The 57015-nt window shown below is 71.8% G+C and carries 51 protein-coding genes and 1 tRNA gene (2 of these 52 only partly in view); 36 read left to right on the top strand and 16 right to left on the bottom strand.

From position 1 onward, the window contains the following. Together chrA and thiD are read left to right on the top strand one after the other, a co-directional pair. A protein-coding gene (gene chrA / locus ABD652_RS10295; RefSeq protein ID WP_344721090.1) for a chromate efflux transporter crosses the window boundary here: on the top strand, positions 1-460 show its end. 755 nt of this gene lie to the left of the window's left edge; 460 of the gene's 1215 nt are visible here — the last part of the coding sequence; its start codon lies off the left edge, out of view; its stop codon occupies positions 458-460. Between the two features lie 124 nt (positions 461-584). Further along, on the top strand, positions 585-1469 hold the full coding sequence (gene thiD / locus ABD652_RS10300) for a bifunctional hydroxymethylpyrimidine kinase/phosphomethylpyrimidine kinase (protein WP_344720947.1): 885 nt from the start codon (positions 585-587) through the stop codon (positions 1467-1469). A 115-nt stretch (positions 1470-1584) separates the two neighbouring features. Here the strand turns inward: thiD and ABD652_RS10305 are convergent, their stop codons facing one another. Both ABD652_RS10305 and ABD652_RS10310 read right to left on the bottom strand, forming a co-directional pair. Further along, a complete protein-coding gene (locus tag ABD652_RS10305) occupies positions 1585-2574 on the bottom strand; it encodes a GTP pyrophosphokinase (RefSeq protein WP_344720949.1) in 990 nt (329 codons plus the stop codon). Between the two features lie 199 nt (positions 2575-2773). Beyond that, a complete protein-coding gene (locus ABD652_RS10310; RefSeq protein WP_344720951.1) occupies positions 2774-3748 on the bottom strand; it encodes a sugar-binding transcriptional regulator in 975 nt (324 codons plus the stop codon). Positions 3749-3862: 114 nt separating this feature from the next. Between ABD652_RS10310 and ABD652_RS10315 the strand changes: the two genes are divergently transcribed. The 5 genes from ABD652_RS10315 (at position 3863) to ABD652_RS10335 (ending at position 11069) form a co-directional block, all read left to right on the top strand. Next, a complete protein-coding gene (locus ABD652_RS10315) occupies positions 3863-5671 on the top strand; it encodes a glycerol-3-phosphate dehydrogenase/oxidase (protein ID WP_344720953.1) in 1809 nt (602 codons plus the stop codon). 86 nt (positions 5672-5757) lie between these two features. Further along, positions 5758-6501 (top strand): MIP/aquaporin family protein, encoded by a 744-nt coding sequence (locus tag ABD652_RS10320; RefSeq protein ID WP_344720955.1) that lies wholly within the window; start codon positions 5758-5760, stop codon positions 6499-6501. 90 nt (positions 6502-6591) lie between these two features. After that, positions 6592-8151, top strand: a complete 1560-nt coding sequence (glpK, locus tag ABD652_RS10325) for a glycerol kinase GlpK (RefSeq protein ID WP_344720957.1) — start codon at positions 6592-6594, stop codon at positions 8149-8151. 413 nt (positions 8152-8564) lie between these two features. Then, the gene (locus ABD652_RS10330; protein WP_344720959.1) at positions 8565-10010 is read left to right on the top strand and encodes a gluconokinase; all 1446 of its coding nucleotides are present in this window, start codon (positions 8565-8567) and stop codon (positions 10008-10010) included. Positions 10011-10031: 21 nt separating this feature from the next. Further along, the gene (locus tag ABD652_RS10335) at positions 10032-11069 is read left to right on the top strand and encodes a phosphoglycerate dehydrogenase (protein WP_344720961.1); all 1038 of its coding nucleotides are present in this window, start codon (positions 10032-10034) and stop codon (positions 11067-11069) included. Positions 11070-11094: 25 nt separating this feature from the next. Here the strand turns inward: ABD652_RS10335 and ABD652_RS10340 are convergent, their stop codons facing one another. After that, positions 11095-11793, bottom strand: coding sequence for a FadR/GntR family transcriptional regulator (locus tag ABD652_RS10340; protein ID WP_344720963.1), 699 nt, complete (start codon positions 11791-11793; stop codon positions 11095-11097). 257 nt (positions 11794-12050) lie between these two features. Here ABD652_RS10340 and ABD652_RS10345 point away from each other — a divergent pair, with 257 nt between their 5' ends. The 9 genes from ABD652_RS10345 to ABD652_RS10385 all read left to right on the top strand — a co-directional run bounded on the left by ABD652_RS10345 (position 12051) and on the right by ABD652_RS10385 (position 21623). Beyond that, positions 12051-13439 (top strand): GntP family permease, encoded by a 1389-nt coding sequence (locus ABD652_RS10345; protein ID WP_344720965.1) that lies wholly within the window; start codon positions 12051-12053, stop codon positions 13437-13439. Positions 13440-13539: 100 nt separating this feature from the next. After that, positions 13540-14298, top strand: coding sequence for a glucose 1-dehydrogenase (locus ABD652_RS10350; RefSeq protein WP_344721092.1), 759 nt, complete (start codon positions 13540-13542; stop codon positions 14296-14298). Between the two features lie 49 nt (positions 14299-14347). Further along, the gene (locus ABD652_RS10355) at positions 14348-15397 is read left to right on the top strand and encodes a zinc-binding dehydrogenase (RefSeq protein WP_344720967.1); all 1050 of its coding nucleotides are present in this window, start codon (positions 14348-14350) and stop codon (positions 15395-15397) included. Between the two features lie 414 nt (positions 15398-15811). Then, positions 15812-16063: a glutaredoxin-like protein NrdH gene (nrdH, locus tag ABD652_RS10360; RefSeq protein ID WP_344720970.1), complete on the top strand. Its 252-nt coding sequence runs from the start codon at positions 15812-15814 to the stop codon at positions 16061-16063. Positions 16064-16199: 136 nt separating this feature from the next. After that, the gene (gene nrdI / locus ABD652_RS10365; protein WP_344720972.1) at positions 16200-16631 is read left to right on the top strand and encodes a class Ib ribonucleoside-diphosphate reductase assembly flavoprotein NrdI; all 432 of its coding nucleotides are present in this window, start codon (positions 16200-16202) and stop codon (positions 16629-16631) included. A gap of 38 nt (positions 16632-16669) precedes the next feature. Then, on the top strand, positions 16670-18802 hold the full coding sequence (nrdE, locus tag ABD652_RS10370) for a class 1b ribonucleoside-diphosphate reductase subunit alpha (protein WP_344721094.1): 2133 nt from the start codon (positions 16670-16672) through the stop codon (positions 18800-18802). 170 nt (positions 18803-18972) lie between these two features. Further along, the gene (gene nrdF, locus ABD652_RS10375) at positions 18973-19965 is read left to right on the top strand and encodes a class 1b ribonucleoside-diphosphate reductase subunit beta (RefSeq protein ID WP_344720974.1); all 993 of its coding nucleotides are present in this window, start codon (positions 18973-18975) and stop codon (positions 19963-19965) included. 18 nt (positions 19966-19983) lie between these two features. After that, positions 19984-20838, top strand: a complete 855-nt coding sequence (locus ABD652_RS10380; protein WP_344720976.1) for a thioesterase family protein — start codon at positions 19984-19986, stop codon at positions 20836-20838. Then, on the top strand, positions 20835-21623 hold the full coding sequence (locus tag ABD652_RS10385) for a lipoate--protein ligase family protein (RefSeq protein WP_344720979.1): 789 nt from the start codon (positions 20835-20837) through the stop codon (positions 21621-21623). Before ABD652_RS10380 ends, ABD652_RS10385 begins: the two co-directional genes overlap by 4 nt. Positions 21624-21705: 82 nt before the next feature. On the opposite strand, the gene ABD652_RS10390 is transcribed toward ABD652_RS10385, so the two are convergent. The 3 genes from ABD652_RS10390 to ABD652_RS10400 all read right to left on the bottom strand — a co-directional run bounded on the left by ABD652_RS10390 (position 21706) and on the right by ABD652_RS10400 (position 24309). Continuing rightward, the gene (locus ABD652_RS10390; RefSeq protein ID WP_344720982.1) at positions 21706-22362 is read right to left on the bottom strand and encodes an MBL fold metallo-hydrolase; all 657 of its coding nucleotides are present in this window, start codon (positions 22360-22362) and stop codon (positions 21706-21708) included. 100 nt (positions 22363-22462) lie between these two features. Continuing rightward, on the bottom strand, positions 22463-23557 hold the full coding sequence (locus ABD652_RS10395) for an S-(hydroxymethyl)mycothiol dehydrogenase (RefSeq protein WP_344720984.1): 1095 nt from the start codon (positions 23555-23557) through the stop codon (positions 22463-22465). A gap of 125 nt (positions 23558-23682) precedes the next feature. After that, complete coding sequence (locus ABD652_RS10400; RefSeq protein WP_344720986.1) at positions 23683-24309, bottom strand: vitamin K epoxide reductase family protein; 627 nt, start codon at positions 24307-24309, stop codon at positions 23683-23685. Positions 24310-24849: 540 nt separating this feature from the next. Between ABD652_RS10400 and ABD652_RS10405 the strand changes: the two genes are divergently transcribed. The 13 genes from ABD652_RS10405 (at position 24850) to ABD652_RS10465 (ending at position 39061) form a co-directional block, all read left to right on the top strand. Next, positions 24850-28104: an Rne/Rng family ribonuclease gene (locus tag ABD652_RS10405; protein WP_344720988.1), complete on the top strand. Its 3255-nt coding sequence runs from the start codon at positions 24850-24852 to the stop codon at positions 28102-28104. A 282-nt stretch (positions 28105-28386) separates the two neighbouring features. Further along, on the top strand, positions 28387-28695 hold the full coding sequence (gene rplU / locus ABD652_RS10410) for a 50S ribosomal protein L21 (RefSeq protein WP_029514110.1): 309 nt from the start codon (positions 28387-28389) through the stop codon (positions 28693-28695). A gap of 73 nt (positions 28696-28768) precedes the next feature. Further along, entirely contained in the window at positions 28769-29026 is a 258-nt protein-coding gene (rpmA, locus tag ABD652_RS10415; RefSeq protein ID WP_344720993.1) for a 50S ribosomal protein L27, read from the top strand. A 159-nt stretch (positions 29027-29185) separates the two neighbouring features. Further along, the gene (gene obgE / locus ABD652_RS10420) at positions 29186-30838 is read left to right on the top strand and encodes a GTPase ObgE (protein WP_344720995.1); all 1653 of its coding nucleotides are present in this window, start codon (positions 29186-29188) and stop codon (positions 30836-30838) included. Further along, positions 30835-32019, top strand: a complete 1185-nt coding sequence (gene proB / locus ABD652_RS10425; RefSeq protein ID WP_344720997.1) for a glutamate 5-kinase — start codon at positions 30835-30837, stop codon at positions 32017-32019. Before obgE ends, proB begins: the two co-directional genes overlap by 4 nt. An 86-nt stretch (positions 32020-32105) precedes the next feature. Further along, positions 32106-33461, top strand: coding sequence for a glutamate-5-semialdehyde dehydrogenase (locus ABD652_RS10430; protein ID WP_344721000.1), 1356 nt, complete (start codon positions 32106-32108; stop codon positions 33459-33461). 193 nt (positions 33462-33654) lie between these two features. Continuing rightward, on the top strand, positions 33655-34878 hold the full coding sequence (locus tag ABD652_RS10435) for a mechanosensitive ion channel (RefSeq protein WP_344721002.1): 1224 nt from the start codon (positions 33655-33657) through the stop codon (positions 34876-34878). 168 nt (positions 34879-35046) lie between these two features. Next, positions 35047-35232 carry a hypothetical protein gene (locus ABD652_RS10440; protein WP_344721005.1) on the top strand — a complete coding sequence of 62 codons (186 nt, stop codon included), beginning with the start codon at positions 35047-35049 and terminating at the stop codon, positions 35230-35232. A gap of 62 nt (positions 35233-35294) precedes the next feature. Continuing rightward, entirely contained in the window at positions 35295-35999 is a 705-nt protein-coding gene (gene nadD, locus ABD652_RS10445; protein WP_344721008.1) for a nicotinate-nucleotide adenylyltransferase, read from the top strand. After that, positions 35996-37150, top strand: coding sequence for a hypothetical protein (locus ABD652_RS10450; protein WP_344721010.1), 1155 nt, complete (start codon positions 35996-35998; stop codon positions 37148-37150). The genes nadD and ABD652_RS10450 overlap by 4 nt, the downstream gene beginning before the upstream one ends. A gap of 16 nt (positions 37151-37166) precedes the next feature. Beyond that, positions 37167-37583 (top strand): ribosome silencing factor, encoded by a 417-nt coding sequence (gene rsfS / locus ABD652_RS10455; protein ID WP_344721013.1) that lies wholly within the window; start codon positions 37167-37169, stop codon positions 37581-37583. 143 nt (positions 37584-37726) lie between these two features. Then, positions 37727-37799: transfer RNA gene (locus ABD652_RS10460), tRNA-Ala, on the top strand. 272 nt (positions 37800-38071) lie between these two features. Continuing rightward, positions 38072-39061: an aldo/keto reductase gene (locus tag ABD652_RS10465; RefSeq protein ID WP_344721015.1), complete on the top strand. Its 990-nt coding sequence runs from the start codon at positions 38072-38074 to the stop codon at positions 39059-39061. Positions 39062-39082: 21 nt separating this feature from the next. Here ABD652_RS10465 and ABD652_RS10470 read toward each other — a convergent pair whose 3' ends face one another. From ABD652_RS10470 to ABD652_RS10485, 4 genes are all read right to left on the bottom strand, one after another. After that, positions 39083-40597: an FGGY family carbohydrate kinase gene (locus ABD652_RS10470; protein WP_344721017.1), complete on the bottom strand. Its 1515-nt coding sequence runs from the start codon at positions 40595-40597 to the stop codon at positions 39083-39085. Positions 40598-40632: 35 nt separating this feature from the next. Next, entirely contained in the window at positions 40633-40890 is a 258-nt protein-coding gene (locus ABD652_RS10475) for a DUF7218 family protein (protein ID WP_344721020.1), read from the bottom strand. Positions 40891-40892: 2 nt separating this feature from the next. Continuing rightward, entirely contained in the window at positions 40893-41777 is an 885-nt protein-coding gene (locus ABD652_RS10480) for an SDR family oxidoreductase (RefSeq protein ID WP_344721022.1), read from the bottom strand. A gap of 92 nt (positions 41778-41869) precedes the next feature. Further along, positions 41870-42304, bottom strand: a complete 435-nt coding sequence (locus tag ABD652_RS10485) for a DUF3054 domain-containing protein (protein ID WP_344721024.1) — start codon at positions 42302-42304, stop codon at positions 41870-41872. Positions 42305-42413: 109 nt separating this feature from the next. On the opposite strand from ABD652_RS10485, the gene ABD652_RS10490 reads away from it, so the two are divergent. Beyond that, positions 42414-43013: a hypothetical protein gene (locus ABD652_RS10490; protein WP_344721026.1), complete on the top strand. Its 600-nt coding sequence runs from the start codon at positions 42414-42416 to the stop codon at positions 43011-43013. After that, positions 43010-43570, top strand: coding sequence for a hypothetical protein (locus ABD652_RS10495; RefSeq protein ID WP_344721028.1), 561 nt, complete (start codon positions 43010-43012; stop codon positions 43568-43570). Before ABD652_RS10490 ends, ABD652_RS10495 begins: the two co-directional genes overlap by 4 nt. A gap of 1080 nt (positions 43571-44650) precedes the next feature. Here ABD652_RS10495 and ABD652_RS10500 read toward each other — a convergent pair. Next, complete coding sequence (locus tag ABD652_RS10500; RefSeq protein ID WP_344721030.1) at positions 44651-45565, bottom strand: SDR family oxidoreductase; 915 nt, start codon at positions 45563-45565, stop codon at positions 44651-44653. 24 nt (positions 45566-45589) lie between these two features. On the opposite strand from ABD652_RS10500, the gene ABD652_RS10505 reads away from it, so the two are divergent. The 4 genes from ABD652_RS10505 (at position 45590) to ABD652_RS10520 (ending at position 48775) form a co-directional block, all read left to right on the top strand. Next, positions 45590-46498 (top strand): methyltransferase domain-containing protein, encoded by a 909-nt coding sequence (locus tag ABD652_RS10505; RefSeq protein WP_344721032.1) that lies wholly within the window; start codon positions 45590-45592, stop codon positions 46496-46498. A 96-nt stretch (positions 46499-46594) separates the two neighbouring features. Further along, positions 46595-47080: an NfeD family protein gene (locus tag ABD652_RS10510; protein WP_344721034.1), complete on the top strand. Its 486-nt coding sequence runs from the start codon at positions 46595-46597 to the stop codon at positions 47078-47080. Positions 47081-47086: 6 nt separating this feature from the next. Further along, the gene (locus tag ABD652_RS10515; RefSeq protein ID WP_344721036.1) at positions 47087-48343 is read left to right on the top strand and encodes an SPFH domain-containing protein; all 1257 of its coding nucleotides are present in this window, start codon (positions 47087-47089) and stop codon (positions 48341-48343) included. Positions 48344-48433: 90 nt separating this feature from the next. Next, the gene (locus tag ABD652_RS10520; protein WP_344721038.1) at positions 48434-48775 is read left to right on the top strand and encodes an RNA polymerase-binding protein RbpA; all 342 of its coding nucleotides are present in this window, start codon (positions 48434-48436) and stop codon (positions 48773-48775) included. A 134-nt stretch (positions 48776-48909) separates the two neighbouring features. Here ABD652_RS10520 and ABD652_RS10525 read toward each other — a convergent pair whose 3' ends face one another. From ABD652_RS10525 to ABD652_RS10540, 4 genes are all read right to left on the bottom strand, one after another. Beyond that, positions 48910-49653, bottom strand: coding sequence for a polyprenol monophosphomannose synthase (locus ABD652_RS10525; protein ID WP_344721040.1), 744 nt, complete (start codon positions 49651-49653; stop codon positions 48910-48912). Positions 49654-49839: 186 nt separating this feature from the next. Beyond that, positions 49840-51117, bottom strand: coding sequence for a serine/threonine-protein kinase (locus ABD652_RS10530; protein WP_344721042.1), 1278 nt, complete (start codon positions 51115-51117; stop codon positions 49840-49842). A gap of 81 nt (positions 51118-51198) precedes the next feature. After that, positions 51199-54186 carry a DEAD/DEAH box helicase gene (locus ABD652_RS10535; protein WP_344721044.1) on the bottom strand — a complete coding sequence of 996 codons (2988 nt, stop codon included), beginning with the start codon at positions 54184-54186 and terminating at the stop codon, positions 51199-51201. Positions 54187-54295: 109 nt separating this feature from the next. Next, entirely contained in the window at positions 54296-54682 is a 387-nt protein-coding gene (locus tag ABD652_RS10540; RefSeq protein ID WP_344721046.1) for an iron chaperone, read from the bottom strand. 264 nt (positions 54683-54946) lie between these two features. Here ABD652_RS10540 and ABD652_RS10545 point away from each other — a divergent pair, with 264 nt between their 5' ends. Further along, positions 54947-56293, top strand: a complete 1347-nt coding sequence (locus ABD652_RS10545; protein ID WP_344721048.1) for an MFS transporter — start codon at positions 54947-54949, stop codon at positions 56291-56293. A gap of 51 nt (positions 56294-56344) precedes the next feature. Here the strand turns inward: ABD652_RS10545 and ABD652_RS10550 are convergent, their stop codons facing one another. Then, a protein-coding gene (locus tag ABD652_RS10550; RefSeq protein WP_344721050.1) for a LacI family DNA-binding transcriptional regulator crosses the window boundary here: on the bottom strand, positions 56345-57015 show its 3' portion. Its footprint extends 382 nt past the window's final position; 671 of the gene's 1053 nt are visible here — the last part of the coding sequence; its start codon lies beyond the right edge, outside the window — the gene reads right to left on this strand; it ends in the stop codon at positions 56345-56347.

A 57015-nucleotide genomic window follows, 5' to 3' on the forward strand; every position in this document is an offset into this window, starting at 1 on the left:
GCCGCTGCTGCAGGGCGAGACCGTGGGCACGGGCCTGGTGGACCAGGAGGTCTTCCTCGCCGGCTACGGCGCCGCGCAGGCGGTCCCCGGCCCGCTGTTCACCGTCTCCTCCTTCCTCGGCGCCTCGGCCACCAGCGGCCCGAGCGGCGTGCTGGGCGCGACGATCGCGCTGCTGGCGATCTTCCTGCCGGCCGGACTGCTGGTCGTCGGCACGCTGCCGTTCTGGGAGGCGCTGCGCGGGGCCCCGCGGGTGCGCCGGGCGCTGCGCGGAGTGAACGCCGGCGTCGTGGGCCTGCTCGCCGCCGCGCTGTACACCCCGGTGTTCACCGCCGGCGTGCTGGACCCGGGAACAGGGGCGCTGGTGGTCGCCGTGGCAGGCTTCGTCGCGCTCTCGGCCTGGCGTGCTCCGGCCTGGGCGGTGGTCCTCGCGGCGGGGCTGCTGGGCTGGGCGGTGCTCTGATCGCCGGCGTGACCGGCTACACTCGTCGTCCGGCACGGGGTGCCTGCGCGGCGAGCGGCCCGCGGGCTGAGAGCACACCCGTCGAACCTGCACCTGCCAGCACATGCGAAGGGATGCCAGCATCATGACGCCTGCCGACGCGCCGACGAGGACAGCACCGCACACCGGATCCGTCCGCGAGATCCCCAATCTGCTCTCGGTGGCCGGGACCGACCCCACCGGCGGCGCCGGCATCCACGCGGATCTGAAGTCCTTCGCCGCCCACCGGACCTACGGGATGGCCGCAGTGACCGCTCTGGTCGCGCAGAACACCGGCGGAGTGCGCGCGATCCACGTGCCCGAGGCCGAATTCCTCGCCGCGCAGCTGGCCTCGGTCACCGACGACGTCGCCGTCGACGGGGTCAAGATCGGGATGCTGGGCACCGTCGAGGTCATCGAGACGGTCGCCGCGTGGTGGGACGGGCTGTGGACCGGCCGCGCCGAACGACCGGCGCTGGTGCTGGACCCGGTCATGGTCGCCACCTCCGGGGACCGGCTGCTCGACGCCGAGGCCGAGTCCGCGCTCCTCGCGTTCCTCTCCCGGGCGGATCTGATCACGCCGAACGTGCCCGAACTGGCCCTGCTGGCCGGCCGGGAGCCGGCCGGCGACGCCGAGACGCTGATCGCCCAGGCGCGCGTCGTCGCCGACGCCCACTCGGTGTTGGTGCTGGCCAAGGGCGGGCATCTGGCCGCCGGCGACGTCGTCGACATCCTCGTCCACCCGGCCGTCGACGGCGTCCGGCCGCCGGAGCATCGCGCCGCGGGGCCGCGGGTGGAGACCACCAGCACCCACGGCACCGGCTGCTCGGTCTCCGCGGCGCTGGCCGCCCTGCGCGCCCGCGGGCTGAGCTGGGAGGAGGCCGTCGACGAGGTCAAGGTCTGGATGACCGAGGCGCTGCGCGACGCGGAGCGGCTCGACGTCGGCGTCGGCCACGGCCCGATCCAGCACTTCGCCCAGCTCTGGCGCTGAGCCGCCTGTCCCGCCGGCCCCGGGCGATGACTCGGCGGAAGGTGTGGGAATACGCCAGCATTCCCGCACCTTCCACAGAGTCATCGCCGGTGGCCCGGGGCCTGCGGTCGGCGGGTCAGTCGCCGGAGAACGAGGAAGCCTGAGCGGCGATGTCCTCCCACCGCCAGGCCTGCGAGGCGTCGGCCTCGGGGAACCAGCGGCCGCTGTCCGGGCGGTCCTGGGCGTCCGGCGTCGGACCGGTGGCGCCCTGTCCGGAGGTCGGCGCCTGCTCCTTCAGCGAGGTGACCCGGTCGCGGATCTCGGCCATCTGCCGGTCCAGGGCATCGGCCTTCTGCGCGGCGTCGTGGAGCTCCTCGAGGATCTCGTCGGGGACCTCGCCGTCGTAGGTGTAGTAGATCTTGTGCTCCAGCGAGGCCCAGAAGTCCATGGCGACGGTGCGGATCTGCACTTCGACATAGACGAACTCGGTGCGGTTGGAGAGGAAGACCGGCACCTGCACGATCACGTGCAGGCTCTTGTAGCCGTTGGGCTTGGGCCGGTGGATGTAGTCCTTGACCTCGACGACGCGCAGATCCGGCTGGGAGCAGAGCATCTCGGCGACCCAGTAGGCGTCGGAGACGAAGGAGCAGGTGATCCGGATGCCGGCGATGTCGCGGATCGCCCCGCGGATGCCCTCCAGCGTGGGCTCGCAGCCGTAGCGGTCGACCTTCTCCAGGATCCGGTCCAGAGACTTCAGCCGGTAGTTGACGTGCTCGATGGGGGAGTAGTCGCGCGTGTGCTCGAACTCCTCGCGGAGCACGTTGATCTTGGTCAGCACCTCGTCCATGCCGAACTTATAGTGCAGCTGGAACTCGGTGAGCTGGCGGCGGATGTCGATCATCCGCGGGACCGCGCCGGTGGATCCGTTCTTGCCGGCGTTGTCCTGCAGCTGGTTGAACAGCTGCTGGTAGGGGTCGCGGCCGTCGTCGCCGCGGCGCGCCAGCTGGGTGCCGGACCGCGCGTCGCCGTCGGCCTCCGATCCCGCCGGGGCCTCCGCGGCATGCGCGGCGGCGCGGCCGTCGCGCGCGCTGGGGAACTCGGTCTCCATCGACGGTCCAGAGGACATCTCAGCTCCTTCGGCTCTGACGAGGCGACGACGTCGGTCGTCCGTCCGACAGCGGCGGGTCCGCCCCTCGACGTCTTCGACGTCCGACTCTAGTGCCGCACCCTGGACGGTGTCTGCATGTCAGCACCACGTCGGATTCAGCTCAGCGCGAGATCGTCCCGACGACGGCGACCGGGGAGGGGAGCGGCGGCTGCGGCGCTCAGCCGGCGGCGGAGCCGGCCAGCAGATCGGCCGAGACCTGGTCGATGACCAGGTCGGTCACCAGCCCGGCGGCCAGCGCCGCGCGCAGCGCGGGCACCTTCTGCGGCCCGTTGACCACGCACACCCGCCGCGGCACCCCGCGCAGCGCGTCGGGGCTCGGTCCCGAGCTGCGCCGGTTGAGCCCGATGTCCTCCCAGGAGCCGTCGGCGCGCAGATACACGGTGCACACATCGCCGACCGCCCGCTCGGCGGTGAGCGCGTCGATGTCCTCGCGGCTGAGGTATCCGCCGGCATAGACCTGGGACGGCGCGCCCTGGCCGAAGGTGCCCACGCCGAAGACTGCGACCGTCGCCCGGTGGTGCAGATCCAGCACGCGCAGCGTCGAGCGCTCCCGCCACAGCGCCTCCTTGGTCTCCTCGTAGTCGAAGAACGCCGGCACGGCGAAGACGTGCGCCCGCGCGTCGAAGGCCCGGGCGAAGTTCTCCACCACGCTCATCCCGGTGCCGAGCCCGACGCTGGTGCCCTCGGGCTGCGAGTTCACCGCCCCGTTGAGCTGGACGACCTCGACGTTGCGCACCGGGCGGCGCGGCAGGCGCGTCACCACCGAAGTCATCGTCTGGCCCCAGGCGACGCCGATCACCGCATCCGGGCGGACCAGGGCGTCGAGCACCTCGGCGGCCAGCACGGCGACGGCGTCGCGCCGCTGGGAGGGCTCGGTCTCGGGCGTCGAGGCGGCGACGTGGGCGGCGACCCCGTGGCGTTCGCTGATCAGGTGCTCCAGCGCGCTGGGGCGCTCGATGGGCGGATGCAGCGAGATCCGCACGATGCCCTGATCGCGGGCCTCGGCGAGCAGCCGCGAGACCGTCGAGCGGGAGATGCCGAGTTCGCCGGCGATGGACTCCATGGTGCGATTCTCGGCATAGTACATCTGTGCAGCGTGATACTCCGCCTTCTCGCGGAAGGATGTGCGCATGGCATCCAGTATCCCGCATCGAGTGCACGTTCGTGCACAGATGTTGAGAATATGGGCTCCAGCGCGTGAGATGGGGATCACGTAACACAGGCGTCCCGCAGAAAGGCCGATGACGTGAAGGCTGAACCCCTGAACCCGGAGGCGCGCACCCGTGCCCTGGACGAGTTCGCAGGCACCGTCGAGGGCGAACCCCTCGACGTGCTCGTGGTCGGAGGAGGGGTCGTGGGAGCGGCCGCCGCCTTCGACGCCGCCACCCGAGGGCTCCGCGTGGGGCTGGTCGAGGCCCAGGACCTGGGCCAGGGCACCTCCTCGCGCTCCTCCAAGCTGGTCCACGGCGGACTCCGCTATCTGCAGATGATGGACTTCAAACTCGTCTCCGAGGCGCTGCGCGAGCGCGACCTGCTGCTGAAGCGCACGGCGCCGCATCTGGTCCGCTCGCTGCCCTTCGTCTTCCCCTTCAAGACGCCGCTGGTCGACCGGGCCTTCATCGGCTCGGGCGTCTCGCTCTATGACGCGATGTCGGTGCGGCCGGGGGAGAAGCGCGCAGTGCCCTTCCACAAGCACCTCTCGCGGAGCCGGCTGCGCCGTCGCTTCGCCGGACTCGACCACGACACCTTCGTCGGAGCCCTCGAGTACTTCGACGCCCAGGTGGACGACGCCCGGCTGGTCATGACGCTGGCGCGCTCGGCGCAGAGCCTCGGCGCCGCTGTGGCCACGCGCACCGCCGTCGAGTCCTACGTCCACGACGACGCCGCCGCGGTCGGTGCGGACACCGGCGAGGCGCCGGTCGTCGGCGCGCGGCTGAGGGATCTGGAGACCGGCCGGTCCCTGGAGGTCCGGGCGAAGGAGACGATCATCGCCGCCGGCGTGTGGACCGAGCAGCAGCAGGACGCCGCCGAGGCCGACGCCGGACTGAAGGTCCTGGCCTCCAAGGGCATCCACATCACCGTGCCCAAGGACCGCATCGCCGCCGAGGACCACGTGGGCGTGATCAGCCAGACCGAGAAGTCGGTGCTCTTCCTCATCCCGCAGGAGGACTGCTGGGCGATCGGCACCACGGACACCGCCTGGCACGAGAACGTCGACGTGCCGGCCCCGAACAGCAGCGACATCGACTACGTGCTCGAGCACGCCAACGCCATCCTGCAGACCGATCTGACCCGTGAGGACATCATCGGCACCTGGGCCGGGCTGCGCCCGCTGCTGCAGCCGGAGGAGAAGGGCGACGGCGGCGGCAGCGCCAAGGTCTCCCGCGAGCACACCGTCAAGCGCCTGGCCCCGGGGCTGACCGCCGTCGCCGGCGGCAAGCTGACCACCTACCGGGTGATGGCCGAGGACGCCGTCGACTTCGCCGCCCAGGATCGGTTCTCCCATCGCCAGAGTCTGACCGAGGTCATGCCGCTGCTCGGCGGCCAGGGCTACGGCGAGTGGTCGGGGCGCGCCGAGGAGGTCGCCGCCGAGCGGGGCCTGGACGTCGAGCGCGTCCGCCGGCTGCTGCGCCGCTACGGCAGCCTGCTGGGCGAGGTGCTGGCTCCGGCCGAGGAGCAGCCCGACCTCCTCGAGCCGCTGGAGCACGCCCCGGGCTACCTGCGGGCCGAGATCCGCTACGCCGCGGAGCAGGAGGGAGCTGTGCATCTGGAAGACCTGCTCGAGCGCCGCACGCGCATCGTCCACGAGGTCCGCGACCGCGGGCTCGGCGTCATGGACGAGGTGATCGCCCTCGTCGCCGGCCCGCTGGGCTGGGACGAGGAGCGTCAGGAGCATGAGCGTCGCTCCTGGACCAGCCGCGTCGAGGCCCTGCTCGCCGCCGAGGCCTCGGACAGCGATGCGGAGGCCGCCGCGCTGCTGGCCGACACGATCCCGGCCACCCGGGTGACATGGGGCTCCTGGGGAGCCTCCGAACCGACCGGACGGGCCGACTGACTCCTCAGTCCCGGGAGTCCGCGTCCGGCCCGGAGGGGTCGGACGCGGACCAGGCCGACATACCACGAGACGAAGGAGTCTGACCTGTGGGAACCATCTTCCTCTTCGAGATCATGGGCACCGCGACGCTCGTCCTGCTGGGCGCCGGAGTGGTGGCCAATGTGGTGCTGTCAGGCACCAAGGGCAACGGCGGCGGCTGGCTGCTGATCAACTTCGGCTGGGGGCTCGGCGTCTTCGCCGGCGTCTACGTCGCCTACGCCTCCGGCGCGCACATCAACCCCGCGGTCACCGTGGGGCTGCTGGCCTCCGGCGCGGAGGAGTACGCTCCGGGCATCGCGGTGACGCTGCCGAACACCCTGGCCTACTTCGCCGCCGAGCTGATCGGCGCCTTCCTCGGCGCCGTCGTCGCCTGGCTGGCCTATAAGAAGCACTACGACGACGAGACCGACCCGGCGGCGATCCTGGGCACCTTCTCCACCGGCCCGGAGAAGCGCTCCTACGGCTGGAACACCGTCACCGAGATCATCGGCACCTATGTGCTGGTGCTGCTGGTGCTGATGATGGGCGAGACGCCCGCCGAGCTCGGGCCGCTGGCGGTGGCGCTGGTCGTCCTCGCCATCGGCGCCTCGCTCGGCGGACCGACCGGCTACGCGATCAACCCGGCCCGCGACCTCGGTCCGCGCCTGGCCCACGCGATCCTGCCCATCCGGCACAAGGGCTCCAGCGACTGGTCCTACTCCTGGGTCCCGATCGCCGGGCCGGTCGTCGGCGCGCTGCTGGCCGGCGCCTCCGTGCAGATCTTCCCGCTGCTCGGCGCCGGCGCGGCCTGAGCCCGTCCGGCCGTCCGACATGACCGTCCACGACGCCACACACCCCGTCCACTCTCACCGACACGTCCGTGATCAGGAAGGAAGTCACCGATGACGACCCCGACAGGCACGAACCCCGAGAACGGCTCCTACGTCATGGCCATCGACCAGGGCACCACCTCGACCCGCGCAGTGGTCATCGACCACTCCGGGCAGCCGCTGGGCAGCGGCCAGAAGGAGCATGAGCAGATCCTGCCGCGCGCCGGCTGGGTCGAGCACGACGCGAAGGAGATCTGGCGCAACACCCGCGAGGTGGTCGGGCTGGCCCTGGCCGATGCGAACATCAACCGGCACAGCCTCGCCGCCGTGGGCATCACGAACCAGCGGGAGACCACTGTGGTCTGGGACCGGCACACCGGCGAGCCGATCCACAACGCGGTGGTCTGGCAGGACACCCGCACCCAGGAGATCTGCGACCGACTCGCCGGCGACGCCGGCGCCGAGAAGTACAAGGACCGCACCGGCCTGCCGCTGGCCACCTACTTCGCCGGCCCGAAGGTCCGCTGGATCCTCGACGCCGTCGACGGCGCCCAGGAGCGCGCCGAGGCCGGCGACCTGCTCTTCGGCACGATGGACACCTGGCTGGTGTGGAACATGACCGGCGGGCCCGACGGCGGCCGGCACGTCACCGACGTCACCAACGCCTCGCGCACGCTGCTGATGAACATCGACACGCTCGACTGGAACGCCGAGATCTGCGCGGACATGGACATCCCGACGTCGATGCTCCCGGAGATCCGGTCCTCCTCCGAGGTCTACGGCCACGGCCACAAGCAGGGGCTGCTGATCGACACGCCGATCACCGGCATCCTCGGCGACCAGCAGGCCGCGACCTTCGGGCAGGCCTGCTTCACCCCGGGCCAGGGCAAGAACACCTACGGCACCGGCAACTTCATGCTGATGAACACCGGCACCGAGGCGGTCCGCTCGGACAACGGGCTGCTGACCACGGTGGCGTACAAGCTCGGCGAGCAGGACACCGTCTACGCCCTGGAGGGCGCGGTGGCGGTCACCGGCTCGCTGATCCAGTGGCTGCGCGACAACCTGGGGCTGATCGCCGACGCCGCGGAGTCGGAGACCAAGGCGAAGAAGGTCGACGACAACGGCGGCGCCTACGTGGTGCCGGCCTTCTCCGGACTCTTCGCGCCCTACTGGAAGCATGATGCCCGCGGTGTGCTGGTGGGGCTGACCCGCTATGTGAACCAGAACCACATCTGCCGCGCGGCCCTGGAGTCGGTGGCCTTCCAGTCGGCGGAGGTCGTCGGGGCGATGAACGACGACTCCGGCAAGGACCTCACCGAGCTGAAGGTCGACGGCGGCATGGTCGTCAACGAGACGCTCATGCAGTTCCAGGCCGATCTCCTCGGCGTCGACGTGGTCCGTCCGCAGGTCATCGAGACCACGGCGATGGGCGCGGCCTACGCGGCCGGCCTGGCGGTGGGCTTCTGGGCGAGCACCGACGACGTCGTGGCCAACTGGGCCGAGGACAAGCGCTGGAGCCCGCAGATCGACCGCGACGCCGCCGCGCGCAAGCTGCGGCTCTGGAAGAAGGCCGTCACCCGGGCCTTCGACTGGGTCGACGAGGACGTGGCGGCCGAAGCCGCCTCCTGAGGCTGCGGCCGCGGCGGCGACGCCCGGCCGGCACGAGCGTCCGACAGAACGAGCTCCGGACAGATACGAACTCCGGGCGGCACGAGGCCCCGGCGGATCCGCTCCGCCGGGGCCTCGGCGCGTCCGGGGCACTGCGGCACACTGTGCGCCGGGCGGTGCCGGAGGGTGCCGGGGACGGGCGCACGACGTCGTCGGCGTCACATGCACGCGGAGGCTCGCCGGTGGTGCGGCAAAAGTCATATCATTGCTGCGGGCGGCTCCCCGCCGGCGTCGACGATCCGGATCTCCGGACGGCGCCGGGCCCCGGCCGAGTCCGCCCGCAGCCCGACGGCGTGCTCAGCCCGGCCTGCGGGACCGCCGACCTGCGGCGGTCCCGCCGGCACGTCGTCAAGCCGGACGACGGAAGGCGAGAGATGATCATCCTGGCCCTGGAGGCGAGCACGACCTCCGCGAAGACGATGCTCTTCGACACTGAGACCCAGGAGGTCTCGGTGCGGACCCGCCGCTTCGTGATCGGCGGCGAGGACGCCTCCATCCGCGACGCGGAGAGCATCTTCACCCAGCTGGTCCAGCTCGGCGCCGAGGCGGCCGCAGGCCGGCGCGTCGACCGGGTCGCCCTCTCGGGGACCTGGCACGGGATGACGCTGCGCGAGCCGGATCTGAGCCCGATCACCGGGGTGCAGGAGTGGCCCTACACCGGCGCGCAGGACCTCTGCGCCGAGCTGCGGGCCGACGAGGACTTCACCCGCTGGTTCTACGAGCGCACCGGCTGCATGGTCAACGCCATCTACCCGGCCTTCAAGCTGATGCTGCTGCGCAGCCAGGGGATGGACGTCTCCGGCCGGCTGGCCATGGACCAGAACAGCTACACCTTCGCCCGGCTGACCGGCCGTCGGTGGACCTCGCGGGCGCAGGCCTCCGGCACCGGCCTGCTCTCCACCGTCCACGACGACTGGGACGCCGACGTCCTCGCCCGCCTCGGCCTCGACGGCGTCGCGCTGCCCGAGCTCGTCGACGCCGACGTCTCCGCCGAGCTGACCGCCGAGGCGGCCAGCCTGCTCGGCGTCGCCGCCGGCACGCCGGTGCAGATCCCCGGCCCCGACGGCGCGCTGAACCAGGTGGGCAGCGACGCCACCGCCGCCGGCGACATGACTTTCTCGATGGGCACCTCCGGGGCCCTGCGGCTGGCCGGCGCCGAGCCGGCCCTCTCGCCGCGGATGAGCACCTGGGCCTACCGCTCGACCACCGGATGGCTCTCCGGCGCGGCGGCGTCGGGCTGCACCAACTGCGTCGACTGGGCCAAGGACCAGCTCTTCGGCGGCGGCATGACCTTCGAGACGCTGGAGCCCAAGCTCAGTGCCGTCGAGCGCGACATGCCGCTGTTCATGCCCTTCCTCTTCGGAGAGCGCTGCCCCGGGTGGCAGGATCAGCGCCGCGGCGGCTTCCTGGAGCTGCATCCGCGGCACGGCCGGATGGACATGTACCAGGCGGTGCTGCACGGCGTCGTCTATTCGCTCTACCACTGCTATCGCGAGCTGGTCGCCCTCAACGGCGAGCCTCGCCGGATCATCCTCTCCGGCGGGGTGCTGTCCTCGCCCTTCTGGACGCAGCTGACCGCCGACGTCTTCGGCCGGGAGATGGAGCTCTCCGCGCTGCAGCACAGCTCCATCGCCGGGGCGGTGAAGACCGCGCTGCGCGCCGCCGGCCTCAGTCCGCGGCAGCCGGCGCTGACCGAGACCGACCGGGAGATCGTCGCTCCGGACTCGCGGCGCACCGCGTACCACGCCGGCGAGTTCGAGCGGTATCTGGACGCCTACGCCCGCACGATGCCCGGCCAGGACGTCCGCAGCCGGTACTGACCGCCCCAGGAGGAGGACCCGATGTCTGACGCGCCCGTCCCCGAGGAGCCCGTGGAGGCCCCTCGCGTGCTGATCACCCCCACGTCGCTGTGCCGCGACCCCGACGCCGCGCCGCTGCGCCGGCTGCGCGCGGCCGGCGTCGAGCCGGTGCTCAATCCGCACGGCCGGCCGCTGAGCGCCGCGGAGCTCGTCGAGCTGCTCGGCTCCCTGGCGCCGGCGACGGCGCCGACGGCGTCGCCTCGGGGCGGCGGGGGAGTGCGCGGCCTCGTCGCGGGCCTGGACGAGATCACCGCTGACGTCCTCGACGCCGCGCCCGCGCTGCAGGTGGTGGCCCGCTACGGGGTGGGCACCGACCGCGTCGACCTCGAGGCCGCCCGACGGCGCGGCGTCCGGGTGACGAACGCCCCGGGGTCCAACGCGCAGGCGGTGGCGGAGCTCGCCGTCGGGCTGATGTTCGCCGTCGCCCGCGAGATCCCGCGGCTCGACGCCGGAGTGCGGGCGGGCGGCTGGCCGCGCGGGGCCGGGCTGGAGCTCTCCGGCCGGACGCTGGGACTGGTCGGCTTCGGGGCGATCGGACGCCGGGTGGCCGCCGCGGCCGCCGGGCTGGGCATGGAGGTGCTGGCCCACGACCCCGGACGGTCCGACGACGACGTCGCCGCCGACGGGGCCGCTCCCGTCGACCTGGACGAGCTCTGCCGCCGCAGCGGCGTGGTCAGCCTCCACGTGCCGCTGCTGGAGTCGACCCGGCACCTGCTCGACGCGCGCCGGCTGGCGCTGCTGGCAGACGACGCGATCGTGATCAACACCGCTCGCGGGGGCCTGCTGGACGAGCAGGCCGCGCGCGAGGCGCTGGACGCCGGCACGCTGCACGGCGTGGGGCTGGACGCCTATGCCGTCGAACCGCCGACGGAGTCGGTGCTGGTCGGCCACGAGCGCACGGTGACCACTCCGCACGCCGGGGCGCACACCGCCGAGGCGGTGGAGCGGATGGGCACGATGGCCGTGGAGAACCTGCTCGCCGAGCTCGCCGGCCGGCCGGGGCCCGACCGCGTGGTCTGATCCGCCGGAGTCGGCCCGCTCGCGGTCACTCCGGCACGCTGCGCACCTCGTCGAGGATCGCCTCGACGTAGCCGCGCACATGCCGCTCGGCCGCGTCGGCATCGCCGCGCACGATTGCCGCGGCGGCCTCGACGTGGTTGTGCAGCGCCTGGTGGACCGGCTCGGCCGGAGTCAGTCCCGCGGTGTGCCGGCCGGTGATGACCTCGGCGATGGGGCTCTGGATCGCGGTGAGCATCAGATTCCCGCCGGCCCGCAGCAGCACGTCGTGGAAGGCGATGTCGGCGGCGAGATACTCCTCGGAGTCGCCCTGGTGCTCGGCGCCGAGGCGGCGCAGCTCGTCGGCCAGCCGGCCGATCTCGGCGCGCTGGTCCTCCGAGGCGCGCAGCGCGGCCAGCCGCGCGGCGATCGGCTCGACGGCCAGGCGCAGCTCGGTCAGCGCCACGATCTGCCGGGCGCGGGCGGAGCTGGTCAGCCGCCAACGGATGAGCTCGGGATCGAGCATGCTCCACCGGCTCATCGGGCTGACGGTGATCCCCACCCGCCGTTTGGAGCTGAGCATCGCCTTGGCCTCGAGCACGCGGACCGCCTCGCGCACCACAGTGCGCGAGACGCCGTACTCGGCCTCGAGATCGGCCAGCGTCAGCACGGTGCCGGGGACGAGCTCCCCGCCGGCGATGCGCCGACCCAGATGATCGAGGACGGAATCATGCGAGGCCTGGACCACGGGACCTTCTTCCTGTGCGGCGGACGGGGCAGGATGTACGACATGCATCACGCCGCCGGCGGAGGACGGCCTCCGGGCGGTGCGAGCCGCATCACGTGCGGACCTCCACCCTAGACGGCCGGAGGTGCCGTCGTCACGACAGATATGACGTCTTTTTGCCAATGGTGTGATCTATGTGGCAAGCTCGCCGGGTCATGCGATGTGAGGGAGCACACGCTCGCCGCACACCGTTCTGCTGATCATCGACGGAGATATCCATGGACGACTGGACACAGACTCTGGGCACCGCACCGCTGCTCGGCATCGCCGCCGCGGCCGTCGCGGTGATCCTCATCCTCATCATCCGCTTCCGTGTGCACGCCTTCATCACCCTGGTGGTGGTCTCGGCGCTCACCGCGATCGCCGCCGGCGTGCCCATGTCGGCGGTCTACGACACGATGTCCGAGGGCTTCGGCTCGACGTTGGCCTCCGTGGCGATCCTCGTCGCGCTGGGAGCGATGCTCGGGCGGCTCATCGAGCACTCCGGCGGGGCGAAGGCCCTCGCCGATCGCATGGTCGACACCTTCGGCGAGAAGAGGGCCCCGTTCGCCCTCGGCGTCTCGGCACTCATCCTCGGCTTCCCGATGTTCTTCGACGCCGGGCTGGTCATGATGCTGCCGATCGTCTTCGCCGTCGCCCGACGGCTCTCCAGCCGGTCGGTGCTGCTCTACGCCATCCCGACCGCCGCGGCGTTCTCGGTGATGCACGTCTTCCTGCCCCCGCATCCCGGGCCCGTCAGCGCGACCGAGTTCTACGAGGCCAACCTCGGACTGGTGCTGCTGGTCGGACTCGTCATCGCCTTCCCGCTCTGGTACGCCGCCGGTGCGGTCTGGGGGCGCGTGGCCGCCGCCCGCACCCCGCTGCCGGTCCCGACGCTCTTCGGCGCCGTCGACGACGACCAGCCGACGAACCCGCCGCGCGTCGGCACGGTGATCTCGCTGCTGCTGCTCCCGATGCTGCTGATCCTGATGAACACCGGGCTCAACGCGCTGGGCTCGATCGGCGCCGTCGACACCGACGCGACCTGGGCCGCGGCCCTCTCCTTCCTCGGCACCTCGGCGATGGCGCTGCTGATCGCCGTGATCGTGGCGACCTTCGTGCTCGGCCACCGCCGCGGCGAGGACGGCTCGGCGCTGGAGAAGCTGCTGGACTCCTCGCTGGGCCCGATCTGCTCCGTGGTGCTCATCACCGGCGCCGGCGGCATGTTCGGCGGCGTGCTGCAGGCCTCGGGCATCGGCGCCGCGCTGGAGGACTCGCTGGCCGACATCGGCCTGCCGGTGTTCATCGCCGCCTACCTGATCGCGGTCATCCTGCGCCTGGCGCAGGGCTCGGCGACCGTCGCACTGGTCACCGCCGCAGGGCTGGTCTCTCCGGCGGTCCTCGAGGGCGACTTCAACGCCCTGCAGGTCGCCTGCATCGTGCTGGTCACCGCGGCCGGCTCGGTCTTCGCCGGCCACGTCAACGACTCCGGCTTCTGGCTCGTCGGCCGGCTGCTGGACATGGACGTGAAGACCACGCTGAAGACCTGGACCGTGCAGCAGGCGCTGCAGTCGGTCATCGCCTTCGTGCTCGTCGGCATCGTCTACCTGGCCGCTTCGGCCGTCTGAGGAGGAGAACGTGGCAGCTGAGGATCCCCACGACGCCTCCCGCCCCGGCGGGACCGAGGTCGAGGCCGTCGAGGCGCTCACCGCCGACGATCCCGCGCGGCTGTTCTCGGTCGCCGGGAAGCTCGCACTGGTCACCGGCTCCTCCCGCGGGCTGGGACGCTCGCTGGCCCTGACCCTGGCCCGCGCCGGGGCGCAGGTGGTGCTGCACGGCCGCGACGCCGCGGCGCTGGACGAGGTGCGCTCGAGCATCGTCGCCGCCGGCGGCGCCGAGCCGCTGGTCGTCAGCTTCGACGTCACCGACGCCGAGGCCTCGCGCACGGCGCTCGAGGCGCTGGTCGCCGAGCACGGGGCGCCGGACATCCTGGTGAACAACGCCGGCCTGCAGCGGCGGGCGCCGATCCAGGAGTTCAGCACCGAGGACTGGGACGCGGTGGTCGCCTCCAACCTGGACAGCGTCTTCCACGTCTCGCGTCCGCTGCTGCCGGCGATGATCGCCCGCGGCTCGGGACGGATCGTGAACATCGCCTCCGTGCAGTCGCAGCTGGCCCGCGGCACGATCGCCCCGTACTCGGCCACCAAGGGCGCGGTCGTGCAGCTGACCAAGGGCTTGGCCGCGGACCTGACCGGGCACGGCATCCAGGTCAACGCCCTGTCCCCGGGCTACTTCGCCACGGAGATGAATCGCGCCCTCGTCGACGACGAGCAGTTCACCTCCTGGCTGACGGCACGGACCCCGGCCGGCCGCTGGGGCTCCTTCGCCGAGCTCGACGGGGCGCTGCTGTTCCTGTGCTCGCCGGCGTCGAGCTTCGTCTCGGGGCAGAACCTGGTCGTCGACGGCGGCATGACCGCCGTCGTCTGAGCCGAGGATCGTCCGCGGCCGCGCGCCGCGGGCAGGAAGGAGGAGCGGCATGGACGCCGACACCGGCAGCACGCCGACCACGATGCGGGCGCTGTTCATCGACGCCGCCGAGACCGCGGCGATCCGCGAGGTCCCCGCACCGGAGCCCGGCCCCGGTCAGGTGCGGCTGCGCATCCGGCACGTGGGGATCTGCGGCTCGGACCTGCACTACTACGCCGACGGCGCGAACGGCGCCTTCGCCGTGCGCGAGCCGCTGGTCCCCGGCCACGAGCTCTCCGCGACGGTCGACCAGGACCCGGCCGGCCGCTGGGAGCCGGGCACTCCGGTGACGGTGCACCCGGCGCGGTTCGGGGACCGCGATGCGCGGTTCGCCGAGGCGCCGAACCTCTTCGCCGGGGGCTCGTATCTGGGCAGCGCCTCGACCTGGCCGCACACCCAGGGCGCGCTGAGCGAGCTGCTCGTCGTCGAGGCGGACATGCTCCGGGCGCTGCCCGCCGGGCTCTCGCCGCGCACCGCGGTGCTGGCCGAGCCCCTGGGAGTCGCGCTGCATGCGCTCACCCAGGCCCGCTCGGTCGGCGCGGCGCTCGACGGCGCGCGGGTGCTGGTCGCCGGCGCCGGACCCATCGGGCTGCTGGCGGTCGCCGCCGCGCGCGACGCCGGCGCCGTCGTCGACGCCTGCGACGTCCGCGACGGCCCGCTGGAGCGCGCGCGTGCGCAGGGGGCCGAGCGGGTGCTGCGCGCCGATCGTGAGACGCCCGAGGCCGGAGCCTACGACGTGGTGCTGGAGTGCTCGGCGGCGCCGTCGTCGATCTCCGCGGCGCTGCAGGCCGTGCGTCCGGCCGGCGTCGTCGTCCAGGTGGGCATGGTCCCGCCCGAGCGGCAGGCGATCGCGCTGGCGCCGCTGATCGCCCGGGAGGTCCGGCTGGTCGGGGCCTTCCGCTTCGTCGACGAGATCGACGACGCCGTGGAGCTGCTCGCCCGGCGGCCGGAGATCGAGGCGGTGATCACCCACGAGCTCGGCCCGGAGCGCCCGGAGGAGCTCTTCGCCGCCGCGGGCGACTCCGAGGCCTCCGGCAAGGTCATCGCCTCCTGGCTCTGAGCCCCAAGCGTCGGGGAGGTCCCCGGAGAGGGCCGCACGAACACCTCGCGGGCCGGTCGCACCAGCTGATGGTGCGGCCGGCCCGCGAGTGCGTCGTCGACCGGCGCCGCGGTGGCGGCGAGGGACGACACGCCGGTCCGCACTGTTCCCCCGATCACCTCGGGCGGGGGAGAACTCCGCGTCCACAGCTGTGGACCGCAGGCGGCCGCCCCGACTGCTTCCGCATCAGGACGCCGATCGCTCTCTCCACAGCGGCTGTGCACCGAGCGGTGGAGGAACTACACGGGTGTGAGTACAGCATCTAGTGGTCGTTTCCCAACGCCGCCCCTAGATGTAGTATTGAAGCAGTGCTCCGGCACGAATGACCACACACGACGCCGCAGCCGTCGGAAGACCAGAGACAGGGGAGCCGCAATGTCCGTCACCGTCTACACCAAGCCGGCCTGCGTTCAGTGCAACGCCACCTACCGCGCCCTGGACAAGAACGGCGTGGAGTACACCAGCGTCGACGTCTCGCAGGACGCCGAGGCCCTCGAGCACGTCCGTGCGCTGGGCTACATGCAGGCCCCCGTCGTCGTCACCGAGAACGACCACTGGTCGGGCTTCCGCCCGGACAAGATCTCGGCGCTGGCCTCCGCGCAGAGCACCGCCTCCTCGGTCGCCTGAGCGTCGAGGCCGGCGAGACCCGCCGGGCGGCGAGCCGCATCCCGGACCCGCCCGTCGGACACGGGCGGGGGAGCGGCGGCTCGCAGGACGCAGCCCCAGCACCCCGCAGCACTCCTCGAGAAGGACCCCGTCGGCGATGATCAAGACCTCGGCCCGGCTGATCTACTTCTCCTCCGCGTCGAACAACACGCATCGTTTCGTGGAGAAGCTCGAGCAGCCCGCGGGCACCACGGCGCGGCTGCCGCTGCGCACCAAGGGCGAGACGCTGCAGGCCACCGAGCCGTTCGTGCTCATCCTGCCGACCTACGGGGCGGCCGGAGGGCGCGGCTCGGTGCCGAAGCAGGTCATCGCGTTCCTCAACGTGGAGTCCAACCGGAATCTGCTGCGCGGAGTCATCGGCGCGGGCAACACGAATTTCCACGACAGCTACTGCATCGCCGGCGACATCGTCGCCGCCAAATGCGGTGTGCCGCATCTGTACAGGTTCGAACTGATGGGCACCGCCGAGGACGTCTCGACGGTGCACGAAGGATTGGAAGAGTTTTGGACACAGCAGTCAAGCCGCTGATCGAGAGCGACGCGGAGCAGGTCTCGCCGGAGGAGCCTCTGGCCAAGGAGGTGCCGCCGCAGTGGCAGGGCCTGAGCTATCACGAGCTCAACGCCATGCTGAACCTCTACAGCGAAGACGGCCGGATCCAGTTCGAGGCCGACCAGCTGGCCGCGCGCCAGTACTTCCTGGACCACGTGAACACCAACACGGTGTTCTTCCACGATCTGGAGGAGAAGCTCGACCACCTGGTCGAGAAGGACTACTACGAGCCCGAGACGCTCGAGGCCTACGAGCGGGAGTTCGTCAAGCGCCTCTTCCAGCGCGCCTACGCGAAGAAGTTCCGCTTCCCGACGTTCCTCGGCGCCTTCAAGTTCTACACCTCCTACGCGCTGAAGACCTTCGACGGCCAGCGCTACCTGGAGCGCTACGAGGACCGGGTCACCATGGTCGCGCTGCATCTGGCCCGCGGCGACGAGGACGTGGCGGTGCGCATCGTCGACGAGATCATGGCCGGACGCTTCCAGCCGGCGACGCCGACCTTCCTGAACGCCGGGAAGAAGCAGCGCGGCGAGCTGGTCTCCTGCTTCCTGCTGCGCGTCGAGGACAACATGGAGTCGATCGCCCGCGGCATCAACTCCTCGCTGCAGCTGTCCAAGCGTGGCGGCGGCGTCGCGCTGTCGCTGACGAACGTCCGTGAGCACGGCGCGCCCATCAAGCAGATCCAGGACCAGTCCTCGGGCGTCATCCCGGTGATGAAGCTGCTGGAGGACTCGTTCTCCTACGCGAACCAGCTGGGCGCCCGCCAGGGCGCCGGGGCGGTGTACCTCAACGCCCACCACCCGGACATCCACCGCTTCCTGGACACCAAGCGGGAGAACGCCGACGAGAAGATCCGCATCAAGACGCTCTCGCTCGGCGTGGTGGTCCCGGACATCACCTTCGAGCTGGCCAAGCGGAACGAGGACATGTACCTGTTCTCGCCGTACGACGTCGAGCGCGTCTACGGCAAGGAGTTCACCGAGATCTCGGTGACCGAGAAGTACTACGAGATGGTCGACGACGCCCGGATCCGGAAGTCGAAGATCAGCGCCCGCGAGTTCTTCCAGACGCTGGCCGAGATCCAGTTCGAGTCCGGCTACCCGTACGTGATGTTCGAGGACACCGTGAACCGGGCCAACCCGATCGACGGCCGGGTGACGATGTCGAACCTGTGCTCGGAGATCCTGCAGGTCTCGGAGCCCTCGCGCTACACCGACGACCTCGGCTACGAGGTCGTCGGCAAGGACATCTCCTGCAACCTGGGGTCGCTGAACATCGCCAAGACGATGGACTCGCCGGACTTCGGGCAGACCATCGAGACGGCGATCCGCTCGCTGACGGCGGTCTCGGACATGTCCGACATCAACTCGGTGCCCTCGATCGCCGACGGCAACCGGCGGTCGCACGCCATCGGCCTGGGGCAGATGAACCTGCACGGCTACCTGGCGCGCGAGCGGGTGTTCTACGGCTCCGAGGAGGGCCTGGACTTCACCAACATCTACTTCTACACGGTGCTGTTCCACGCGCTGCGGGCCTCGAACATCCTGGCGCAGGAGAAGGGCGAGGTCTTCGACGGCTTCGAGCGGTCGGCCTACGCCTCGGGCGAGTTCTTCGACAAGTACACCGAGCAGGTCTGGGAGCCGAAGACCGAGACGGTCCGCCGGCTCTTCGACCACATCGACATCCCGACCCAGGAGGACTGGCGCGCGCTGAAGGCCTCGGTCATGGAGCACGGGATCTACAACCAGAACCTGCAGGCCGTGCCGCCGACGGGCTCGATCTCCTACATCAACAACTCGACCTCCTCGATCCACCCGGTCGCCTCGCCGATCGAGATCCGCAAGGAGGGCAAGCTGGGACGGGTGTACTACCCGGCGCCGTACCTGACCAACGACAACCTGGAGTACTACCAGGACGCGTACGAGATCGGGTACGAGAAGATCATCGACACCTACGCCGAGGCCACGCAGCACGTGGACCAGGGGCTGTCGCTGACGCTGTTCTTCAAGGACACCGCGTCCACGCGCGACATCAACAAGGCGCAGATCTACGCGTGGAAGAAGGGCATCAAGACCCTCTACTACATCCGGCTGCGCCAGCTGGCCCTGGAGGGCACCGAGGTCGAGGGCTGCGTCTCCTGCGCCCTGTGACCGGCTGACCCTCCGCCGCCCCGACGACGGCGACCCGCCGGTCGGTCCGGCCGCCCGCGCCCGCGGACGGTCGGACCGACCCGCGCGGACCGGTAGAGTCGACGTCGCCGGGGCCATCGACCCCCGCGCCTGCATGCGCGAACTCCGCTTGAGAAGGACGGCAGATCACCATGACCACTTCACCTGAGGCGACGCACTCGTCCTCGCTGCTCGATCACGTCGACGCCATCAACTGGAACCGGCTCGAGGACGAGAAGGACGGCGAGGTCTGGGACCGGCTGACCGGAAACTTCTGGCTGCCGGAGAAGATCCCGCTGTCCAACGACATCCAGTCCTGGAACACGCTGACCGACGAGGAGAAGACCCTGACCATGCGGGTCTTCACCGGGCTGACCCTGCTGGACACCATCCAGGGCACCGTCGGCGCCGTCGCGCTGATCCCGCATGCGCTGACCCAGCACGAGGAGGCGGTCTACACCAACATCGCCTTCATGGAGTCGGTGCACGCGAAGTCCTACTCCTCGATCTTCTCCACGCTGTGCTCCACCAAGGAGATCGACGACGCCTTCCGCTGGTCCAAGGAGAACGCGAACCTGCAGCGCAAGGCGCAGATCGTCATGGACTACTACCACGGCGAGGACGGCATGAAGAAGCGCGTGGCCTCCACGATCCTGGAGTCCTTCCTCTTCTACTCCGGCTTCTACCTGCCGATGCACTGGTCGGCCCACGCGAAGCTGACCAACACCGCCGACGTCATCCGGCTGATCATCCGCGACGAGGCCGTGCACGGCTACTACATCGGCTATAAGTACCAGCGCGCGCTGGAGAACGAGACCGAGGAGCGTCGTCAGGAGCTGAAGGACTACACCTACGACCTGCTCATGGAGCTCTACGAGAACGAGGTCCAGTACACCGCCGACCTCTACGACGGCGTGGGCATGACCGAGGACGTCAAGAAGTTCCTCCACTACAACGCCAACAAGGCGCTGATGAACCTCGGCTACGAGCCGATGTTCCCCAAGGAGGTCACCGACGTGAACCCGGCCATCCTCTCCGCGCTGAGCCCCAACGCCGACGAGAACCACGACTTCTTCTCCGGCTCGGGCTCCTCCTACGTCATCGGCAAGGCCGTCGAGACCGCGGACGAGGACTGGGACTTCTGAGCGGACGGAGGACGACGGATGGCTGAGTCGACGACGCCGACGACGACGCCGGCGGCCGAGGCGCCGCCGATGCCGGAGCTCGCCGAGGGGACGTTCCGCTACCGTGCCCTCGGCGAGGGCCGGTACGTCTCGACGGTGCACGCCCAGGGCGCCTGGAACCCGCATGAGCAGCACATGGCCCCGGTCACCGGGCTGCTCGTCCACGAACTGGAGCAGTTCCAGCCGCGGGACGATCTGCGCCTGGCGCGCGTCAGCTTCGACATCCACGGACTCATCCACGCCGGCGAGTTCGAGGTCCGCACGCGGATGATCCGTCCGGGCCGGACCATCGAACTCGTCGAGGCCGAGCTGGTCGCGGGCGGGCGCACCGCCGTCGTCGCCCGCGGCTGGCGGATGCTCACCACCGATTCGCGCGCCGTCGCCGGCGTCGAGGACGAGCCGCTGGATCCGCCGGAGGCCCTGGAGCCGTTCGCGGGGCTGCAGGTCTGGCCCGGCGGATTCATCCGCTCGCTGGAGATCCGGACGCCGACCCGTCGCCGGCCCGGGCGGGGCGCCGCCTGGCTGCGCAGCGAGATCCCGCTGCTCGAGGACGCCGAGGTCTCGCCGCTGGCGCATCTGGCCTCGCTGGCCGACACCGCCAACGGCATCGTTCCCCGGGTGGATCCGGGCCCGGAGTCCTGGGCTTACCCGAACCTCGACCTGCAGCTGCACCTGCATCGCGCCCCGGCCGGGGACTGGCTCGGCGTCGACGTCCGGCAGACCTTCGGAGCCGACGGCGTCGGGCTGACCAGCACTGTGCTGCATGACGAGCACGGGCCCTTCGGCCGCTGCGAGCAGATCCTGACGCTGCGAGCTCCGCGCGGCACGGCATGAGCGCGTCCACCGTCGTCGCCGCCGATGCGGACGCCGGGCCCGATCGCCGCGCCGACGCCGCGGGGGAGCGCACCCGGCTGCTGCTCCACCGGCCGTCCGTCTCGCGGGGTGCGGCCGGCGACCTCGACGCGGCCATCGCCTGGCTGCAGGGCACCCGGAGCGGCGCCACGCCGCCGATGCTGCGCATCTACCGGCCGCGGCCGACCGTGGCCTTCGGCCAGCGCGACCGGCGGCTGCCCGGCCATGGTGCGGCCGCCGAGGCCTGCCGCCGCCGGGGCTTCGAGCCGCTGGTGCGCCGAGCCGGAGGACGGGCGGCGGCGTACCACCCCGGCTGCCTGGTGGTCGACCACATCGAACCGGACCACGACCCCGTGGTGGAGTCCCGGACGCGCTTCTCCCGCTTCGGCGAGCTGCTCACCGAGACGCTGCTCCGCTGCGGGGTCGACGCCCGCTCCGGCGAGATCCCCGACGAGTACTGCCCCGGAGAGCACTCGGTGCACGGCGTCGCCGGCGACCGGCGGGTCAAGCTGGTCGGCACCGCCCAGCGGGTCATCGGCACCGGCTGGCTGTTCTCCTCGGTGATCGTCGTCGAGGACGGCGCGGCGATCCGTCGGGTGCTCTCCGAGGTCTACGAGGCCCTCGGCCTGGACTGGGACCCGCTGACCGCCGGGGCGGCGGAGGACGTGCGTCCCGGGCTGGACGTCGACGCCGTCGAGGAACAGCTGCTGGCGGTCTACCGCGAGCAGCACGAGCTCCTCGCCGGCGAACCCCCGCCGCTGGACTGAACCGGGCCGAGCCGAACCCGTCGCGACGGATCCCGCTCGGCCCGGAGACAGCGCCGGTCGGTTCCGGTCAGTTCCGGCCAGCTCAGGCCTGCTTCCGCCACTCCTCGAGCTGGGGCTTCTCGTCGCCGACCCGAGTGGTCGGCCCATGGCCGGTGTGCACCCGGGTCTCCTCGGGCAGGTCGTTGAAGATCCGGCCCTCGATGGAGTCGAGGATCAGCTCGTAGCTGGAGTAGGAGCGCCCCGTCGCCCCGGGGCCGCCCTGGAAGAGGGTGTCGCCGGAGAAGAGCACCGGCCCGCCGGAGTGGTGCTCGTCGGCGAGGTCCTCGCTGTAGAAGCAGGTCGAGCCCGGCGAATGGCCGGGAGTGTGGATCGCGGTCAGCCGCACATCGGAGACGGTGAAGGTGTCTCCGTCGGTGATGTCGACGTCGGGGGCGGTGTGACCGTGGACCTGCTCCCAGAGCATCGCATCCTCGGGATTCAGGTGGATGCGCCCGCCCACGGCGCGCTGCACGGCCAGGGCCTCGCTGACGTGGTCATTGTGCCCGTGGGTGAGCAGGATCGCGCTGACCTGCCGCTCACCGACGGCTGCGGCGACGGCGTCGGAGTCATGGGCGGGATCGATGACGATCACTTCCTGGTCGTCGCCGACGAGCCAGACGTTGTTGTCCACCTCCCAGGATCCGCCGTCGAGGGCGAAGGCTCCCGAGGTGCTCAGATGCTCGATACGTGCCTGGGACATGGATCTGCTCCTTGATCGTCGCCGCCAGCCCGCCCCGGAATCGGCGCAGTGCCGGATCCGGGGCGGGCTGGCGGTGCTGGTGTGGTGCTGGTGCGGTGTCTCAGCTGATCTCGACGACGCTGCGCAGCACGTCGCCGCGGTTCATGGTCTCGAAGGCCTGCTGGACCTGATCGAGGCCGACGCGTTCGGTGACGAAGGCGTCCAGGTCGAGTCGGCCCTGCTGGTAGAGGTCGACGAGCATGGGGAAGTCACGGGAGGGCAGGCAGTCGCCGTACCAGGAGGACTTCAGAGATCCGCCGCGGGCGAAGATGTCCTGCAGCGGCAGCTGCAGCGTCAGGGAAGCGTCGGGGACGCCGACCAGCACGACCCGACCGGCCAGGTCGCGGGCGTAGAAGGCCTGGGTGTAGGTCGCCGGGATCCCGACGGCGTCGATGACGACATCGGCGCCGTCGCCGCCGGTGTGTGCGCGGATGGCTTCGATCACGTCGGTCGTCGAGGCCTCGACGGTGTGGGTCGCGCCCATCGCCGCGGCGGTCTCGAGCTTCCGGGCGTCGAGGTCGACGGCGATGATCGTGGTGGCTCCGGCCAGCTTCGCCCCGGTGATCGCGGCGGTGCCCACGCCGCCGCAGCCGATGACTGCGACGGATTCGCCGCGGCGGATGTCGGCGGTGTTGAGTGCGGCGCCGATGCCGGCCATGACGCCGCAGCCCAGCAGCCCGACGGCGGCGTCGTGGGAGTCGTCGAGGTCGTCGATGCGGGTGCACTGGCCGGCGGCGACCAGGGTCTTCTCGGCGAAGGCGCCGATGCCCAGCGCCGGCTCCAGCTCGGTGCCGTCGGTCAGGGTCATCTTCTGGGTCGCGTTGGCCGTGTCGAAGCAGTACTGCAGCTGACCCTTCCTGCAGGCGCGGCATTGGCCGCAGACCGCCCGCCAGTTGAGGATGACCTTGTCGCCGACGGCCACGGAGGTGACGTCCGCGCCGACGGCGGCGATGCGGCCGGTGGCCTCATGGCCGAGCAGGTAGGGGAACTCGTCGCCGACTTCGCCCTGCTGGAAGTGCTGGTCGGTCTGGCAGACTCCGCAGGTGTGGACATCGACCAGGGCCTCGCCCGGGCCGGGGTCCGGGACGACGATGGACTCCACAGTCGCCGGGGCGTTCTTCTCGGTGACGACGACGGCGTCGACGGTATGCGGCATGGTCCCTCCCGGGATTCGACGGCTGGTCCCCTCATCATGTCACCGACGGCAGAGCTCGCGGAAGGGCGTCGAGGCCTCCGACCAATCAGAACGCCCAGGTCAGGAGGACGGCTCAGGAAGACGCCTCAGAAGGACAGGGCCTGCGGGAGCTCCACGATGATGCTGACGACGACCAGCAGGTAGAGCAGCACCATCGCCACCCACCACCAGTCGGCGAGGACCCGCCGCAGCCCGCCGGGCACGGGCAGCACCCCATGCTCGACGTTGCGCGCGGTGACCACCGCCGTCATCGGGATCACGGCCGCCCAGACGAGCATGCAGTAGGGGCACAGCGCCGCGATGGCATAGACCGCCTGGGACCAGAGCCAGACGCAGAAGCCGAAGGCGAAGAGCACTCCGACCTGCAGTCCGCCCCAGTACCAGCGCGGCAGCCGGATCCCGCCGAGCAGGCTCACCGCGATCGCCAGGATCAGCGGGAAGCCCACCACTCCGATGAAGATGTTCGGGAAGCCGAAGGTGGCCGCCTGCCAGGACTCCATGACCGCCCCGCAGGAGACCCAGGGATTCACATCGCAGGCGGTGACGTGATCCGGGTCCTGCCAGATCTGGACGCGTTCGTAGAGCAGCAGCATCGTGGCCAGCGCCCCCAGGGCGCCGGTGATCAGCAGCCACAGGCCCGTCCCGCGATCAGTGAAGCGGCGCGGCGCGGCGGGATCCGCGGGTGAGCTCTCGGCGGGGGAATCTGCGGTCATGTCCGCGATTCTACGCGGCCCGGCACGCCGTTCAGAGGGTCCACGATGTGGACCTCGTCGACGGTGTGCGATACTGGGAGGCATCGAGGCACGGTCCACACCCGGGCCTCGTGGAAGCTTGACAGCCTCCGACAACTGCACAGCTGCACCGCGCAGAGGCCCGGCGACGCCGGCACCCGTCGTGGGCGAGGGCATCAGCGGCGCCCGCCGCGCCCCGAGTCCGCACGGCGCATGACGACGCGCATCTTCGAGCATCAAGATGCCGCCGCCGACACTGGCCTCCGGAGCACTTCTTCGAGCAGGCGGCGCAGCGACAGGACGAGGCCGGCAGGCGGCGCCCCGCCGTGCAGAGCGCACACCATCGACAGGTGTCAGCGCCCGGCGAGGTGACCACCGGCCAGACGGACCAGCCATGAGGATTCACCTCGGGCCGCACCCGCCGTGAGAGGGCGGGCGAACGCGGCCCGACGGACGACCGGACCGAACAGCCGGCGCGACGGCGAGTGTGGCGTCGTCGGCGACGGCAGGAGCAATCGACCAATGTCCCACACCGACACGACGCCGACGTCCCAGGACGCATCCGACGACCAGGGCGCGGCGACCCCGCCGGCGCAGGAAGCCGGCCCGTCTGCGGCGGAGGAGACCCCGCAGACCCCCGAGACCACCGCCCCGCAGTCTGCGGAGCCGAGCGAGACCGACGCGGCGAGCCAGGGGCAGGACGGGGCGGAGACCGCTCCGGCGGCCGACCCGACCGCCGTGCTCTTCCAGGCCCCCGATCTCGAGGCCGTCCAGCCCATCCCCGCCGCCGAGGTCGTCGCGGGCGGGGAGTCCGAGGACCCGGAGGAGCCCGAGGACGCGGAGGAGCCCGACGACTCCGGCGCCGCCGACTCGCAGGCCCGGGACTCCGCGGAGTCCGACGACTCGCAGGACGAGGGCGGCGACGCGTCGAACGGCTCCGGCGACGAGGGCCGACGCTCCTCGCGCCGCCGTCGTCGTCGCGGCAGCCGCGGCCGGAGCCGGCAGCCCGAGCAGGGCGGCGACGGCTCCCGGAGCGCCGGGAACGGCCAGGACGACTCCGCCGACGAGGACGGGCAGGACGCGCCGTCCGATGCGTCCGACGGCCACGGCGGCTCGGCAGGATCCGACGGCGGCGAGGTCGTGCGCAAGCGGCGCCGGCGCCGGCGCGGCTCGGTCGACATGGAGGTCGCCGGCGGCGAGGGCGACGACCCCGAGCACACGGTGACCCGGGTGCGCGCCCCGCGGGAGACCGCCGAGGCCGACGCGCCGGCCGCCCCGACCAAGGTCACCGGGTTGAAGGGCTCCACCCGCCTGGAGGCCAAGCGCCAGCGCCGCAAGAACTCCCGCGACGGGGGGCGGAAGCGGCAGGTGATCACCGAGGCCGAGTTCCTCGCCCGCCGCGAGTCGGTGGACCGCAAGATGATCGTGCGCCAGCAGGGCGAGCGGATCCAGATCGGGGTGCTGGAGGACGGCGTGCTGGCCGAGCACTATGTCTCCAACACGCAGCAGGACTCGCTGATCGGCAACGTCTACCTCGGCAAGGTGCAGAATGTGCTGCCCTCGATGGAGGCGGCGTTCGTCGACATCGGCCGCGGACGCAATGCGATCATCTACGCCGGCGAAGTCGACTGGGACGCGGCGAACCTCGACGGCAGGCCGCGCAAGATCGAGAACGCGCTGAAGTCGGGCGACTCGGTCCTGGTCCAGGTCACCAAGGACCCGGTCGGGCACAAGGGAGCGCGCCTGACCAGCCAGGTCTCGCTGCCGGGGCGCTACCTGGTCTTCGTCCCCGGCGGGTCGATGACCGGGATCTCGCGCAAGCTGCCCGACACTGAGCGTGCCCGGCTGAAGAAGATCCTCAAGGAGCAGATGCCGCAGAATGCGGGCGTGATCGTGCGCACTGCGGCCGAGGGCGCCTCCGAGGAGGAGCTGACCAACGACATCAATCGACTGCGGGCGCTGTGGGAGACCATCCAGTCCCAGGCCGCCGACAAGAAGGTCCTCGCCCCGGACCTGCTGTACTCCGAGCCGGATCTGACCATCAAGGTCGTCCGCGACGTCTTCAACGAGGACTTCTCCTCGATGGAGATCCAGGGGCAGGAGACCTGGGACAACGTGGAGGCCTACGTGACCTACGTGGCCCCGCACCTGATCGACCGGCTGCACCAGTGGAATCCGGAGGAGCAGAAGGCCGACGACGTCTTCGCCCACCACCGGATCGACGAGCAGCTCGCCAAGGCCCTGGATCGCAAGGTCAACCTGCCGTCCGGCGGATCGCTGGTCTTCGACCGCACCGAGGCGATGACCGTCGTCGACGTCAACACCGGCAAGTTCACCGGCTCCGGCGGAAACCTCGAGGAGACGGTCACGAAGAACAACCTCGAGGCCGCCGAGGAGATCGTCCGTCAGCTGCGCCTGCGCGACGTCGGCGGGATCATCGTCATCGACTTCATCGACATGGTCCTGGAGTCGAATCGCGACCTGGTGCTCCGCCGGCTGGTCGAGTGCCTCGGCCGGGACCGGACGAAGCACCAGGTGGCCGAGGTGACCTCGCTGGGCCTGGTGCAGATGACGCGGAAGCGCATGGGCACCGGCCTGCTCGAGGTCTTCTCCACCACCTGCGAGCACTGCGAGGGCCGCGGGCTGCACACCCACGGCGAGCCGATCACTCAGACGCCCTCCTACACCTCCGACGGTGAGATGCGGCAGGGCAAGGGCTCCAAGAAGCGCCGCAAGGGCCGTCGCGGCGGCAAGGGCGACGGCGGCGACGGCGGTGGCGGCCAGCAGTCTCAGCAGAAGAAGGACGACCAGGCCGGCGGCCGGCAGCAGGCCGAGGAGAAGGCCAAGCAGGAGCAGGCTCGGCAGGCCCTGGCCCAGGTGGCCGCGGCCACGGCCGAGCAGGCCGAGCAGGCTGACCAGTCCGCCTCGACTGCGGCGGCTGAGTCGGCCGACTCGGACCGCGGTGCCGGCCGGGCCTCCGGTGAGCAGGGTCAGCTTTCCGGCCAGCGCGACGGCGAGAGCCGCTCGGGCCGCCGCCGGTCGCGGCGCCCGCGTCGTGCCGCCCGCAGCGGCGGAGCCCCGACCCGGGCGACGGATGCCGCAGAGGCCGCAGAGGCCGCAGAGGCTGCAGGGGCCGGAACGGCGTCGGCGGACGACTCCGGCGAGGCCCCGGTGCTGACCATCGGCGGAGAGCCGGTGGAGGTGCCCCGCGGCGACCAGCAGGACCGGGCCGCCGACCACGGCGGCGGTCAGGAGTCGGGGGCCGACGTGTCGCTGGACTCGCTGGACGCCGCGCTCGAGTCGCGCAACCAGGACGACTCCGCCGCGGAGAGCGCCGCCGAGGCCGCTGACGAGCGCACGGAGAAGAGCACCGCGAAGAGCACCGCGAAGAACTCCGCGCAGGGCGCCGGGCAGGGCACCGGGCAGCAGGCGGCCGAGCCGACGGCTGCTGCCGCACCGGTCTCGGGGCCGAGCTCGACTCCGGCGGCCGCCGCCGGATCCGGGCGTCCGGCGCGGCGTCGTCGCCGGGGCGCCGGCTCGGCGCAGGGCGCCGGGGGAGAGGTCCATGAGGTCTCCCGGTCGGCGAGCGGCCCGAGCAGCACGTTCTCCGCCTCGGTCGGATCCGTCGCGGATTCGTCGGCGCCGGCCCAGGACGCCGACGCGGAGCCCACCATGTTCGGCGTCGGCGTCTCCGCCGAGGAGCTCGGTCAGAGCGACTCGACGGCGGCGGCCGGGACCGACCAGACTGGCGACGAGGCCTCCTCCGGCTCCGCGTGAGTCCGGGGTCGTCGCGGCGCCCGCCGGCGGCGTGTCGCGGCGGGTCTCCAGTTGCCGGCACAGCAGGAATGACGTAAAGTTGATTCCTGGTGTCATCGGCACCAGCACGTCTTCTGCGCCCGGTCGCACGGACCCTCCCGGTCCCGTCCGAAGCCGCCGTTCTCCGACGTCCGGTCTCCCCGCGAGGCCGCGGGGGAGACCGGACCGGCCGCGGACCGGCAGTGCAGCCGGCCAGGTCGAGAATTTCAGTCCATATTTGTCATCGAGAGAAGTGAGTCCCAAGTGGTGTACGCGATTGTCCGCGCAGGCGGCCGCCAGGAGAAGGTTTCCGTCGGAGACCTCGTGACCCTTGACCGCGTCCCCGCCGAGGCAGGCAGCACCATCGAGCTGCCGGCAGTGATGCTGGTGGACGGGGACCAGGTCACCACCGGCGCCGACGACCTGGCCAAGGTCAAGGTCACTGCTGAGGTGCTGGAGAACGTCCGCGGCAAGAAGGTCGTCATTCACAAGTTCAAGAACAAGACCGGCTACCACAAGCGTCAGGGTCACCGTTCCGAGCTGACCCGCGTGAAGGTCACCTCGATCGCCTGATCGACGGCCGATCGGACCGACGACGCCGGTTCCCCGTTCATCCATCCATCCCAGCTGAGAGGCAGGCAGACCAATGGCATCGAAGAAGGGCGCCAGCTCCACCAAGAACGGCCGCGACTCGAACGCGAACCGTCTCGGCGTGAAGCGTTTCGGCGGACAGGACGTCTCCGCCGGCGAGATCCTCATCCGCCAGCGCGGCACCAAGTTCCACCCCGGCAGCAACGTCGGCCGCGGCGGGGACGACACCCTGTTCGCCCTGTCCGACGGCTCCGTGGAATTCGGCAGCCGCCGCGGCCGCAAGGTCGTGAACATCGTTCCAGCCGCACAGTGAGTGCGGCCCCGGGCGGACCTGGGTGCTGACAGCACTCCATGGCCCGGTCGGACACGAGCAGCAGAGGACGGGCCGTCGCGGTCCGTCCTCTGCTGTCTTAACAGCAGGTCCCGGCGGCGCATCGTCTCGTCGCCCCGCCCCTCCCGACAGGAGAACCCCATGGCACACTTCGTCGACCGCGTCGTCCTGCACGCCGCAGGCGGTGACGGCGGCCACGGCTGCGTCTCCGTGCATCGCGAGAAGTTCAAGCCGCTCGGCGGTCCCGACGGGGCCGACGGCGGGGACGGCGGCGACGTGGTGCTGGTCGTCGACCCGCAGACCACCACGCTGCTGGACTATCACCACCGCCCGCACCGCTCGGCGGAGAGCGGCGGCGTCGGCGAGGGCGATCTGCGCCATGGACGCCGGGGGCCGGCCCTGGAGCTGCCGGTGCCCGACGGCACCGTCGTGAAGGACCGCGAGGGCAACGTCCTGGCCGACCTGATCGGCGCCGGAGCCCGCTGCACCGTCGCCGGCGGGGGACAGGGCGGCCTGGGCAATGCGGCGCTGGCCTCGAAGAAGCGCAAGGCCCCGGGCTTCGCGCTGCTCGGCACTCCCGGCGAACGCGCCGACGTCGTCCTCGAGGTCAAGACGGTCGCGGACATCGCGCTGGTCGGATACCCCTCGTCGGGCAAGTCCAGCCTCATCGCGGCGATGAGTGCGGCGCGCCCGAAGATCGCGGACTACCCCTTCACCACGCTGGTGCCGAACCTCGGCGTCGTCGAGGCCGGCGACGTGCGCTACACCGTCGCCGACGTCCCCGGTCTCATCCCCGGCGCGGCGCAGGGCCGCGGCCTCGGACACGAGTTCCTGCGCCACGTGGAGCGCTGCGCGGCGCTGGTCCACGTGCTCGACTGCGCCTCGCTCGAGCCGGACCGCGACCCGCTCAGCGATCTGGACGCCGTCGAGGCCGAGCTGGCCGCCTACGCCCCCGACTCCGTCGACGGCCTCGCCGCCGACTCCGGCACCACTGTGCCGCTGACCGAGCGGCCGCGGCTGGTCGCGCTGAACAAGACCGACCTGCCCGACGGCGAGGCGATGGCCGAGCTGGTGCGCGAGGAGCTCGTCGCCCGCGGCCACCGCGTCTTCGACATCTCCGCGCTCGACCGCGGCGGCCTGCGCCAGCTCGGCTTCGCCATGGCCGACCTGGTCGCCGAGGCCCGCCAGCGGCGCGAGACCGCGCCGGCCCCGGCGCCGGTGACCGTCCGCCCGAAGGCGGTCGACTCCAAGCCCTTCACCATCACCCGCGAGGAGAAGAGCGGCGAGCCGCTGTTCCGCGTGCGCGGCGCCAAGCCCGAGCGCTGGATCCTGCAGACCGACTTCGGCAACGACGAGGCCGTCGGCTACCTGGCCGACCGGCTCGAGCGCATCGGCATCGAGGACGAGCTGTTCAGACAGGGCGCTCGTCCCGGAGATGCGGTGGTCATCGGCGGCGACGACGCGGTCGTCTTCGACTGGGAGCCGACGATGGCCGGCGGCGCCGAGCATCTGGGCGGTCCGCGGGGCACCGACATGCGCTTCGAGGAGCGCAGCCGGCCCACCCGCGAGGAGAAGAAGGCCGACCAGCAGGCACGCCGGGACGCACGGGCGGCCACGCGGGCGGCGATGGCTTCGGAGTACTCGCACTCGGGCTCCGGCGCCGACGCCGAGGACGACCAGGTCGAGATCGTCTACACCGAGGGCGATCCCGACGAAGGGCTGGAGGACGCCGGCGAGGTCCATCCCGAGGATTGGGAGGACGAGACCGACGGATCCCGCGGAGACCGCCGATGAACGCCGGCGGGTCCGATGCGCGGACGACGGGGCTGACGGCCTCGGTGCTGACCGGGCAGGCCGACATCGGCCGGGCGCGCCGCCTGGTGATCAAAGTCGGCTCGTCCTCGCTGACCACGCTGGACGGCGGGATCTCGGTGGAGGCGCTGCAGCGGCTGGTCGACGACGTCCAGAGGCTGCGCGCCCGGGGCACCGACGTCGTGCTGGTCTCCTCGGGGGCGATCGCCGCCGGGCTCGCACCGCTGGGGCTGTCCGTCCGCCCGCATGATCTGGCCACGCAGCAGGCCGCCGCCGCCGTCGGGCAGGGCATGCTGCTGGCGCACTACACGCGCGCCTTCGCCGCCCACGCCACCACGGTCTCGCAGGTGCTGCTGACGGTGGAGGACCTGATCCGACGCACGCACTACACCAACGCGCTGCGGGCGGTGGAGAAGCTGCTCAGTCTCGGGGCGGTGCCGGTGGTCAACGAGAACGACGCAGTCGCCACGCATGAGATCCGCTTCGGCGACAACGACCGGCTGGCGGCGCTGACGGCGAATCTGGTCCGCGCCGACGGGCTGGTGCTGCTCTCCGACGTGGACGCGCTGCACGACGGCCCGCCCGACGAGGGCGGGCGGCCGATCCCGTGCATCGACGACGCCGCCGACCTGCGCGGCGTGACCCTGGGCCGCCGCGGCAAGGCCGGCGTCGGCACCGGCGGCATGGTCACCAAGGTCGAGGCCGCCCGGATCACCGCCGACAACGGCATCCCGGCGGTGCTCACCTCGGCCTCGCAGGCCGGCCGGCTCTTCGCCGGCGAGACGGTGGGGACCTTCTTCACCGCCCGCGGGCGGCGCCGCGGGGCGCGATCGGCCTGGCTGGCGCATCTGGCCCACGTGAAGGGACGGCTGACCGTCGACGACGGCGCCGTCGCCGCCGTCGTCCACCGGCGCCGCTCCCTGCTGGCCGCCGGGATCACTGCGGTGACCGGGGAGTTCGAGCCCTCCGACCCGGTGGAGATCGCCGGCCCCGACGGCACCGTGCACGCCCGCGGACTGGTGGCCTTCTCCTCGGTCGAGCTGCCGGGGATGCTCGGCCGATCGACCACCGAGATCGTGCGGCTCTACGGCGAGGACCACCAGCGCGAGGTCGTCCACGCCGACGACATGGTCCGGGTCGCCGCCGGGCCCGCCGAGGACTGAGGGAGTCCGTCACGTCAGGTGTCCGCACTGCGGACGTCTCCGCACGGCTCTCCCCGGGTTGTTCAACAGTCCAGTAGGCTGGGGGCATGAGTGACGAGACGCACGAATCCGCCGCACCGGGGACGCAGGGCACGCCGGACGGCACGTCCGACGTCGGCGCGGCGATCGCCGGGATCAGCCGGGACGCCCGCCGCGCCGCCCACGAGCTCGCCCTGCTGGACCGCGAGCAGAAGGACCGCCTCCTCGCCGCCGTCGCCGCCGGGCTCCGCGAGTCGGTCCACGGGCTGCTGGCCGCCAACCAGGAGGATCTGACCCGCGGACGCGAGTCCGGGCTCTCCCGGGCGCTGCTCGACCGGCTGGCGCTGGACGAGGCGCGCATCGAGAAGCTCGCCGCCTCCGTGGAGACCGTCATCGGACTCGACGACCCGATCGGCCGCGTCGTGCAGGGCCGCACGCTGCCCAACGGTCTGCGGCTGGCCCAGCAGACCGTGCCGCTGGGCGTGCTGGGCGTGATCTACGAGGCCCGCCCCAACGTCACCGTCGACATCGCCGCGCTGGCGCTGAAGTCCGGCAACGCCGCGGTGCTGCGCGGAGGCTCCGCCGCCGCGCGCACCAACGAGACGCTGCTGGCCATCATCCGCACTGCGCTGCGCGACACCGGGGCCCCGGCGGAGGCGGTGCAGTCCATCGACGCCCACGGACGCGACGGCGCCACCGAGCTGATGACCTCCCGCGGCTCGGTCGACGTGCTGATCCCGCGCGGCGGCCGCGCCCTGATCCAGCACGTGGTGCAGAACGCCCGGGTGCCGGTGATCGAGACCGGCGAGGGCAATGTGCACGTCTTCGTCGACGCCGGCGCGGATCCGCGCACCGCCCGCGACATCGTGCTCAACTCCAAGACGCATCGCCCCAGCGTCTGCAACTCCGCCGAGACGCTGCTGCTCCATGCCGAGGCCGAGGAGGCCGGCCGCGAGGCGCTGCGGGCGCTGCTGCGGGCCGGCGTCGACCTCCACGTCGACGAGCGCGCCCGGCGGTGGCTTCCCACCGGCGACCCGGCGGACTCCGCCGACGGCCAGCCGATGGGCGAGGTGCACCCGCTGACGCCGGAGGACTACGGCACCGAGTTCCTGGACCTGCAGATGGCCGTCGGCGTCGTCGACGACGTCGACCGGGCGATCGAGCACATCGCCGCCCATTCGACCGGTCACACCGAGGCGATCGTCACCGACTCGGTGGCCCGCGCCGACCGCTTCGTCGCCCGCGTCGACGCCGCCTCAGTCATCGTCAACGCCTCCACACGCTTCACCGACGGCGGGGAGTTCGGCCTCGGCGCCGAGGTCGGCATCTCCACGCAGAAGATGCACGCCCGCGGCCCCATGGGCATGGCCGAACTGACGACGACCAAGTGGATCGTGCGCGGCGACGGTCAGGTGCGCGCCTGATCCCGTCGTCGACGGGCCCGGTCCGCAGCGCTCGACGGATCGGGCCGATGCGCGGCTGAGCAGGACCTTCCCTGCGAATTTTCTCCTGAGAATACGTCTTGCACCTGTAGACCGTCCTTCATCATATGGGTAGCGTGTGTCGTATCGGCCACGCCGCCGGCGGGCTGAGAAGCACATTTTTGAAGGAGTAATCATGGACTTGGGCAACTACGATTGGCTCGGGCTGGTGGAGAAGGTCGTCATGGCCGTCGTCATCCTGCTCGTGACATGGATCATCGCGAGCGTGGTCAAGTGGGCCATCTCCAAGCTCGTCTCTCGTGTGGGCTTCCTGCAGCGCGGCGGCGGAGCCGACGGGCAGTCGCTGGGCTCGGCCATCGGCCAGATCGCCTCGCTGGTGATCTGGCTCTTCGGTCTGATCGCCGTGCTCCAGCTCTTCGCCCTGGAGCGGGTGCTGCAGCCGGTGCAGGATCTGCTGGCCACGGGGCTGAGCTTCCTGCCGAACATCATCGGCGCCGGCTTCGTCTTCTTCATCGGCTTCGTGATCGCGAAGATCGTCAAGCAGCTGATCGAGGCGACGCTGGGCCGGGTCAACTTCGCCGGGCTGGTCGGCCGGGCGAAGACCGCCGCTGACAAGACCGCCGAGAACGCCGGCGTCGAGGACTCCTCGGCCGGATCGGTGCCCTCGGCGGCCGATGCGGAGACCAACCGCCGCATCACCGGCGTGATCGGCAACGTGGTCTTCGCGCTCATCGTCATCGTCGTCGCCATCAGCGCGCTGCAGATCCTCGGCATCCAGGCCGTCTCCGAGCCGGCCACGCAGATGCTGACGCTGATCCTGGACTTCATCCCGCTGTTCATCGCCGCCGCGCTGATCCTGGCCGTCGGCGTGCTCATCGCCAAGTTCGTCGGAAACCTGCTCGGCTCGGTGCTGAGCTCCATCGGCACGGACCGCGCGGCCGCCAACATGGGCATCGAGCCGACGCAGACCAGCGTCTCGGACATCCTGTCGCGGATCGCGCAGGTGGGCATCGTGCTGTTCTTCGGCATCATGGCCGCCCGCACGCTGGACTTCCCGGAGATCACCGCCATCCTCAACGAGGTGCTCGAGCTCGGCGGCCGCGTCCTCTTCGGCGCGGTGATCATCGGCGCCGGCTTCTTCATCGCCAACCTGCTGGCCAAGACGGTCGGCGCGGGCACGCCGAGCACGATCATGCGCTACGGCACGATCGCCCTCTTCGTCGCCATGGGCCTGCAGTACATGGGCATCGCCGACTCGATCATCAACCTGGCCTTCGGCGCCGTGGTCGTCGGCGGGGCGCTGGCCGCCGCGCTGGCCTTCGGGCTGGGCGGTCGCGACGCCGCGGCCCGCACCCTCACCAAGGTGGAGAGCGGCTCGGGGACGGACTCCGCGAGCTGATATCCGCTCCGGCCCCGCGACCCGGGACCGGAGCTCCTGCGCACATGCGCCGCGACCGGGGCCCTGTCGCCGCCGACCACGCCGATCATCATCGGTGAGCCGGTGGGCGACAGGGCCCCGGTGTCGCGTAGACTTGCCGTGATCCGAGTCGACCGTCGAGGGAGAGGCATGCTGAATACGCCCATCGCCGCACTGCTGGCCGAAGCGTCCGAGGAGCACGGAGGAGAGCTGTTCATGCCCGCCCCGTGGTTCGGCATCATCATGTTCGCGCTGCTGATCAGCATGCTGCTGATCACGGTGTCCTTCTCCAGCAAGGGGCGCCAGCTGCCGGCCAAGGAGCACGAGGACCACTGAACGCCGCACCTCAGGCCGCCGCCACCGCCGATGCCGGACGTCGTCGACTCCGTCTGGGGATCATGGGCGGCACCTTCGATCCCATCCACCACGGCCACCTGGTGGCCGCCAGCGAGGTCGCGAGCGAATTCGCCCTCGACGAGGTCGTCTTCGTGCCCACCGGGCAGCCCTGGCAGAAGGCCGCCCGCCAGGTGACCCCCGCGGAACACCGCTATCTGCTGACGGTCATCGCCACAGCGGCCAACCCGCGGTTCACCGTCTCCCGGGTGGACATCGATCGCGGCGGCAAAACCTACACGATCGACACGCTGCGCGACTTCCGGCGGCTGTATCCGGATGCTGACCTCTTCTTCATCACCGGCGCCGACGCCATGGCCCAGATCATGTCCTGGAAGGACGTGGAGGAGCTCTGGGAGTTGGCGCACTTCGTCTCGGTGACCCGGCCGGGATTCGTCTCGGAGGACTTCGGTCGCACGGACCAGATCTCGCTGGTCGAGATCCCGGCGATGGCGATCTCCTCGACGGATTGTCGCGAGCGGGTCAGCCACAGCAAGCCGGTCTGGTACCTGGTGCCGGACGGCGTCGTGCAGTACATCGCCAAGCACCGGCTCTATCAGCAGGACGATGACGGAGTCGTCCGCGGGGCCGCCGCCGACCGGCTCCGGCCCACCTCGGACGACGCCGCCGGACGAGCGCCCGCCCGACGCAGCCTGGAGCACAGCCAGGGTCCAGGGACCCCCGAGACTCCGCAGGAGGCGAGCAGATGAGCGCAGAGGACGCGGCCCACCCCGAGCAGCGAAGCACCGGCGACGCCGAGGCGACGCCGACCGCGGGGGAGGAGCAGTCGGACGATCTCCGCGCCCGGTACCTGCCGGTCTCGCGCCGGGAGCTCCGGCGTCGACGCGAGGCCGAGCGCAAGTCTCGGCGTGGACGGAGGGGGAGCGGGGCGGCTGAGGCCGCCGTGCCCGAGGCCGCCGCCGCACCCGAAGACGACGTTCCCGAGACCGCCGAGACGTCGGGCGAGGACTCCGTCGAGGAGGCCGCCGCCGTCGACAGGTCTGCCGAGGCGGAGGACGAGGCCTCAGGCTCCGCCGAAACGGGCCCCGAGACTGACGCCGACGACACCGAGACTGACGCAGCACCTGAGGCGCCTGCCGCCTCCGACGAGGCGGCCGACGCCGAGGGCTCGGCCGGTTCGACCGCGGACGCCGAACCTGTTGAGTCAGCTGAGGAGGCCGCGACGGACTCCGAGGACACGTCCGAGGGCGCCTCCGGAGAGGCGGACGACGGTTCGGTCGACGACACCGATGACGAGACGGGCGACGACACGGGCGACGCTGACCGTGTCGCGGCGGACGACCCCGCACCGGAGACGCCGTCGGACGACGACGAGCTGCCGCCCGTGCCCGCGTCCCGCAAGGGGCGTCTGCTGCTCCGCGAGACCGGCCAGGTGCCTGCGCTGGACGCGGAGAGGCGCGCCGAGATCGACGCGCTGACCGCCGAGATCGTCTCCCGGGCTCCGAGCGACCCGCACGCCGTCGATCCGGAGCTGCTGAAGAAGCAGCAGGAGATGGCCGCGAAGGCCATGCAGGCCAATCAGGAGCGACGGCGTCTGGAGCTGGCGGACCAGGAGACGGAGCATGAGCGTCGCCGGGACGAACGCCCCGAGTCCGAGGTGATCACCCGCAAGACGCTGCGTGGCTATGCCGACGCCGAGAACCCCGACCCGACCGACGTGGCCGCCGGAGAGATCGAACCGGTCGAGGCCAGCGGCGCCCACGGCCTGGAGCTCGACGAGATGGTCGAGCAGACCTCCCGTCGGGCCAGCCGCCAGTCGGCGATGCTGTGGCTGGTCATCGCGCTGAGCGTGCTGCTGCTGATCGCCGTCGGCGTCGTCCTCTACACCATCCTGTCGTGAGAGAGAGCTGTACTTCGTGACTATCACCGATACCGTCCACGCCGAACTGCGGACCGCCGCGGCGGCCGCCTCCGAGAAGCTGGCCACCGACATCGTCGGCCTCGACGTGGGGGAGCGGCTCGGCATCACCGAGGCCTTCCTCGTCTGTTCGGCGCCGACGGACCGCCAGATCGATGCGATCGTCGACGAGGTCGAGTTCCGCATCAAGACCGAGCACGGCTCGCAGCCGCTGCGCCGCGAAGGGCGCGAGAGCGGCACCTGGGTGCTGCTGGACTACGGGCACATGGTCGTCCACGTCCAGCATGAGGAGGAGCGTGTGCTCTACGGGCTGGACCGCCTCTACGCCGACGTCGACCATGTCGATCTGGGGCTGCCCGCCGTCTCGGCTCCCGAGGCCTCGCAGGAGCCCGGAGAGGGTTCCGCCGAGGCATGAACTCCCGTTGAACGCCCCATGGACTCCCCAGGTCAGCCGGCTGGGCGAATGTGGCGAGGGCCACTCTCGCTCGATTTGCCTCGACCTGGGGAGGTGGGTAGAGTAGAGGGCGTTGCCGCGGCGACACAGAGAAAAAAGAACACGGGGGTATGGCGCAGTTGGTAGCGCGTCTGCGTGGCACGCAGAAGGTCACGGGTTCGAGTCCCGTTACCTCCACCGGATGGGAAGGCCCGTCGAACCACATGGTTCGGCGGGCCTTTTCGCATGTCGCGGGGCGCTCGTCCGCAGGCGGGCGGCGCCGTCGGGCCATGGTCTTCCCCCGCACTATGTTCCTCCGTCGGACAAAAGGCGTCATGCGTGATCCTCCGCCCGCGGGGCGGCTGTAGAGTGGTCGGCGCGAGGGATCGGTCACATACGGCCGGCTCTCATCGAAGCCATGACGCCGACGCCGGGGGAGCCCCGGTGTCGTCCTGCACCGAGGAGGACACGTGGAGCAGCGCATTCTGGGACGGACCGGACGTGAGGTCTCGACCGTCGGAGTCGGCACCTGGCAGCTGGGCGGCGAGTGGGGAGCCGTCGACGACGCCTCGGCGCAGGGCGTGCTCGACGCCGCGGCCGAGTCCGGCGTGACCTTCATCGACACCGCCGACGTCTATGGCGACGGGCAGAGCGAACAGCACGTGGGCCGCTGGCTGCGGGAGAATCCTGACTGGAACGGCTTCGTGGCCACCAAGATGATCCGGCGCGCCGCCGAGCCCGACCTCGAGCACGCCACGCTGGAGAACTTCCGCGCCTGGACCGACCGGTCGCGGCGCAATCTCGGCGTCGACACGCTCGACCTGGTCCAGCTGCACTGCCCGACCAGCGACGTGATCGCCTCCGACCGCGTCTACGACGACCTCGACACGCTCGTCGAGGACGGAGCGATCGCCTCCTACGGCGTCAGCGTCGAGACCTGCGAGCAGGCCCTGGCCGCCATCCGACGCCCGCATGTGGCCAGCGTGCAGATCATCCTCAACGCCTTCCGGCGCAAGCCGCTCGACGAGGTGCTGCCCGCCGCCCGCGAAGCCGGCGTCGGCATCATCGCGCGCGTGCCGCTGGCCAGCGGACTGCTCTCGGGCCGCTACACGAAGGAGACCACCTTCGCCGAGACCGACCACCGGACCTTCAACCGCGACGGCCAGGCCTTCGACGTCGGCGAGACCTTCTCCGGGGTGGACTTCGCCACCGGCGTCGACGCCGCCGCGCGCTTCACCGAGCTGGCCCGCGACGCCGGCCTGGCGCCGACGACGGCGGCGCTGGCCTGGGTCATCCAGCAGCCCGGGGCGACGTCGGTGATCCCCGGCGCGCGGACTGCCGAGCAGGCCCGGTCCAACGCCGAGGCCGCCGCCGTCGGCGCGCTGCCGCAGAGCTTCCTCGACGGCGTCCGTGAGCTCTACGACGAGGTGCTGCGCGAGCAGATCCACCCCCGGTGGTGAGGCGGCCCCGACCGGTGAGCCTCAGGCTCCGGCGAGTCGGCTGAACGTCGGCGCCAGCGTCTCGTGCAGCTCCCGGTGGATCTCGCGCAGCCGGGCATGCTCGGTCGCCAGCGCCGAGGGCTCGACGACGCTGATCCCCGCCGAGCCCTCTCCGGCCGGCGAGAAGTGCGGCGGCACCCGATGCGCGAACCCGCCGCCCTCCGCCGCGGAACGGGCGGCGTGGCGGGCCGCGGCGTCGTCGGTCTCGGCACAGTGCACCACGGGCATGCCGGCGGCGTCGGCCAGCAGTCGGCGCCAGACGCGGCTCTCCGCTCCGCCGCCGACCACCGGCAGGGCCTGTTGGGACGCACCGAGCTCCTCGACTCCCTGGGCCAGGGCGTAGGCGACTCCGGTCAGCACGCTCAGATGCAGGTCGATCGCCTCCGTGGACTCGGTGACGCCGATGAACGTGCCGCGGGCCTCGGCGTTGCGCACCGGATAGCGTTCGCCGCCGAGGCCCGGCAGGCAGAGCGGCCGTTCGGCCAGCCGGTCGATCCGTCCGGCGGCTCGCTCCTCGACGGCGGCATGGTCGAGGCCGCCCAGCAGCTGCCGCCGGGACCATTCGGCGCTGCCGCCGGCCGACTGCACGGCGGCGATGCGCAGCAGGTTCCCCCGATCCGCCGCCAGCTGATGCATCGCGGAGTCCTCCGCGCCGTCGTCGGGCGGGCCCGGAGTGACCGCCGCGATCCAGCCGGAGGTCCCGAGCGAGGCGTAGGCGTCGCCGGGCGCCGAGCCGACCAGTCCGTCGGTGGTGGCGGCGGCATCGCCGAACCCCAGCACCACGGGCGTGCCGACTGACAGTCCGAGCTCTGCGGCGTCTGCGGAGCGCAGACGGGCCACCGGCCCCTCGGCGGCCGGCTCCTCGACCAGTCGCGGCAGGCGGGAGGCGTCGATCCCGGCCGCCTCGGCCGCCGGGGACCACCAATCGCGCGCGGCGAGATCGAGCAGCCCGGTGGTCGAGGCCGTGGTCAGGTCGCAGACCGGCTCGGCGCCGAGGCGCCGGGCGAGGCAGCCGGCGGGGCCGAAGACCAGCGCGTCGGCCGCGGCGAGATTCTCCGGCTCGTGGTCGGCCAGCCAACGCAGCTTGGCCGCGACGCTGGCGGCGTCCTGGCGACTGCCGGCGCGTCGAGGCCAATGCGGCAGCTGGTCGTGGAGGGCGCGCTGCTGGGCCGCGGCGCGCTGATCGGAGTACACCACCGCCGGCCGCACCGGCCGGGTTCCGGAGAGCAGCACGAGGTCCTGCATCTGTCCGGTCAGACCGAGCGCGACGACGCCGTGGGACAGCCCGGTCTCGGCCAGGGCGCGGACCAGCGCCTGCCACCACTGCTCGGGATCCTGCTCATGCCGGGCGGCGCCGTCGGCGTCTCGTCGTCGATCGGTGGGGTAGCTCGCCTGAGCCGTGGAGACGGTGCGGCCGTCGACGTCGACCAGGACCAGCTTCAGCGCGGTGGTGCCGAAATCGGCTCCGGCGACCAGGGGAGAGGCGGTGGGATCCATCCCGGTCAGCGTAGCGGCCCGGCCGGCCGGGATGCTCAGTGCTCGCGCAGCGCCTCGATCAGCTCGTCCTTGGTCATCTGCGAATACCCGGTGATGCCCAGCTCCTTCGCCCGGTCCTGGAGCTGGTCGACAGTGCGTTCCTCGTAGGCGGAGGCCTCGCCGCCGCGCTCACCGACCTCGCTGCGCGACTCGGCGGCCGCGGAGTTCGCGATCCGGGCGGCCTTCTCCTTCGACTCGCCCTCCTCGCGCAGACGCTCGTAGAGCTCCTCGTCCTTGATGCTGCGGTTCGGCATGATCAGAATCCCTTCCCTCCGGTGACGGGCAGGACGGCTCCGGACGTGTAGGACGCCTCGTCGCCGGCCAGGTAGACGTAGGCGCCCGCCAGCTCGGCGGGCTGGCCGGGGCGACCCAGCGGAGTGTCCTGTCCGAACTCTTCGATCTCCTCGTCGGCGAATCCCGTCGCCGGGATCAGCGGCGTCCAGATCGGCCCCGGAGCCACGGCGTTGACTCGGATGCCGCGATCGCCCAGTTCGTCGGCCAGCGCCTCGGTGAAGGCGACCTGCGCCGCCTTCGTCATCGCATAGTCGAGCAGCGCCGGCTTCGGCTCGGCGGCCTGGATCGAGGTCGTGGTGATGATCGAGGACCCGGGCGCGAGGTGCGGCACCGCCTCCCGGGCGACGACGAGGTGCCCGACCAGGTTGGTGTCGACCACGCGCCGGATCTCCTCGACCGGCAGCGTCTCGATGCCTTCGCGCCGGCGCTGGTGGCCGGCGTTGAGGACGACGACGTCGAGGCCGCCCAGGGCCCGCACGGCCCGGCCGACGGCGTCGACGGCCTGCTGCTCCTCACGGATGTCGGCGACGACCGCGGTGCCCCGGCGTCCGGCCTCCTCGACGAGGCGGACGGTCTCGGCGGCGTCGTCGCGCTCCTGGGGCAGGTGCACGATCGCGACGTCGGCGCCCTCGCGGGCATAGGCCAGCGCGACGGCGCGGCCGATGCCCGAGTCGCCGCCGGTGATCAGCGCCCGCCGCCCGAGGAGCCGATCACGCCCGACCCAGCTCTGCTCGCCGTGGTCCGGCGACGGGCCCATCGGCTCGGTGAGGCCGGGCTGGGCGTCCTGCTGCTGGGCGCCGACGCCTGTGGGGCGCCCGGCGCGGGGATCCTGGGCGGTCGCGGCCATCGAACCTCCTGGCGTCGGGTCCTGGATCTCCCCATCCATGAACCGTCAGGGGTGTGGCTCCTGTCAAGGTCGTGGGGGCCGGACGCCGCGGCTCACCCGCGGGTGGCGGGGCGGAGGAGCCCGCTGAGCAGCCGGCGTCCGAGCAGCAGGACGGCGAGCACGACGGAGGTGACGACCACGAAGGACGTCGGGGCGCCGCCGAGCCCCAGCAGCACGCGCAGCGCCATCCCGCCGGCGACGGTCACCACGAGGACCAGGAGGCCGTCGGGCCAGAGGCGCGAAGGGCGGGCCAGCGGCCAGAGCGCCGCGGAGACGACGAGCAGCGCCAGCAGGAAGGGCGAGGCGGTGGTGAGCACGTCGAGCACGGCCAGGCCGCTCTGGTGGGTGCGGTTCCCGACGGCGGCGAAGACCAGCACCAGCACGACGTCGACGCCCAGGAGCAGCAGGCGCGTGCCGGGGGCGGCTCGCCGCAGGTCACGGCGGGATGCGGGCGTCGTGGAGGGGCGTGGGGCGCGGCGCTCGGACATGGTGGTCAGGATAGAGTCGTCGGCTGGATGCCGCCTCAGCGCAAGGGTGTATCGCCGGGAACACCTTTATAAGGGTGTAGTGGCTAGAACAACGTGTTATGGTTGTTCCATGTACGTGCTGACGATGGACCAGAAGGGATCCCGCCGCGGGGGAGACCTCGTCGGCGAGGGGCTGCGGACCTTCACCGCCCTCGCCGGCGCCGGCGTCGCGCGCCCGTTCCAGCGCACCGCCGGCGACGAGATCCAGGCCGTGCTCACTGAGGCCGCGTCCGTGGTGGAGGTGATGCTGCACGCCGCCCGGGACGGCCGCTGGAGCGCCGGCCTCGGCGTCGGGCCCGTCGAGCAGCCGATGCCGGAGGAGACGCGAGCCGGCCGCGGACCGGCCTTCGAGCATGCGCGCGATGCGGTGACCCGCGCCAAACGTGCGCCCGGCGGCGTCGCCTGCACGGCCGAGCATCCCGACGCCGAGCATGTCGAGGCCGTGCTGCAGCTGCTCGCCGAGCTCGACCACCGGCGCACCGACTCCAGTCAGCAGGCCGGCGAGCTCATCGCCGAAGGGCGGACGCAGACCGAAGTCGCCGAGCAGCTCGGCGTCAGCCAGCAGGCCGTCTCGCGCGCGCTGGATCGCGGCCTCTGGCACCAGACGCGGCGCGTCGCCTCGCTGGCGGTGCAGATGCTGGAGACGATGCACGAGGAGGTGACGGCATGATCGTGCTGGCTGTGATGCTGACTGCGGCCGCCGCGGCGCCCGCGGCGCTCTCCATGCTGCCGCGGCGCCGCCGGCCGCGCCTGCTGGTCAAGAACCTCGCCGCCGTCGTCCAGCTGATCCTCCTCGCCGCGGCGGCTCTCTGCGCCCTGGCCGCCGAGCAGACCACGACGACGGTGCCGGGCCTGGCGCTCACCGTGTTCGTCGTCGGGGCGGCCGCCGCCGTGGGAGGCTCCGGCGTCTCGACGGCGGTGCTGGACAGCGCCACGCGTGAGCACCGCGGGGCTCCGGCGGCGCCGATGAGCGACCTGCCGCCCGACGATCGTCCCGTGCTCCGCGGGGGAGCATGGATCGGGGTGCTGGAGCGGCTGGCCGCCGTCGCGACCCTGCTGGCCTCCTGGCCCGAAGGCCTGGCCGTGGTGCTCGCCGTCAAAGGTCTGGCGCGCTACTCGGAGCTGCGTCGGCCCAACGGCGCGGCCGAACGCTTCATCATCGGCACGTTCTGCTCGGTGCTCTGGGCCTCGGCCTGCGCGGGGATCGCGATGCTGGTGACGGGATGAGCGATGCGCGCCCGAGAGCGCGGTGTTCGGCATTAGCCTGACATAACCGTGCCGGACTTCCTCGGACCGCCGATCGAGGAGCAGCTGTCCGACGCGACCGGAGGTGCTCCTGCCGTGGTGACGAACGCGTGCCGGAAGTCGAGGTCGTGCCTCGCGCGGCGAGAGGCGGCAGGGATCGGTCGGCGGCGCAGTCTTCACAGCGTCTCTGCGTCTCAGCGCCGCCGCGGTCACGCCGTCGTCCACGAGGAGGGGCGCGCCGGCCTCGGCATGCCTCGAGGGCTGTCCAGCGAGGAGTGTTCGGCGAAGGTGTGCCAGAGAGGGTTGACGCTCAGGAGGTGCTGGGCCGTGGTCCGCGACAGGCTGACAGGCTGACCCGGCTGGCGCGGGATCCGGAGGTGGCTCTGCAGGCAGAGTCTCTGGATGCAGAGCTCGGGCGCTGAACCCGGACGCAGATCCTGAGCGACCGGCAGTCGATGCTGTGTGCGCGGTCGTGTGCGTGACTGCGTCTCGCTGGACCGGCGTCGGGCGTCGAGTCGGGCGCGGGGCCAGTGCCGCGTCGGTTCGTGATGCCGAGCATCGACCCAGAGAGCGACGGCGCCGACCGGCGATCATCGGGGGAGGAGGTGTCCAGAACCTCAAGTTGACATAATGCAGATTATCGGACACTCACGGAAGGGTCGGAGAAGGGCTCATCGACCCCTCGGCACCCGGCCTCACCACGAGCCGTCTTGCACGATCCACCCTGCCTGACCTCTCGATGCGTCCAGCCGTCACGACGTCCTGCCCGACAGCATGCCTCACCTCGCACCCGTCGGCTCCCACCCGTCCGCCTGCACGGCCGCGGCACCCTGAGCGCCTCCATGCGGCGCGCAGTGCAGGGCGCCTCGTCCTGCCGGCGGCACGGCACGCGCGACCCCTCGGGATCGTCCGGGCGGATCGGCCTCCCCGCGGCGCACGACGGCGCACACAGCACCCGCTGCGCGCCGCGGCGATGCCGTCCACCCGAGGGAACCGCTCCCCGCCGAGCAGCACGCGACCGATGTGCTGTGATTAGTTGACATAATCGTGACCGATGCTCCCTCAGTCCTCCCCGCGCTCGACGGCGCGCAGATGATCCTCCAGCCGATGCGTGCCGGTGCGTGCGCCCACGCCGTCGCCGGAGAAGCCGTCCAGGAAGAACTGCGCCAGGTCGTGGGTCCGCGCCGCCGGCCGCAGCAGCGGCAGTCCCGCGCGCAGCAGTCCGGTCGGCACGTCCACGATGCGGGCCGGCCGGTCGCACACGGCGAAGCACAGCTGCAGGATCTCGCGCAGAGTGAAGACCTCCGGACCTCCGACGTCCCACTCCCCGTGCCGATGCCCGAGCTCGTCCATGGCCGGAGGCTCTGTGCCGCGCGCGACGAGCCGCTCCACCAGGAAGTCGGCGAGATCCTGACCGTGGATCGGATTCAGTCGCACCGACCCGTCGCCGAGGCTGACGGCGACGCCGCGACGGGCCATGGCCAGGAGCTCCTCCATGTCCGAGAAGTATCCGCTGGGGTTCACCACGGCCGAGGGCACGGGACTGCGCCGCAGCGCGGCCACGAAGGCCCGCTTGGCCCGCACCAGCTGGGAACGACTGCGCTCGGCGTGCATGACATGCACATAGCCGAATTGCCCCGCCGGCGCCCGCTCGGCCTCGGCCAGCAGCGCCAGATTCGCCGCGAAGTCCACATCCCAGGGGTCGGCCTTCTGTCGAGTCACTCCCAGCGCGGAGATCACGGTCTCCCCGGGGCGCACGAGTCCGTCGAGCCGATCGGTGACGACGTCGCAGGCGACCCACTCGTCGACCAGACCCGCCAGCGCCGGCGCGCCATGAGCCCCAGGCCCGCCGGCCCGGTCGACGTCGCGGACCACGGCCCGCACGCGGAGCCCTCTCCGGTGCAGGGTGCTGACCAGGTGCCGTCCCAGATAGCCGCTCGCGCCCGCGACCAGCACATCGCCCCGAGGATCCGTCATGGCGGCAGACTATAGGCTGGATCCATGACTGGGGAGATCTCCGAGGCCGCGGAGGCCGACTCGTGGCCGGTGCGCTGTCCGCACTGCGGCCGGGCCCTGCATGTCGAGCGTCGCGCATCCGACCGGCACGCCGACCAGCCCGCCGATCGGCCGGCGACGATCCGTGCGCTCTCCTGCGACGCCGGTCACCGGTTCGACGCCGCGCGCCAGGGCTACGTCAATCTGCTCGTCGGCCGCGGCAGCTCCGCCACGCCGGACGCCGCGGCGATGATCATGGCCCGTGAACGGATCCAGGACGCCGGGATCCTGCGCCGCGTCACCGAGGCCCTGACGGCGATCGCGACCCGGGCGCCGGAGCCGCGCCGGGTGCTCGACTGCGGCGCCGGCACCGGCCACCATCTCCATGCGCTGCTGGAGGCCCTGCCGGCGGCGTCCGGGATCGCTGTGGACCTGTCCCCCGCGGGACTCAAGCGCGCCGCCAAGCACCCGCGGACACTGGCGCTGACCTGGGATCTCTGGCGTCCACTGCCGGTGGCCGACGCCTCGATCGATCTGCTCGTCGACGTCTTCGCGCCGCGCAGCCCCGAGGAGTACGCCCGCGTGCTCGCCCCCGGCGGGCGCGCGATCGTGGTCACCCCGCGCCCCGGGCACCTGCAGGAGCTCGCCGCGCACGGACTGCTCGGCATGCGCGAGGACAAGCATCGGGAGCTGCTCGCGCGGATGGGCGCGGCGCTGGGCGACCCCGAGGAGCACCGCGCCGCCGGCGAGACGGTCGACCTCGACGCCGAGCAGGCGGCGGATCTGATCATGATGGGGCCGGCGGGTCATCACCGTGACCGGGAACAGATCCTGAACGATGTGGACCATGCGGGCATCCGGAGGGCGACTGTCGACGTCGACGTCACCACCTGGAAGCGCCATGCTGGTGACTGATTCTGTCGCCTGAGGCACAATGGGAAGTCACAGCACTTCCGGCCGGACGGCCGATCGCCCGTCCGGCGACGCTGATACGGACGACGAGGGGGCATCGTGATCGAGTGGTTCTCCGAGAACCTCTGGGCGGCCTGGCTCGGGCTGACCCTGGTGCTGCTGGTGCTCGAGCTGATGATGCTCGACCTGCTCTTCCTGATGCTCGCCGCCGGAACGGCCTCGGCGACGACGGTCGCCCTGGCCGGCGGCCCCGGCTGGCTGCAGGTCGTCGTCGGCTCGGCCACCGCGCTGCTGATGCTCGGGGCGGTCCGTCCGATCGCCCTGCGGCATCTGCGCCGCACTCCCGAGCACCAGCTGACCAACGTCGACCGGATGGCGGGCATGGAGGCGTACCCGCTGGAGACCGTCACGGAGCACGAGGGACTGGCCGAGGTCGACGGCGACACCTGGACTGCCCGCACCGTCGCCGGCGCGACGATCGAGCCGGGCATGACCGCCGTCGTCGACTCCGTCGACGGGGCGACGGTCCACCTGCGTCCGGCGGCGAGCATCGACTGGCACGACCCCGATGAGAGAGAGGCCTGAGAAGCCATGGAGATCAATGTCGCACTGATGGTCGTCCTGGTCGTCCTGGTGGTGCTGGTGGTGGTGATCCTCGCCAAGAGCGTCAGGATCGTCCCCCAGGCCCGGGCCGGCATCGTCGAGCGCCTGGGCAAGTTCCAGCGGGCCCAGACCCCGGGCCTGACGCTGCTGGTGCCATTCATCGACCGGATGCTGCCGCTGCTGGACATGCGCGAGCAGGTCGTCTCCTTCCCGCCGCAGCCGGTGATCACCGAGGACAACCTGGTGGTCTCGATCGACACGGTGGTCTACTTCCAGATCACCGATCCGAAGGCCGCGAGCTATGAGATCGAGAACTACATCCACGGCGTGCAGGAGCTGACCACCACCACGCTGCGCAACGTGGTCGGCGGCATGCACCTGGAGGCGACGCTGACCTCGCGCGACCGGATCAACGCCCAGCTGCGCGGCGAGCTGGACAAGGTCACCGGCCGCTGGGGCATCCGCGTCGCCCGCGTGGAGCTGAAGGCGATCGAGCCGCCGCACAGCATCCAGGAGTCCATGGAGAAGCAGATGCGCGCCGAGCGTGACCGGCGCGCGGCGATCCTCACCGCCGAGGGCACCAAGCAGTCGGCCATCCTGACCGCCGAGGGCGAGCGGCAGTCGGCCATCCTCGCCGCCGAGGGTGAGGCGCAGGCGCGCATCCTCGGGGCCAATGCCGAGGCCCAGGCGATCGAGACGGTGTTCCAGGCCGTCCACGACTCGGAGCCGAGCCCGGAGCTGCTCTCCTACCAGTACCTGCAGACGCTGCCGGACCTGGCCAAGGGCGACTCCAACACCATGTGGGTCATCCCCGGCGAGTTCGGCGAGGCGCTGAAGACCTTCTCGCGCGGGTTCAGCGACGACGCCGGATCGGGCGACTCCGGATCCGCGGAGGAGCGCGACACCGAGCGCGCCGCCCGCGCCGAGCGGATGCGCGCCCGCCGCGAGCAGAAGGAGGCCGACCGGGCCGCCGGCCGAGCCGGCACCCCCGGCATCTCCGAGGCCATCTCCGACCTGGCCGATTCGGCGCGGTCGACCTCGGTCACCGACGACGACCCGCACTACCAGAGCGCCGAATCCCTGGAGGAGGAGGCCCGGCGGGCCGAGACCAGCAATGCCCGGACCTCCACCCCGGGCGTCGGGACGACGGATCCCGCCGAGGCCTCACAGGAGCCGAGCTCCGGCGACGCGGCCGAGGGCTCCACTGCCCCGACGGATCGGGACGACGCCGCGGGCCGGGCATGAGACCATGGACGGTCGGGTCGGAATAACCGACCCCGTGCCGATGTTGAGCCCACTCGAGAGAGTCTGTCCCACCACTGGAGGAGAACGCCGATGAGCGATCGCAGTCTGCGCGGAATGCGCCTGGGCGCGCAGTCCATGGAGACCGAGCAGGGCGTGGAGCCGGCACCGCGGCAGGATGTGCAGTACGTCTGCGAAGACGGCGAGAAGATCTCCGTCACGTTCGCCGCCGAGGCCGAGGTGCCCCCGACCTGGACGTCGCCGACCGGCAAGGAGGGTGTCCTCGTCGACGGCTCCAAGCCGGACGACACCCCGGACAAGCCGGCCCGCACCCACTGGGACATGCTCCTGGAGCGCCGGTCCACCGAGGAGCTCGAGGACATCCTCACCGAACGGCTGAAGAAGCTGCGGGAACGCCGCGGCGAGACCGTCTGAGGCTCGGCAGCCTCTCCCCGGCCGCCGGACGGTCGCCGAGAGGCGGCCGGTGACGTGCGCCTGGAGACCAGAAGGCCCGCCGCGGAGCATGCTCCGCGGCGGGCCTTCTGCTGTTCGGGCCGATCAACGACCGATCAGCGGCCCAGCGCCCGGCCCAGCCTCCGTCGCAGCGTCTGTGCCCGGGCGGTCAGCCCCCAGCGGGTGACGTTGAGCATCGCCTCGACCACGATGTCGCCGCTCATCTTCGAAGCTCCGAGGGTACGTTCGACGAAGGTGATCGGCACCTCCACGATGGTCCGCCCCTGACGGGCCAGCCGGAAGGTCATGTCGACCTGGAATCCGTAGCCCACCGACTCGACCTCGTCGAAGTCGATGCTCTCCAGCGCCTCCCGGCGGAAGACCCGGTAGCCGGCGGTGATGTCGCGCACCGGCAGTCCGAGCAGCGTCCGCGAGTACAGGCTCCCGGCGCGCGAGATCAGCTTCCGGTGCAGCGGCCAGTTGACCACGCCCCCGCCGTCGACCCACCGCGACCCGATCACCAGGTCCCCCCGGTCCAGGGCGGCGATCAGGTCGGGCAGCTGCTCGGGCTGGTGCGACCCGTCGGCGTCGAGCTCGATGAGCGCATCGTAGCCGCGCTCCAGCCCCCAGCGGAATCCGGCGATGTACGCGCCGCCGAGTCCGTTCTTCGCCGTGCGGTGCAGCACATGGATCCGCGAGTCCTGCGCCGCCAGCTCGTCGGCGTAGTCGCCGGTGCCGTCCGGGCTGTTGTCGTCGACGACGAGCACGTCGGTCTCCGGCACGGCGGCCTGCAGGCGATCCAGCGTGATCGGCAGCGCCTCGATCTCGTCATAGGTCGGGATGATCGTCAGGATCTTCACGAGCAGCTCTGCGCCCCTTCTTCGCTCCGGCGTCCAGGTATTCGGCCGTCTGGGCGGCCGGCCCGGGCCGGCGACGCGGCCCGGTGCACGGCAAGTCTATGGCCGCCGAGGATCATGCGTCCGGCACCGCGCCGGGAATGACGATCGGAGACGGCGCATGCGGCATCGGGCGGCGAGCCGTCCGTGTCAGCGCTGCGCGCGGTGCAGCTCCTGGCCGTCGACGACGAGCGCGACGAGCCGCGGCAGCGTGACGCCGTCGAGATAGGGCAGCAGCGGAGTGCGGGCCCGCACGTCGGTGCTCCAGGCCGCAGTCCGCGCATCGGGGGTCTGCACCGCCAGCGAGTCGACCTCCCAGACTGCATAGGTCGCCGCCGATCCGGGGTTGAGCTGGCCTCCCCCGCCGGGGCCGGCCTGACCCTGCTCGCCGGCGAGCGACCGGAACGCCCCGCGGGACTGGGCGTTGAACCCCGCCCGCACCGAGACCCCGGCCTCGGAGTGATGCACATGGGCGGAGATGAGCGACCAGGGGTTCTCCCCCTCGGCCGGCACGGCGCTGATCGGCACGCCGGTGCTCAGCGCCGGAGCCAGATGGCCGGGCCCGCGCAGGACCACCTGGGCGGCAGTGTCCAGCACGCGGCGCCAGAGCTCGGGCTCGGGGGCGTCGAAGCCGACCAGCAGCAGGGGCCGATCGGGGCGCGGCGCGGCGTGGCGCTCGCGCAGTCGGCTCCGCAGTCCCTCGAGCCGCTCGACGACGTCGGCCGACGCCGCCGCGGGCTCCGTCGGCAGGGTCAGCACCGGCTGCCGTCCGGCCTGCACGATCGCCGCGACGGCCTCCGTCAGCGCCGTCTCGGGCTCTGTGGCGTCCGCGGCCGCGTCCTGGGCCAGCACTCCGGTGAGCTCGACGCCGACAGGACGGCCGGCGATCCGGTCGACGTCGTCCAGCGCGTCCTCCAGCAGCGGCTCCAGCGCCGCCGAGAGGTCGGAGAGAGCCTCGTCGCCTGCAGGTACGGCGATCAGCGGGTGCACGTCCATCGGATGCGCGGCCGCGGCCGCGAGCACCGGCTCGAGCCGCGCGCGCAGACGCCGTGCGTCGACGAGGTCCTCGGATCCGACGGTCAGGCTCATGCGCAGCGTGCCCGCACCCTGGGCGGCCTGGTCGGTCAGCACCGCCGCCGTCGCCGTCGCGACGTCCTCGGCGTCGGCGAGCTCGGCCAGCGGACGGCGGCCCCAGCCGACGAAGGCCGGGGCGACCAGCGCGCGGTCCAGCTCCTCGACGGCGTGCTGCTCGCCGCGCAGATGCTCGGCGGTCTCGTCCGATCCGACCCAGGAGACCAGCCCGTCCTCGACGATCATCGCCTCGGCATAGGGCTCGGCGGTCGAGTGGACGGTGCCGTCGCGCAGCAGCCGCGGGGAGGCGGAAGCTACAGACGAGGTGTCGGCGGCGGAGTCAGAAGTGTCAGGCACGGAGGATCATTCTCTCTGAAGGTCGGGCGGGACGGCGGACAGGCCTGGTTCAGGCGGCGGGACGGCGACGGTCGTGCGAGGTCATTCGCCGGCCGGAGCATCCTCCTCGGTCAACGTCGTGCCGGGGGCGGCCGATTCCGTCGGTTCGGCGATCCCCGGCACCGGGCTGACGGCGGAGTAGGCCACCACTCCTCGACCGATCTGTTCGACGGCCTCCCGGCAGCGGGCGGCCAGCTTCGCGGCGGTGTGCGGCGCCCGGCCCAGCTGGTCGAGCACATCGATGGACTGCTTGGCCCAGCGCACGAAATCCCCGGCGGCCAGCGGCGAGTCCATCAGCGCCTCGCGCAGGCTGCGCCCGCTCGCCCAGGCGTGCATCGGCGGGGCCAGCCCCATCTCCGGAGCCGGCGTCGGGTCGACATGGTGCTGCTTCTCCAGGGCCTCCAGGTCGGCATGGACGTCGACGGCGGCGCGGACGGCCTCGCCCAGCCGCGCCGTGGGCATCATCGGCATCGCGCCCTCGTCGTCGCGCTTGGCCTGATAGATCAGCACTGTGGAGAAGGCGGCGAGCTCTGCGGCATCGAGCCCGCCGAGGACGCCGCGATGCTGCAGCAGCTCGGTGAACAGGTCGCGCTCTCCGTAGATCCGGCGCAGCCGCTGGCCGCGCTCGGTGACCGTCAGCTCCGCCCGGTCCCAACGACGCTGGCCGTCGCCGGCGTCGTCGGCGGTCTCGTCGGCCCCCTCGTCCAGCGGGCCGCCGTGCTCCGGGTCGGCCAGCTGCAGGTGGCCCAGGTCGGAGAGCACTCCGCAGATCCGGTCGAAGGTCTTCGCCAGCGAACCGGTGCGCCGTTCGATCTTCTGCCGCAGCTGGTCGGTCTCGCGGCGCAGCGTCCACCAGCGCTCGGCCCACCGGGCGTGATCCTCCCGGTCCGAGCAGCCATGACAGGGATGGCGGCGCATCTGCGCCTGAAGGTCGGAGATCTCGTCCTCGTCGGGCTGGTCGGTGAAGCCGAAGCCCGGCGCCGGCGCATCGTCCCGGGGAGGCGTGCGGTCCTGCAGCGCCGTCCGCATCGAGGAGGCCAGATCACGACGCACCTTGGGAACTTTCACCTGGGGCTTGCGCGGCAGCCGGATGCTGGTGAGCACCTCGGGCGGCTGGGGGAAGTCCTCGACGTGCACCTTGCGCAGCTGGCCGCGCTCGGTGATCACTCCGGGGCGCGGGTCATGCTCCGGGGCGCTGTGCACCACCAGGCAGGTCCCCAGGCCGCGGCGGCCCTCGACCTCGATGACGTCGCCGGGGCGCAGCCCTGCGAGCACGCGGGTCAGCTCGCGCCGCCGCTGCCGGTTGCGAGCCTTCGCCTGCCCCTTCTCCAGCTCCGAGATGCGTCGGCGCAGCGCGGCGTATTCGGCGAAGTCGCCCAGGTGGCACTGCATCGCGTCGTGGTATCCCTGCAGCGAGGACTCGCGCTGGGAGACGTCGCGGGCCAGTCCGACCACCGAGCGGTCGGCCTGGAACTGCGCGAAGGAGGATTCCAGGATGGTCCGCGCCCGCTCCCGGCCGAACTGGGCGGTGAGGTTGACCGCCATGTTGTAGCTGGGCCGGAAGCTGGAGTTCAGCGGATAGGTGCGCTTCGAGGCCAGGCCGCCCACCTGGCGCGGGTCCATGCCCGGCTGGTGGACGACCACTGCGTGGCCCTCCACGTCGATGCCGCGCCGCCCGGCCCGGCCGGTGAGCTGGGTGAACTCTCCGGGCGTGATGTCGACGTGCTGCTCGCCGTTGAACTTGTCCAGCTTCTCCAGCACCACAGTGCGCGCCGGCATGTTGATGCCCAGCGCCAGCGTCTCGGTGGCGAAGATGACTTTCAGCAGGCCTTCGGCGAAGAGGTCCTCGACCAGCTCCTTGAACGGCGGCAGCATCCCGGCGTGATGAGCGGCCACGCCGTGGACCAGCGCCTCGCGGAAGCTGTCGAAGCCCAGCACCGCCAGATCCTCGGCGGGCAGCTCCCAGCCCATGCGCTCCACGCGCGAGGTGATCTCCTCGACCTCGGCCGGAGAGGTCAGCCGGATGCCGCCGGCCAGGCACTGTTCGACGGCGGCCTCGCAGCCGGCGCGGGAGAAGATGAAGGTGATGCACGGCAGCAGCCCGTCACGGTCCAGCGCGCGGATCAGGCGCGGCCGGTTCAGCCGGCCGCCGCCGACCGGCGAGCCGGAGATCCCCGAGACGGAGCCGCCGGCGCCGCGCGCGTCCTTCCCCGGGCCGCGGCCCCGACCGCCCTTGCCGCCCTTGGCGTGCGGTCCGCCGCGCCGGGAGGTCGGAGACTGCTGCTGGTGGGCCAGCCGCTGCAGGTCGGGATTCACCAGAGCGGCGGAGACGGCGTCGTCCTCGTCGCCGTCGGTGACGAAGAGATCGTGGATCTGGCCGTCGACGTACATGTGCTGCCACAGCGGCACCGGACGATGCTCGGAGACGACGACGGCGGTCTCGCCGCGGACGGTGTCCAGCCAGGCGCCGAACTCCTCGGCGTTGGAGACGGTGGCGGAGAGGGCGACCACCTGCACGCTCTCGGGCAGGTGGATGATGACCTCCTCCCAGACGGCTCCGCGGAAGCGGTCGGCGAGGTAGTGGACCTCGTCCATGACCACATAGCCGAGGTCGCGCAGCGGCTCGGCGTCGGTGTAGAGCATGTTCCGCAGGACCTCGGTGGTCATCACCACGACCTGCGCGTCGGCGTTCACCGAGGTGTCGCCGGTCAGCAGCCCGACCCGCTCGGGGCCGTGCTCCTCGGCGAGCTCCTGGTACTTCTGGTTGGACAGCGCCTTGATCGGCGTGGTGTAGAAGGTCTTCGTCCCGCGGGCCAGTCCCAGGTGCACGGCGAACTCGCCGACGACGGTCTTGCCCGCGCCCGTGGGGGCGGCCACCAGCACCGCCTCGCCGTCCTCGAGATGCCGGCAGGCCTCGGCCTGGAACTCGTCGAGGTCGAAGCCCTGCTCCGCCCGGAAGGCCCCGAGCTCGGTCTTCGCCTCGGCCGCTCGACGTCGGAACTGGGCGTATCGCTCGGCCGGTGAACTCATGCCCCCAGCCTATGGCATCGCCGCGGGCGCAGCCTCGAGACCACGGGCGCGCCGAGACCCGCACCGCGACCGGCGCCGACGCATGCTGCCGGGCGCGGCCGCGGCGTCGTCACATCCAGCTGATGCCGTGATCCTCGTGCTCCTGGATCCGGTGCTCGATCATCCGGCGGAGGAAGGCCTCGGGCAGCTCGTGCTCGTAGATCAGCTGCACCGACCCCTTGCCGGTGCGGTAGCCGGCCAGCTCCACGTGGAAGTGCTCGCGCGTCGTCGGGGTGAAGACGATGTTCGCGTGGCGGGCATGGCCGCTGAACATGAAGAGGATCACCCCGCACTCATGGACGTAGGCCGGCTGATTCCATTTCATGGTCTCCTCGGCCTCCGGGGCGGACTCGCGACAGATCCGGCGCAGCTCGGCCAGCCGCTGCGCGGCCAGCCCGTCGAATCCTGCCAGGTACTCGTCGACTGTGCTCGGCTTCTCGCTGGTCTGCACTGCCATGATCGCCTCCCCGGTGTCTGCTGCCGTCTCGGCACGCCCCGGGCGTCACCCGGGCTCGCCCTCCGGACCGCCCGGAGAGCCGGTGCTTCGAGGGTAGATCGCCCCGATCGGTGCCGACCAGACCCGGCGACCCCGCAGGGCTCTCCCGACGCTCCCCCGTCCTCCCCTCGTCCCCCGGGGATGACTCCGTGGCTCGGGTGGGAATGGGCGCTCATTCCCACCGGAGCCACGGAGTCATCACGGCCGTCGGAGTAGGCTCGGGGCGTGTCCGATCGATCCTCCTCCGATTCCCGCGCCCCGGTCGAAGCCGCCGGCGAGACGCCGGGCCGGCCGCGGCCGCGGCATCCGCTCGCCGATCCGCACATCCTGGTCGGCGCGCTGCTGCCGGCGCTGCTGTTCAGCCTCGGAGTGGGCGCGATGCTGCCGGTCATCGCCTCCTTCGCCGTCGAGCGCGGCGCCTCGCTGGCGACGGCCGGCGCGATCGCAGCGATGCTTCCGGTCGGCCAGATCCTGGCCGACATGCCCGCCGGCTCGCTGACCGCCCGGATCGGCGATCGCCGCGCGATGCTGCTGGCCGGCCTGCTCGGAGCGCTCGGGTTCCTCGGTGCGGCTCTCTCCCCCGGCCCGCTGTCGCTGGCCGCCGCCGTGCTGCTCGTCGGCGGGGCCAACGCCGTCTTCCACCTGGCCCGACATGCGCATCTGACCGCCGTCACCCCGCCGCAGCACCGGGCCCGGGTGCTCTCCACGCTGGGCGGGATGAACCGCATCGGACAGTTCCTCGGCCCGTTCCTGGGGGCGGCGGTGCTGTTGGTCGGCGAGCTGCCGCTGGTCTTCGTCGTCGCCGCCGTCACCGCCCTGGCGGCCTCCGCGACAGTGGCGATGACCCGGGAGGATCCGCAGACCGTCGACGACGACGGCGCGGCCGGAGTCGGTGCCGCACAGTCCGGACGGGCCGGACGGGCCCAGTCGGCGGAGGCCTCCCGGGCTCCGCGGATGCTCGAGGTGCTGCGCGACCATCGCCGGCTGCTGATGACGCTGGGGGTTCCGGTGTTGCTGGTGGGATCCGTCCGCGGGGCGCGCCAGCAGGTGCTGCCGCTGTGGGGCGAGCACCTCGGGCTGGATCCGGCGACGATCTCGCTGCTCTTCGGCCTGGCCGCCGGCGTCGACATGCTGCTCTTCTATCCGGCGGGCAAGATCATGGACCGGATGGGGCGACTGTGGATCGGCGTGCCCTCGATGACGCTGCTGGGCCTCGCGATGGCGCTGGTGCCGCTGACCTCCGGCGAGAGCCAGCTCGCCGCCGCGGCGGTGCTGATGGGGCTGGGCAACGGCCTCGGCTCGGGGATCATGATGACCATCGCCTCCGACGTCGCCCCGGAGCGCGGGCGTCCGCAGTTCCTGGGCGCCTGGCGCCTGCTGCAGGACGTCGGCGTCGCCTCCGGGCCGCTGATCGTCTCGGCCGGTGCGGCCCTGGGCTCGCTGGCGGCCGGCATCTGGACCGCCGCGGCCATGGGACCGGCGGGCGCGGCCGCCCTGCGCCGCTGGCTGCCGCGCTGGTCGATCCACGCCACCCGGGCCACGCGTCGTCGGGCGGAGCAGTCGGCCCCATAGCCGGCCCCAGGGCCGGCATCGGAATCGGCGCCCGGGACGGCGCCGGACTGATCAGACGGGCCGAGGCGCGGCGGTGCTGCTGCGCACCACCAGCTCGTACGGAAGCTCGTCGGAGCTCTCCGCCGCCTCCGAAGCGCCCCCGGCGGCGTCCGTCCCCGCGTCGCCGCCGGGCTCTTCGCACATCGCCAGGATCCGCTGCGCCGCCAGCGTGCCCTGGTCGAGCGGATGCTGGTCCACTGTCGTCAGGCCGATGAGTCCGCCGAGGTCATGGCCGTCGATGCCGATCACCGAGACGTCCTCGGGCACTCTCAGACCCAGTTCCCGCGCTGCCAGCGTGGCCCCGACGGCCATCTCGTCGGAGAAGGCCAGCAGCGCGGTCGGCGCCGCCGCCGACCGGCCCAGGATGCGTTTGGCCGCCTGGTGGCCGCCCTCGATGGTGAAGTCTCCGGGGACGCAGAGCGTCGGGTCGACCGCCGCCTGGGCCGTGTCCATCGCCTCTCGGAAACCCGCCTCGCGCCGGGCGGGGATGTGGAAGTCCCGGTCGAAGGACTCGAGAGCCCCGATCCGCCCGATGCGCTCGTGGCCCAGACGCAGCAGATGCTCGGTCGCCAGTCGGGCGACGGCGTGGTCGTCGATCGCCAGCCCCGGCAGCTGGTCGTTGGCACCGCCCAGCGTGATCACCGGAACGTCCAGCTGCTGCAGCTGGGAGATCTCTGCGCCGC

The sequence above is a fragment of the Nesterenkonia halobia genome (genome assembly GCF_039536005.1).
In the GTDB taxonomy this organism is placed as follows: Bacteria; Actinomycetota; Actinomycetes; order Actinomycetales; family Micrococcaceae; genus Nesterenkonia; species Nesterenkonia halobia.

What these genes read in the sequence shown, in the direction of transcription:
- ABD652_RS10330 (WP_344720959.1), top strand. Translation starts at nt 8,565, where the DNA reads ATGATCATCCTGGCCCTGGAGGCGAGCACGACCTCCGCGAAGACGATG.
- ABD652_RS10515 (WP_344721036.1), top strand. Translation starts at nt 47,087, where the DNA reads ATGGAGATCAATGTCGCACTGATGGTCGTCCTGGTCGTCCTGGTGGTG.
- ABD652_RS10440 (WP_344721005.1), top strand. Translation starts at nt 35,047, where the DNA reads ATGCTGAATACGCCCATCGCCGCACTGCTGGCCGAAGCGTCCGAGGAG.
- ABD652_RS10345 (WP_344720965.1), top strand. Translation starts at nt 12,051, where the DNA reads ATGGACGACTGGACACAGACTCTGGGCACCGCACCGCTGCTCGGCATC.
- rpmA (WP_344720993.1), top strand. Translation starts at nt 28,769, where the DNA reads ATGGCATCGAAGAAGGGCGCCAGCTCCACCAAGAACGGCCGCGACTCG.
- ABD652_RS10505 (WP_344721032.1), top strand. Translation starts at nt 45,590, where the DNA reads ATGACTGGGGAGATCTCCGAGGCCGCGGAGGCCGACTCGTGGCCGGTG.
- ABD652_RS10475 (WP_344721020.1), bottom strand. Translation starts at nt 40,890, where the DNA reads ATGCCGAACCGCAGCATCAAGGACGAGGAGCTCTACGAGCGTCTGCGC.
- thiD (WP_344720947.1), top strand. Translation starts at nt 585, where the DNA reads ATGACGCCTGCCGACGCGCCGACGAGGACAGCACCGCACACCGGATCC.
- ABD652_RS10395 (WP_344720984.1), bottom strand. Translation starts at nt 23,557, where the DNA reads ATGCCGCATACCGTCGACGCCGTCGTCGTCACCGAGAAGAACGCCCCG.
- nrdF (WP_344720974.1), top strand. Translation starts at nt 18,973, where the DNA reads ATGACCACTTCACCTGAGGCGACGCACTCGTCCTCGCTGCTCGATCAC.
- ABD652_RS10535 (WP_344721044.1), bottom strand. Translation starts at nt 54,186, where the DNA reads ATGAGTTCACCGGCCGAGCGATACGCCCAGTTCCGACGTCGAGCGGCC.
- ABD652_RS10490 (WP_344721026.1), top strand. Translation starts at nt 42,414, where the DNA reads ATGTACGTGCTGACGATGGACCAGAAGGGATCCCGCCGCGGGGGAGAC.
- obgE (WP_344720995.1), top strand. Translation starts at nt 29,186, where the DNA reads ATGGCACACTTCGTCGACCGCGTCGTCCTGCACGCCGCAGGCGGTGAC.
- ABD652_RS10430 (WP_344721000.1), top strand. Translation starts at nt 32,106, where the DNA reads ATGAGTGACGAGACGCACGAATCCGCCGCACCGGGGACGCAGGGCACG.
- ABD652_RS10495 (WP_344721028.1), top strand. Translation starts at nt 43,010, where the DNA reads ATGATCGTGCTGGCTGTGATGCTGACTGCGGCCGCCGCGGCGCCCGCG.
- proB (WP_344720997.1), top strand. Translation starts at nt 30,835, where the DNA reads ATGAACGCCGGCGGGTCCGATGCGCGGACGACGGGGCTGACGGCCTCG.
- glpK (WP_344720957.1), top strand. Translation starts at nt 6,592, where the DNA reads ATGACGACCCCGACAGGCACGAACCCCGAGAACGGCTCCTACGTCATG.
- ABD652_RS10485 (WP_344721024.1), bottom strand. Translation starts at nt 42,304, where the DNA reads ATGTCCGAGCGCCGCGCCCCACGCCCCTCCACGACGCCCGCATCCCGC.
- ABD652_RS10390 (WP_344720982.1), bottom strand. Translation starts at nt 22,362, where the DNA reads ATGTCCCAGGCACGTATCGAGCATCTGAGCACCTCGGGAGCCTTCGCC.
- nrdI (WP_344720972.1), top strand. Translation starts at nt 16,200, where the DNA reads ATGATCAAGACCTCGGCCCGGCTGATCTACTTCTCCTCCGCGTCGAAC.
- ABD652_RS10435 (WP_344721002.1), top strand. Translation starts at nt 33,655, where the DNA reads ATGGACTTGGGCAACTACGATTGGCTCGGGCTGGTGGAGAAGGTCGTC.
- nrdH (WP_344720970.1), top strand. Translation starts at nt 15,812, where the DNA reads ATGTCCGTCACCGTCTACACCAAGCCGGCCTGCGTTCAGTGCAACGCC.
- ABD652_RS10305 (WP_344720949.1), bottom strand. Translation starts at nt 2,574, where the DNA reads ATGTCCTCTGGACCGTCGATGGAGACCGAGTTCCCCAGCGCGCGCGAC.
- ABD652_RS10400 (WP_344720986.1), bottom strand. Translation starts at nt 24,309, where the DNA reads ATGACCGCAGATTCCCCCGCCGAGAGCTCACCCGCGGATCCCGCCGCG.
- ABD652_RS10310 (WP_344720951.1), bottom strand. Translation starts at nt 3,748, where the DNA reads ATGCGCACATCCTTCCGCGAGAAGGCGGAGTATCACGCTGCACAGATG.
- ABD652_RS10405 (WP_344720988.1), top strand. Translation starts at nt 24,850, where the DNA reads ATGTCCCACACCGACACGACGCCGACGTCCCAGGACGCATCCGACGAC.
- ABD652_RS10520 (WP_344721038.1), top strand. Translation starts at nt 48,434, where the DNA reads ATGAGCGATCGCAGTCTGCGCGGAATGCGCCTGGGCGCGCAGTCCATG.
- ABD652_RS10480 (WP_344721022.1), bottom strand. Translation starts at nt 41,777, where the DNA reads ATGGCCGCGACCGCCCAGGATCCCCGCGCCGGGCGCCCCACAGGCGTC.
- nadD (WP_344721008.1), top strand. Translation starts at nt 35,295, where the DNA reads ATGGGCGGCACCTTCGATCCCATCCACCACGGCCACCTGGTGGCCGCC.
- ABD652_RS10500 (WP_344721030.1), bottom strand. Translation starts at nt 45,565, where the DNA reads ATGACGGATCCTCGGGGCGATGTGCTGGTCGCGGGCGCGAGCGGCTAT.
- ABD652_RS10335 (WP_344720961.1), top strand. Translation starts at nt 10,032, where the DNA reads ATGTCTGACGCGCCCGTCCCCGAGGAGCCCGTGGAGGCCCCTCGCGTG.
- ABD652_RS10355 (WP_344720967.1), top strand. Translation starts at nt 14,348, where the DNA reads ATGGACGCCGACACCGGCAGCACGCCGACCACGATGCGGGCGCTGTTC.
- ABD652_RS10450 (WP_344721010.1), top strand. Translation starts at nt 35,996, where the DNA reads ATGAGCGCAGAGGACGCGGCCCACCCCGAGCAGCGAAGCACCGGCGAC.
- ABD652_RS10380 (WP_344720976.1), top strand. Translation starts at nt 19,984, where the DNA reads ATGGCTGAGTCGACGACGCCGACGACGACGCCGGCGGCCGAGGCGCCG.
- ABD652_RS10540 (WP_344721046.1), bottom strand. Translation starts at nt 54,682, where the DNA reads ATGGCAGTGCAGACCAGCGAGAAGCCGAGCACAGTCGACGAGTACCTG.
- ABD652_RS10470 (WP_344721017.1), bottom strand. Translation starts at nt 40,597, where the DNA reads ATGGATCCCACCGCCTCTCCCCTGGTCGCCGGAGCCGATTTCGGCACC.
- ABD652_RS10385 (WP_344720979.1), top strand. Translation starts at nt 20,835, where the DNA reads ATGAGCGCGTCCACCGTCGTCGCCGCCGATGCGGACGCCGGGCCCGAT.